This window comes from Aurantimonas sp. DM33-3 (assembly GCF_014334315.1).
GTDB classification, from domain to species: domain Bacteria; phylum Pseudomonadota; class Alphaproteobacteria; order Rhizobiales; family Rhizobiaceae; genus Aurantimonas; species Aurantimonas coralicida.
Map to the genome: position 1 here is coordinate 54,861 of NZ_JACSGS010000013.1, position 56,205 is coordinate 111,065.

The 56,205-nt window shown below is 68.8% G+C and carries 51 protein-coding genes (1 of these 51 cut by a window edge); 24 read left to right on the forward strand and 27 right to left on the reverse strand.

Going from position 1 to position 56,205, the window contains the following annotated elements; translation table 11 throughout:
- Positions 1-6: 6 nt before the first annotated feature.
- The gene (locus H9Q09_RS16535; RefSeq protein ID WP_187391933.1) at positions 7-399 is read right to left on the reverse strand and encodes a GFA family protein; all 393 of its coding nucleotides are present in this window, start codon (positions 397-399) and stop codon (positions 7-9) included.
- 122 nt (positions 400-521) lie between these two features.
- Between H9Q09_RS16535 and H9Q09_RS16540 the strand changes: the two genes are divergently transcribed.
- Positions 522-1,754, forward strand: a complete 1,233-nt coding sequence (locus H9Q09_RS16540) for a lytic murein transglycosylase (RefSeq protein WP_187391934.1) — start codon at positions 522-524, stop codon at positions 1,752-1,754.
- Between the two features lie 378 nt (positions 1,755-2,132).
- On the forward strand, positions 2,133-3,449 hold the full coding sequence (locus tag H9Q09_RS16545) for a ChaN family lipoprotein (RefSeq protein ID WP_187391935.1): 1,317 nt from the start codon (positions 2,133-2,135) through the stop codon (positions 3,447-3,449).
- 245 nt (positions 3,450-3,694) lie between these two features.
- On the opposite strand, the gene H9Q09_RS16550 is transcribed toward H9Q09_RS16545, so the two are convergent.
- A complete protein-coding gene (locus tag H9Q09_RS16550; RefSeq protein ID WP_187391936.1) occupies positions 3,695-4,543 on the reverse strand; it encodes an LOG family protein in 849 nt (282 codons plus the stop codon).
- Between the two features lie 124 nt (positions 4,544-4,667).
- Here H9Q09_RS16550 and dapD point away from each other — a divergent pair, with 124 nt between their 5' ends.
- Positions 4,668-5,522, forward strand: a complete 855-nt coding sequence (gene dapD, locus H9Q09_RS16555) for a 2,3,4,5-tetrahydropyridine-2,6-dicarboxylate N-succinyltransferase (RefSeq protein WP_187391937.1) — start codon at positions 4,668-4,670, stop codon at positions 5,520-5,522.
- 50 nt (positions 5,523-5,572) lie between these two features.
- A complete protein-coding gene (locus H9Q09_RS16560) occupies positions 5,573-6,343 on the forward strand; it encodes a phosphodiester glycosidase family protein (protein WP_246716189.1) in 771 nt (256 codons plus the stop codon).
- Between the two features lie 34 nt (positions 6,344-6,377).
- On the opposite strand, the gene H9Q09_RS16565 is transcribed toward H9Q09_RS16560, so the two are convergent.
- On the reverse strand, positions 6,378-7,472 hold the full coding sequence (locus H9Q09_RS16565) for a transglycosylase SLT domain-containing protein (protein ID WP_187391939.1): 1,095 nt from the start codon (positions 7,470-7,472) through the stop codon (positions 6,378-6,380).
- A 135-nt stretch (positions 7,473-7,607) separates the two neighbouring features.
- Between H9Q09_RS16565 and dapE the strand changes: the two genes are divergently transcribed.
- Entirely contained in the window at positions 7,608-8,840 is a 1,233-nt protein-coding gene (gene dapE / locus H9Q09_RS16570; RefSeq protein ID WP_187391940.1) for a succinyl-diaminopimelate desuccinylase, read from the forward strand.
- Between the two features lie 4 nt (positions 8,841-8,844).
- On the forward strand, positions 8,845-9,438 hold the full coding sequence (locus H9Q09_RS16575; protein WP_187391941.1) for a hypothetical protein: 594 nt from the start codon (positions 8,845-8,847) through the stop codon (positions 9,436-9,438).
- A gap of 7 nt (positions 9,439-9,445) precedes the next feature.
- On the opposite strand, the gene truA is transcribed toward H9Q09_RS16575, so the two are convergent.
- From truA to def, 3 genes are read right to left on the reverse strand one after another with little or no spacing between them, the layout of a single operon-like run.
- On the reverse strand, positions 9,446-10,225 hold the full coding sequence (truA, locus tag H9Q09_RS16580; RefSeq protein ID WP_187391942.1) for a tRNA pseudouridine(38-40) synthase TruA: 780 nt from the start codon (positions 10,223-10,225) through the stop codon (positions 9,446-9,448).
- Positions 10,225-11,184, reverse strand: coding sequence for a methionyl-tRNA formyltransferase (gene fmt, locus H9Q09_RS16585; protein ID WP_187391943.1), 960 nt, complete (start codon positions 11,182-11,184; stop codon positions 10,225-10,227). The genes truA and fmt overlap by 1 nt, the downstream gene beginning before the upstream one ends.
- A 17-nt stretch (positions 11,185-11,201) precedes the next feature.
- The gene (def, locus tag H9Q09_RS16590) at positions 11,202-11,714 is read right to left on the reverse strand and encodes a peptide deformylase (RefSeq protein WP_024351634.1); all 513 of its coding nucleotides are present in this window, start codon (positions 11,712-11,714) and stop codon (positions 11,202-11,204) included.
- A gap of 165 nt (positions 11,715-11,879) precedes the next feature.
- Between def and rmuC the strand changes: the two genes are divergently transcribed.
- From rmuC to H9Q09_RS16605, 3 genes are all read left to right on the forward strand, one after another.
- On the forward strand, positions 11,880-13,061 hold the full coding sequence (gene rmuC / locus H9Q09_RS16595; RefSeq protein WP_187391944.1) for a DNA recombination protein RmuC: 1,182 nt from the start codon (positions 11,880-11,882) through the stop codon (positions 13,059-13,061).
- Between the two features lie 222 nt (positions 13,062-13,283).
- A complete protein-coding gene (locus H9Q09_RS16600; protein WP_230788644.1) occupies positions 13,284-14,765 on the forward strand; it encodes a serine protease in 1,482 nt (493 codons plus the stop codon).
- A gap of 175 nt (positions 14,766-14,940) precedes the next feature.
- Positions 14,941-15,249: a hypothetical protein gene (locus H9Q09_RS16605; protein WP_187391946.1), complete on the forward strand. Its 309-nt coding sequence runs from the start codon at positions 14,941-14,943 to the stop codon at positions 15,247-15,249.
- Positions 15,250-15,315: 66 nt separating this feature from the next.
- Here the strand turns inward: H9Q09_RS16605 and H9Q09_RS16610 are convergent, their stop codons facing one another.
- The gene (locus H9Q09_RS16610; protein WP_187391947.1) at positions 15,316-16,035 is read right to left on the reverse strand and encodes a pyrimidine 5'-nucleotidase; all 720 of its coding nucleotides are present in this window, start codon (positions 16,033-16,035) and stop codon (positions 15,316-15,318) included.
- A gap of 88 nt (positions 16,036-16,123) precedes the next feature.
- Here H9Q09_RS16610 and H9Q09_RS16615 point away from each other — a divergent pair, with 88 nt between their 5' ends.
- Together H9Q09_RS16615 and H9Q09_RS16620 are read left to right on the forward strand one after the other, a co-directional pair.
- A complete protein-coding gene (locus H9Q09_RS16615; protein ID WP_187391948.1) occupies positions 16,124-17,029 on the forward strand; it encodes a DMT family transporter in 906 nt (301 codons plus the stop codon).
- 120 nt (positions 17,030-17,149) lie between these two features.
- Positions 17,150-18,364: an MFS transporter gene (locus tag H9Q09_RS16620; protein WP_187391949.1), complete on the forward strand. Its 1,215-nt coding sequence runs from the start codon at positions 17,150-17,152 to the stop codon at positions 18,362-18,364.
- On the opposite strand, the gene argB is transcribed toward H9Q09_RS16620, so the two are convergent.
- Positions 18,361-19,263, reverse strand: a complete 903-nt coding sequence (argB, locus tag H9Q09_RS16625) for an acetylglutamate kinase (RefSeq protein WP_187391950.1) — start codon at positions 19,261-19,263, stop codon at positions 18,361-18,363. The genes H9Q09_RS16620 and argB overlap by 4 nt on opposite strands.
- A gap of 222 nt (positions 19,264-19,485) precedes the next feature.
- On the opposite strand from argB, the gene H9Q09_RS16630 reads away from it, so the two are divergent.
- Positions 19,486-20,055 carry a histidine phosphatase family protein gene (locus H9Q09_RS16630; protein ID WP_187391951.1) on the forward strand — a complete coding sequence of 190 codons (570 nt, stop codon included), beginning with the start codon at positions 19,486-19,488 and terminating at the stop codon, positions 20,053-20,055.
- A gap of 8 nt (positions 20,056-20,063) precedes the next feature.
- On the opposite strand, the gene H9Q09_RS16635 is transcribed toward H9Q09_RS16630, so the two are convergent.
- From H9Q09_RS16635 to H9Q09_RS16650, 4 genes are all read right to left on the reverse strand, one after another.
- Complete coding sequence (locus H9Q09_RS16635) at positions 20,064-21,968, reverse strand: propionyl-CoA synthetase (RefSeq protein ID WP_187391952.1); 1,905 nt, start codon at positions 21,966-21,968, stop codon at positions 20,064-20,066.
- 202 nt (positions 21,969-22,170) lie between these two features.
- Entirely contained in the window at positions 22,171-22,980 is an 810-nt protein-coding gene (locus H9Q09_RS16640) for a DUF6064 family protein (RefSeq protein ID WP_187391953.1), read from the reverse strand.
- A 10-nt stretch (positions 22,981-22,990) separates the two neighbouring features.
- A complete protein-coding gene (locus tag H9Q09_RS16645) occupies positions 22,991-23,935 on the reverse strand; it encodes an aldo/keto reductase (protein ID WP_187391954.1) in 945 nt (314 codons plus the stop codon).
- Positions 23,936-24,034: 99 nt separating this feature from the next.
- A complete protein-coding gene (locus tag H9Q09_RS16650) occupies positions 24,035-24,346 on the reverse strand; it encodes a hypothetical protein (protein ID WP_187391955.1) in 312 nt (103 codons plus the stop codon).
- Between H9Q09_RS16650 and xylA the strand changes: the two genes are divergently transcribed.
- Positions 24,345-25,658 carry a xylose isomerase gene (gene xylA, locus H9Q09_RS16655; RefSeq protein ID WP_187391956.1) on the forward strand — a complete coding sequence of 438 codons (1,314 nt, stop codon included), beginning with the start codon at positions 24,345-24,347 and terminating at the stop codon, positions 25,656-25,658. The two genes, H9Q09_RS16650 and xylA, sit on opposite strands and share 2 nt — an antisense overlap.
- A gap of 118 nt (positions 25,659-25,776) precedes the next feature.
- Positions 25,777-27,234 carry a xylulokinase gene (gene xylB / locus H9Q09_RS16660; protein WP_187391957.1) on the forward strand — a complete coding sequence of 486 codons (1,458 nt, stop codon included), beginning with the start codon at positions 25,777-25,779 and terminating at the stop codon, positions 27,232-27,234.
- A 51-nt stretch (positions 27,235-27,285) separates the two neighbouring features.
- Here the strand turns inward: xylB and H9Q09_RS16665 are convergent, their stop codons facing one another.
- The 3 genes from H9Q09_RS16665 to xylF form a co-directional block, all read right to left on the reverse strand.
- Positions 27,286-28,038 carry an ATP-binding cassette domain-containing protein gene (locus H9Q09_RS16665; protein WP_029703515.1) on the reverse strand — a complete coding sequence of 251 codons (753 nt, stop codon included), beginning with the start codon at positions 28,036-28,038 and terminating at the stop codon, positions 27,286-27,288.
- An 80-nt stretch (positions 28,039-28,118) separates the two neighbouring features.
- A complete protein-coding gene (locus H9Q09_RS16670) occupies positions 28,119-29,429 on the reverse strand; it encodes a sugar ABC transporter permease (RefSeq protein WP_187391958.1) in 1,311 nt (436 codons plus the stop codon).
- A gap of 197 nt (positions 29,430-29,626) precedes the next feature.
- The gene (gene xylF, locus H9Q09_RS16675) at positions 29,627-30,670 is read right to left on the reverse strand and encodes a D-xylose ABC transporter substrate-binding protein (protein WP_024351651.1); all 1,044 of its coding nucleotides are present in this window, start codon (positions 30,668-30,670) and stop codon (positions 29,627-29,629) included.
- A gap of 185 nt (positions 30,671-30,855) precedes the next feature.
- On the opposite strand from xylF, the gene H9Q09_RS16680 reads away from it, so the two are divergent.
- From H9Q09_RS16680 to H9Q09_RS16700, 5 genes are all read left to right on the forward strand, one after another.
- Complete coding sequence (locus H9Q09_RS16680) at positions 30,856-32,076, forward strand: ROK family protein (RefSeq protein WP_246716190.1); 1,221 nt, start codon at positions 30,856-30,858, stop codon at positions 32,074-32,076.
- Positions 32,076-33,503: a di-heme oxidoredictase family protein gene (locus H9Q09_RS16685; RefSeq protein ID WP_246716191.1), complete on the forward strand. Its 1,428-nt coding sequence runs from the start codon at positions 32,076-32,078 to the stop codon at positions 33,501-33,503. The genes H9Q09_RS16680 and H9Q09_RS16685 overlap by 1 nt, the downstream gene beginning before the upstream one ends.
- Positions 33,500-35,233: an ASPIC/UnbV domain-containing protein gene (locus H9Q09_RS16690; RefSeq protein WP_187391960.1), complete on the forward strand. Its 1,734-nt coding sequence runs from the start codon at positions 33,500-33,502 to the stop codon at positions 35,231-35,233. The genes H9Q09_RS16685 and H9Q09_RS16690 overlap by 4 nt, the downstream gene beginning before the upstream one ends.
- A gap of 157 nt (positions 35,234-35,390) precedes the next feature.
- Positions 35,391-37,307: a glucans biosynthesis glucosyltransferase MdoH gene (gene mdoH, locus H9Q09_RS16695; RefSeq protein WP_187391961.1), complete on the forward strand. Its 1,917-nt coding sequence runs from the start codon at positions 35,391-35,393 to the stop codon at positions 37,305-37,307.
- A complete protein-coding gene (locus tag H9Q09_RS16700) occupies positions 37,307-38,071 on the forward strand; it encodes an FkbM family methyltransferase (protein WP_187391962.1) in 765 nt (254 codons plus the stop codon). The genes mdoH and H9Q09_RS16700 overlap by 1 nt, the downstream gene beginning before the upstream one ends.
- A gap of 21 nt (positions 38,072-38,092) precedes the next feature.
- On the opposite strand, the gene ribA is transcribed toward H9Q09_RS16700, so the two are convergent.
- On the reverse strand, positions 38,093-39,232 hold the full coding sequence (gene ribA / locus H9Q09_RS16705) for a GTP cyclohydrolase II RibA (RefSeq protein ID WP_187391963.1): 1,140 nt from the start codon (positions 39,230-39,232) through the stop codon (positions 38,093-38,095).
- 347 nt (positions 39,233-39,579) lie between these two features.
- Here ribA and H9Q09_RS16710 point away from each other — a divergent pair, with 347 nt between their 5' ends.
- From H9Q09_RS16710 to H9Q09_RS16725, 4 genes are read left to right on the forward strand one after another with little or no spacing between them, the layout of a single operon-like run.
- Entirely contained in the window at positions 39,580-40,551 is a 972-nt protein-coding gene (locus tag H9Q09_RS16710) for a zinc-binding alcohol dehydrogenase (protein ID WP_230788619.1), read from the forward strand.
- Positions 40,552-40,586: 35 nt separating this feature from the next.
- Positions 40,587-40,985: a 6-carboxytetrahydropterin synthase gene (locus H9Q09_RS16715; RefSeq protein ID WP_187391965.1), complete on the forward strand. Its 399-nt coding sequence runs from the start codon at positions 40,587-40,589 to the stop codon at positions 40,983-40,985.
- A complete protein-coding gene (locus H9Q09_RS16720; protein ID WP_187391966.1) occupies positions 40,982-42,031 on the forward strand; it encodes a glycosyltransferase family 4 protein in 1,050 nt (349 codons plus the stop codon). Before H9Q09_RS16715 ends, H9Q09_RS16720 begins: the two co-directional genes overlap by 4 nt.
- On the forward strand, positions 42,028-42,816 hold the full coding sequence (locus H9Q09_RS16725; RefSeq protein ID WP_187391967.1) for a methyltransferase domain-containing protein: 789 nt from the start codon (positions 42,028-42,030) through the stop codon (positions 42,814-42,816). The genes H9Q09_RS16720 and H9Q09_RS16725 overlap by 4 nt, the downstream gene beginning before the upstream one ends.
- 15 nt (positions 42,817-42,831) lie before the next feature.
- Here H9Q09_RS16725 and H9Q09_RS16730 read toward each other — a convergent pair whose 3' ends face one another.
- The 7 genes from H9Q09_RS16730 to H9Q09_RS16760 form a co-directional block, all read right to left on the reverse strand.
- Positions 42,832-43,374, reverse strand: a complete 543-nt coding sequence (locus H9Q09_RS16730) for a cytochrome b/b6 domain-containing protein (protein ID WP_187391968.1) — start codon at positions 43,372-43,374, stop codon at positions 42,832-42,834.
- A gap of 78 nt (positions 43,375-43,452) precedes the next feature.
- A complete protein-coding gene (gene modC / locus H9Q09_RS16735) occupies positions 43,453-44,574 on the reverse strand; it encodes a molybdenum ABC transporter ATP-binding protein (protein WP_187391969.1) in 1,122 nt (373 codons plus the stop codon).
- Positions 44,571-45,242 (reverse strand): molybdate ABC transporter permease subunit, encoded by a 672-nt coding sequence (modB, locus tag H9Q09_RS16740; RefSeq protein ID WP_187391970.1) that lies wholly within the window; start codon positions 45,240-45,242, stop codon positions 44,571-44,573. The genes modC and modB overlap by 4 nt, the downstream gene beginning before the upstream one ends.
- 6 nt (positions 45,243-45,248) lie before the next feature.
- On the reverse strand, positions 45,249-45,935 hold the full coding sequence (gene modA, locus H9Q09_RS16745; protein ID WP_246716198.1) for a molybdate ABC transporter substrate-binding protein: 687 nt from the start codon (positions 45,933-45,935) through the stop codon (positions 45,249-45,251).
- 152 nt (positions 45,936-46,087) lie between these two features.
- The gene (locus H9Q09_RS16750) at positions 46,088-47,053 is read right to left on the reverse strand and encodes a ribokinase (protein ID WP_187391972.1); all 966 of its coding nucleotides are present in this window, start codon (positions 47,051-47,053) and stop codon (positions 46,088-46,090) included.
- 92 nt (positions 47,054-47,145) lie between these two features.
- The gene (locus tag H9Q09_RS16755) at positions 47,146-47,646 is read right to left on the reverse strand and encodes a cupin domain-containing protein (RefSeq protein ID WP_187391973.1); all 501 of its coding nucleotides are present in this window, start codon (positions 47,644-47,646) and stop codon (positions 47,146-47,148) included.
- A gap of 89 nt (positions 47,647-47,735) precedes the next feature.
- Positions 47,736-49,265, reverse strand: a complete 1,530-nt coding sequence (locus H9Q09_RS16760) for a fumarate hydratase (RefSeq protein ID WP_187391974.1) — start codon at positions 49,263-49,265, stop codon at positions 47,736-47,738.
- A gap of 192 nt (positions 49,266-49,457) precedes the next feature.
- Between H9Q09_RS16760 and H9Q09_RS16765 the strand changes: the two genes are divergently transcribed.
- Entirely contained in the window at positions 49,458-50,606 is a 1,149-nt protein-coding gene (locus H9Q09_RS16765; protein ID WP_187391975.1) for a CaiB/BaiF CoA-transferase family protein, read from the forward strand.
- Between the two features lie 25 nt (positions 50,607-50,631).
- Here H9Q09_RS16765 and H9Q09_RS16770 read toward each other — a convergent pair whose 3' ends face one another.
- The 4 genes from H9Q09_RS16770 to H9Q09_RS16785 all read right to left on the reverse strand — a co-directional run.
- Positions 50,632-54,117, reverse strand: coding sequence for an efflux RND transporter permease subunit (locus H9Q09_RS16770; protein ID WP_187391976.1), 3,486 nt, complete (start codon positions 54,115-54,117; stop codon positions 50,632-50,634).
- Complete coding sequence (locus H9Q09_RS16775; protein WP_246716192.1) at positions 54,114-55,298, reverse strand: efflux RND transporter periplasmic adaptor subunit; 1,185 nt, start codon at positions 55,296-55,298, stop codon at positions 54,114-54,116. Before H9Q09_RS16775 ends, H9Q09_RS16770 begins: the two co-directional genes overlap by 4 nt.
- A 95-nt stretch (positions 55,299-55,393) precedes the next feature.
- A complete protein-coding gene (locus tag H9Q09_RS16780; RefSeq protein WP_246716193.1) occupies positions 55,394-56,065 on the reverse strand; it encodes a TetR/AcrR family transcriptional regulator in 672 nt (223 codons plus the stop codon).
- Positions 56,066-56,191: 126 nt separating this feature from the next.
- A protein-coding gene (locus tag H9Q09_RS16785; RefSeq protein WP_024351672.1) for a tripartite tricarboxylate transporter permease crosses the window boundary here: on the reverse strand, positions 56,192-56,205 show its 3' end. It continues 1,504 nt past the right edge of the window; 14 of the gene's 1,518 nt are visible here — the last part of the coding sequence; the start codon falls outside the window, past its right edge — the gene reads right to left on this strand; its stop codon occupies positions 56,192-56,194.

Sequence of the window (56,205 nt, forward strand, 5' to 3'; positions counted from 1 at the left end):
GCTGATCTACGGCTCGTCGCCATCCGCGGCGTCGCGATCGCGGTCGTATCGTGCCGCGACCGGGAAGGGCGGCAGCCAGGCTTCGCGGCGGATCGTCCAGCATTCGTAGGTGGGCGTCAGCTGGTCCGGCGCGCCCAGCGCGCCGAGATGCAGTTCGGTCTCGTCACCGGTGCAGGCGAAGACGGACGCGCCGCAGCGCGGGCAGAAATGCCGCCCCGCATAGGCACGCGTTTCGCCGGTGACCGTCACGGCGTCGTGGCGGAAGATCGCGGCGGCGTAGAACAGGGCGCCGTGATGCTTGCGGCAGTCGAGGCAATGGCAAAGGCCGACACGATCGGGCCGGCCCGTCGCCACAATGCGCACGTCACCGCACAGGCAGCCGCCGGTATATTGCTCCATGCCGCATCCTCCGCGTCTGTTTCATCGGTTTGGCGGCACGAAGGCTAGGCCGGGCTGCCGCCCGTCGTCCATCCATCGCAGCCGGTCTTGGCGCGCTTCGCAGAGCCGGCTACCCTCAGGCGATGCAGCTATCGCTTCGCCTCCTCACCGCCGTCGTTCTCCTGTGTGCGGCGACGTTCGCGCCGGCCAGCGCGCAGAACCTGACGGCCGGTTTCCGCAATTTCCTCGAGGCCGACATCTGGCCCGCCGCCAGAGCGCGCGGGGTGCCGCGTCCGGTATTCGACGCGGCGTTCAAGGGCGTGTCGCCCAATCTGAAGCTGCCCGACCTGCAGCTTCCCGGCGCGAAGGCGACCGTCGCTGAGACGAACTTCCAGGCCGAGTTCAAGAGCGGTGCAGCCTATCTGTCGGAAGGCGCGGTGGCCGGCAATGCCCGCCAGGGGCGCGCCCTGATCGCGAAATACCGCGCCGTTCTCGACCGGATCGAGGGGCGCTACGGCGTGCCGGCCCCGATCATCGTCGCCATCTGGGGGCGGGAATCGGCTTTCGGAGCGGCGAAGATTCCCCATGACGCCTTCGAGGTGCTGGGGACCAAGGCCTATCTCTCACGCCGCAAGGCGATGTTTCGCGAGGAACTGCTCGCCGCCCTGCAGATCGTTGCCGACGGCCATCTGAAGACCTCGGAGATGAAGTCGTCCTGGGCCGGTGCGCTCGGTCAGCCGCAATTCATGCCGTCGAAATTCCTGGCGCTGGCCGTCGATTTCGACGGCGACGGGCGAAAGGACATCTGGAATTCGGTGCCCGACACGCTGGCCTCGATCGCCCACTACCTGCAGCAGGCCGGCTGGCAGCCGGGCCGCGACTGGGGCTTCGAGGCGCGGGTACCGGCCACCGTCTCCTGCGCCAATGAGGGGCCGGATCTCGGTCGTCCGATCTCGGAATTCGTCGCCGCCGGCGTGACGCGCGTCTCGGGCCGGCCGTTTCCGGGCCACGAACTCGCGGCGCGGGGCCATCTGATGATGCCGGCCGGCCGCTTCGGCCCGGCTTTCATCGCCACCCCGAATTTCTACGTCATCAAGGCCTACAACAATTCCGACCTCTACGCCCTGTTCGTCGGCCATGTCGCCGACCGGATGCTCGGGGCGGGACCGCTGGCGGGAGATTGGAAGGCCACCGACCGGCTGACGCGGGGCGACGTCGCACGCATGCAGCAGAAGCTGGAGGCGCGCGGCTACGATGTCGGCGGGGCGGACGGGCTTGCGGGCTTCAAGACGCGGCGCTCGATCGGGGCGTTCCAGCTCAAGTCCGGAATGGGCGAGACGTGCTGGCCGACAAGGGCGCTGGCCGGCGCGCTGTGATGCTATCCACAGTTGATTTAACCTCTCGTACACGATCCCTGCCAAAACCTTTCCCCTGTTGCGGTCACGACCTTTCGCCGGCGGGGCGCGGCTTGTACCGAAGATGACGGAACCCGAGGAGAGCAGGCGGCACGATCGCCTGCCAAGCGGCGGGAGTTGCCTGGGGAGGCGACGCGGACGGTTCGAAGCAGGTCTTCGAACCGTCCGCCCTATCCATCCGGCCCGTGACTGGCCCTTGCCCGAACCTGCACCCCTGACAGGGCTTGCGTGACCTTCGTCCCTCGCTGCAATAGTTTCGCCACATCCTGAGCCAATAGATTGCGGATCGGCTCGCACGATTCGCGCTCCGGGCTTTGCAATCGTTTTTGGGGAAACCGATTGAAACGACGGATCTGGATACCTTCCAGCATCATGCTCCTTGCGGGGCTCGGTTACGCCGTCGGCAAGACGGCCGACCTCGTCATGCCGCAGATGGACGCCGGCGCCGATGTCGCCGAGTTCGTCGCGCCGAAATCCGATCTGTCCCTCGACGTTTCCCTCGTCCGCCCGGCCGACAACGCCTTTTCCGAAATCGCGGTCGCGACAGTCGAACCGTTCGACGCCGATGGTGACGGCACGCCGGACGTCCGGGAACTGGCCCAGCCGGCGGTCTCGAAGCCCGTCGCGACATCCGCTTCGGCCAAGCTCGCCGAACTCGCGCAGGCCGGCAGTTCGCGCACGCTGTCGCTGAAGGTGGCGGCGACGACCGGCAGTTCGACAAGTGCTTCGACCGCCGACCTGCCGACGATGGCGACCGCCTGGCAGTCGGAGCATTTCCGCGACAATCCGCTGGTCGGCGAAGTCTTCGATGCGCGCGGTGCGCGCTCCAGCCGCGATACGCTGATGGGGGCCGCCAGCGGCGCGCGCTATCTGCTTCTCGGCGAAATCCACGATAATCCCGATCATCACCAGCTGCAGGCCGACATCATCGGCGGCCTGGCCAAGCTGGGCAGCGAGCCGGCCGTGGTCTTCGAGATGATCCCGGAAAGCTTAGCCGACGTTCTGGAAGAGTTTGCCGAGACCGGGGATCGCGATGTCGCATCGCTCTCCGAGCAACTGCAATGGTCCGAACGCGGCTGGCCCGCCTTCTCGATCTACCAGCCGGTCTTCGATGCGGCCGTCGCCGAGGGGCTGACGCTTCGCGCCGGCGATCTCGACCGCCAGACGATCCGTGCGATCGGCGAAAACGGTCTCGATGCCCTGAGCGAAGCCGAGATCGAACGCCTGTCGCTGCGCCTCGAAGTGCCGGCGGAACAGGCCGACGCGCTGGCCGAAACCATCAGGACCGCCCATTGCGGGCTGATGCCCGAGGGCGCCATCGGCGCCATGGCGACGGTCCAGCGGGCCCGCGACGGTGCATTGGCCGACGCGCTGGTCGATGCGGCGAAAGAGAGCGGCAGCGCCGTGCTGATCGCCGGCTCCGGCCATGTCCGCAAGGATCGCGGCGTGCCGAACATCCTCGCGGAACGCGATCCGGATGCGGCCACGGTCGCGGTGCAGATGGTCGAGGTCAGTGACGGCGAGGCCGAGGCCGCCGATTACGGCCTCACGAGCGATGCGCCGGCGCCCTACGACTACACGATCTTCACGCCGCGCAACGACATTGCCGACCCCTGCGAGGCGCTCCGCGCCCGGATGGGGCAGGCGGACCAGTAAGTCCGCCACCGCAGGTTCCGCCTGCGCCGGGGCTTCGAGCCCAATCTCAGCGGAAGAGCCACTCCATCAAACAAGGTCGTCATCCTCGGGCTTGACCCGAGGGCCCATGCCGGACCCGTTGACGCGTCGCTGATCTCCGACGGAACGGTCGCTAAGCGCAGAGGCGTGGATCCTCGGGTCCAGCCCATAAGACGACGGGCGTCAGGGGGCGGTGCGGTGATCTCGGACGTCCCGCCGATGCATCCTCAGAAGTCGTAGAATTTCCGGATCGCCGCCCAGCCGTCCTCGGCCGTGTCCACATAGGTCACGAGATCGAGGTCTTCCGGCGCGATCGTGCCTTCCTCCGCGAGGGCCTCCAGGTTGATCACGCGGCGCCAGAAGCTCTCCCCGAACAGAAGCACCGGAATGCGCTGCATTCGTCGGGTCTGGATCAGCGTCAGCGCCTCGAACAATTCGTCCATGGTGCCGAAGCCGCCGGGGAAGATCGCCATCGCCTTCGCCCGCAGCAGGAAGTGCATCTTGCGGACGGCGAAATAGTGGAAGTTGAAGCACAGTTCCGGCGTGGCGAAGCGGTTCGGCGCCTGCTCGTGAGGCAGGGTGATGTTGAGCGAGATCGACAGGGCGTCGACATCGGCCGCACCGCGATTGCCGGCTTCCATGACGCCCGGGCCGCCGCCGGTGACGATGACATATTCCTTGCCGCCATGGCTGTTGGCCGAATGCTGCGAGGCGATGGCGGCGAAGCGGCGTGCCTCCTCGTAGAATTTCGAATTGGCCTCGAGATTGCGGCGCTGGGTCTCGTTGCGCGCCGCCCAGGCCTCGGTGCCCGGCTCGGGAATGCGGGCGCCGCCGAACAGCACGACGGTGGACAGGATGCCCGCCTCGTTCAGCGCCAGTTCGGGTTTCATCAGCTCGAGTTGAAGCCGGATGCCGCGGGTCTCTTCGCGGGTCAGGAAGTCGTCGTCGGCATAGGCCAGCGCATAGGTGGGGGAGCGGGTCTGCGGGGTATCGACCTGTACTGCCGTCTCTTCCTTGTCCCGCCGCGAGCTCGGAAAGGGGTCCCAGCCGTTCTGGTTGCGGGGTGTGTCGTTCATCGTGTCTGCCTCGTCGCCTGCATGGGCCGTCGATTGACCGCCTCAGGGCCTTCAACTAGGGTCCGCGCCGACTTGGTCAGGGTGCGCAGCGCCCGCATTTTCCCCATTCTGCAGGAGTTCGCCGATGACCGCGCCGGATCGCGCCGCCCTCGAAACCACCATTGAACGGGCCTTCGAGGACCGGGACTCGATCTCGGCATCGACGACCGGCGAAGTCCGCGATGCCGTCGAGGCGTCGCTCGACATGCTCGACCGCGGCGAGGCGCGCGTCGCCAGCCGCGAGGCCGACGGCAGCTGGACCGTGCACCAGTGGCTGAAGAAGGCGGTGCTCCTGTCCTTCCGCCTCAACGACATGACCGTCATCGAAGGCGGCCCGGGCGGTGCGACCTGGTGGGACAAGGTCCCGTCGAAGTTCGAGGGCTGGAACGCCGACCGCTTCCGCGAGATGGGCTTTCGCGCCGTCCCGAACGCGGTGGTGCGCCGCTCGGCCCATATCGGCAAGGGCGTCGTCCTGATGCCGTCTTTCGTCAATCTCGGTGCCTTCGTCGACGAGGGCACGATGGTCGACACCTGGGCGACGGTCGGCTCCTGCGCACAGATCGGCAAGAACGTGCATCTGTCAGGCGGCGTCGGCATCGGCGGCGTGCTGGAGCCGATGCAGGCCGGCCCGACGATCATCGAGGATGGCTGCTTCATCGGCGCCCGTTCCGAGGTCGTCGAGGGCTGCATCGTGCGCGAAGGCTCGGTGCTCGGCATGGGCGTCTTCCTCGGCCAGTCGACCAAGATCGTCGACCGCACCACCGGCACGATCTCCTATGGCGAAGTGCCGCCCTATTCGGTGGTCGTCGCAGGCTCGATGCCGGGCAAGCCGATGGGCAATGGCGAGCCGGGGCCGAGCCTCTATTGCGCCGTCATCGTCAAGCGCGTCGACGAGCGCACCCGCTCCAAGACCTCGATCAACGAGCTCCTGCGCAACTGAGCCGGCGTCGCGGCCCCAAGCCGCGACCCTTGCCCCAAGGCCGATCCGCGATGGCGCGACTGCGAACCTTCTGGCCTCTCTCGCTGATCGCGGCGAGCGGCCTGTTCGGCTGGCTGCAGGGCGTGCCGTCGCTGCCGGCCGGCCATGACGGCCTCTGCCGCAGCGAAATCGCGGCGGGGGTGGAGTATCTGGTCTGCGACGTGTCGCTGGATCGCACCGATCTGGCGCTGCGCGCCGTCGACGCGAGCAACGCGCCCTACCGGACCTTCGAGCGCGCCGCGGCGAGCGTCGATGGCCGCGTCCGCTTGATCATGAATGCCGGCATGTATCACGAGGACCGCCGTCCGGTCGGCCTTGCGGTGCAGGACGGCGTCGAGGTCAGCCCGCTGGTGCGCGGCACCGGCAGCGGCAATTACTCGATGCAGCCCAACGGCGTGTTCTTCGTCGAGAATGGCCGCGCCGCGGTTCTGACCACCGATGCCTATCTCGCCGCGCCCCGCCGGCCGACGCTCGCGACCCAGTCGGGGCCGATGCTGCTGATCGACGGCAAGCTGCATCCGCGCTTCATCGACGGGTCCGACAGCCGGCATGTGCGCAACGGCGTCTGCGCCAGCGCGGATGGGCGGACGGTGCGTCTCGTCCTGTCGCGCAGCCCGGTCAATTTCTGGGATTTCGCCGTCTTCTTCCGCGACCGGCTCGACTGCCGCGACGCGCTGTTCTTCGACGGCAAGGTGTCGAGCCTGGCCTATCCGGACGGCGGGATCGCCTATCGCCGCGACCGGCTGGGGCCGATGCTGGTGGTCTCCGACAAGCCGGACTAGCAGCCGGCCGACCGGCTCTAGGCGAAGCGGACGCTCAGTCCGCTGCGCTGCCGCGCAGTTCCGTCGACGGATCGTCCGTGCCGGCCATGCGGGCGGCGAGGGAATCGGGCTCGGCCGGTGCGCTGGCCGGGCGCGAGGCGAGGCGATCGGCCTTGCCGTTTTCAGGGGCCGGTGCCGCCGCAGGCTGGGGCGCTGACGCTGCTGTCGGGGTCTCGCCTGCTTCGGTGCGGGCAACGGGCCGCGGGATCGCTGCAGGCTTCGGTGCCGCGACATAGGCGGCTGCGACCACGGGGGTGTCGCCGCGTTGCGCTGCGGCCGGTTCACTGGCCGGCGCAGCGGTCGCGACCTCGGTGGCCTTTGTCGGCGCGGCTGCGGCAGGCCGTGCGGCCTTGGCCGGCGTCGCGGCGGGCTTTTCGGGGGCAGGCGTCACGGCGGCGACGAGCGTGCCCATCAGGCCCGGTTCGGATTCGGACTCGGCGACCGTTCCGGGTGTCCGGCGGCGCTTCGACACTTCGGCCATATGCGCCTTGACGGCGGAGCAATAGCGCTGGGCCGAGGCGCTCATGCGGGTGGCGCGGTGACCGCCCTTGTACTTCATCGAGGCCTGGCAGACGTCGTGGCCGCCCTTTTCCCAGGCGCCCTTCAGATATTTCATGCCGTAGGTGAGGTTGGTGTCGGCATCGAAGAGAGCGCTGGTCGGGCCGGAAAAGCCCAGCGACCGGGCCGTGGCCGGCTTGATCTGGCTGAGACCGTAGACTCCGTTGCCGCGCGCCTTGGGATTGTAGCGGCTTTCCACCCGCACCACGGCATAGGCGAGGGGGGCGGGAACGCCGGCCTCGGCGGCATGGCGTTCGATCAGCCTGTCGAGCGAGGCGCTGCCGGAGATGGTGCCGGTCTCGGCGGCTGCCTTCGCCTCCCTGGCGGCGACGGCGACATCGGCTTCGGCCGGCGCGTCGGCATCGTCGGCCGCATCCGCCGTTTCCTTGCCGGCGACGGCGATCCCCATGGGCGATCCGCCCGGGCCGTCGGCGATGCAGCCGGCAAGGGCCGCCAGCGACGCGATCATGCCGAACAACGCGGCCCGTGTGACGCACGCAGAGCCGGCAATGGCGGTCCTCGGCAGTGTCATGGAAGTTCCCTCGCGCAATGTCCCCTGTGCTGCCTGTCCGTCCCGAAGGCGGCGGAAACGTGGCACGGAGCCGGATCGGGGAAGACGGCCGCCGCTGGTGGCGTTGCGGCATCATCTGATCTATCCCGGTGGGCCATGACCGACACTGTTTCCCCGCCCGTTTCCGCCGCCCGCAACGATGATGCGACCGATCCGGTCGCGATCCTGACGCGGCTGATCCGCTGCCCCTCCGTGACGCCCGCCGAAGGCGGGGCGCTTGCCGCGCTGGAAGAGATGCTGGCGCCGCTGGGCTTTGCCATCGAGCGCCCGGTATTTTCCGACACCGACACGCCCGACGTCGAGAATCTCTTCGCCCGCGCCGGAGATTCTGGGCCGCATCTGGTCTTTGCCGGACATACGGACGTGGTGCCGCCGGGTGACGAGAGCGACTGGCGCGAGGGGCCGTTCTCGGCGGCGATCGTCGATGGCGAGCTCTATGGCCGGGGCGCCGTCGACATGAAGGGCGGCATCGCGGCCTTCGTGGCGGCCTATGCCCGCCATGTGCAGCGGTCCGGGCGCCCGGCCGGGCAGGTCTCGCTGCTGATCACCGGTGACGAGGAGGGCCCGGCGGTCAATGGCACGATGAAGCTCCTTGACTGGGCGAGCGCGCGCGGCGAACGCTTCGACGCCTGCGTCGTCGGCGAGCCGACCAATCCGGCGGCCATGGGCGACATGATCAAGATCGGCCGGCGCGGGTCGCTGTCGGCCGAAGTGCGGGTCACCGGCGTTCAGGGCCATGTTGCCTATCCGCACCTCGCCGACAATCCGCTGCGCTCCCTCACGGCCATTGCCGAGGCGCTGATGGACGAACCGCTCGACGCGGGGTCGGCGGAATTTCCGGCCTCCAATCTGGAGATCACCTCCATCGACACGGGCAACGGGTCGGTCAATGTCATTCCTGCGCGGGCCTGCCTGTTCTTCAACGTGCGGTTCAGCGACCGCTGGACGCCGGACAGCCTCAAGGACGAAGTGACCCGGCGCATCGAGGCGGCCGCCGCTTCGGGCCGGTTCCGGGAGGGCCGGGATGCCGCCAATGTCGAGATCGTCTGGCGGGCACGGCCCTCGGACTCCTTCCTGACGCGGGACGACGCGTTGACGCAGGCGCTGTCCGGCGCGGTGGAGGCGGTCACCGGCCGCCAGCCGCAATTGTCGACCTCCGGCGGCACGTCGGATGCCCGGTTCATCAAGGACTTTTGCCCGGTTGTGGAATTCGGGCTTGTCGGCAAGACCATGCACATGTCCAATGAACGGGTGCCCGTCGAAGATCTCGAGACGCTGACGAGGATCTATGAAACCTTCATCGCCCGCTGGTTTGCCACCCACGCCTGATCTGGTGCCGAGTCTCGACCACGTGCTGAACTTCTTTTCCGGTGTCGCCCTTCTGATGGCCGGGCGCGCCGAAGGTCTGAAACGCCTCGACCTGTCGGCGGACGGCTTCTGGCAGTCGTTTTCGGCCATGCTCGTGGCGCTGCCGCCCGTGGCCCTGTCATGGATCGAGTTCGAGACGTCGGCGCCGCGCACCGGCACGGCGGCGGGCTATGGCGCGGTGCCGGTCTATGGCGCCCATGCGCTGGCGGACTTCCTCGCCTGGACACTGCCGATCCTCATCCTGATGCTGGTCGCCAAGCGCGTCGGCTATTCGCGCAAGATCGTGCCGCTGGTGGTGGCGACGAACTGGGGCGGGGCGCTGCTTGCCTGGGTGTTCGCGCCCTACTGGCTGCTGATGCTCGCCTTCGGGCCCAGCAATGGCCTCTCGGCGCTGGGCCTCCTGGTGACCATCGCCTCCATCGCGCTGACCGTGCGGCTGATCTACATGGCCACCGGCAAGGACATGGCCGGGGCGGCGATCATCACCATCGGCATGATCGTCATCTCGCTGATCAGCTATGGCGCGGTGATGGATTTGACCGGCATCCGGCTGATCTGACGCGCGTTCAGCCCGGATAGGGCGGCAGGGTGCGCTTGGGCGCGGTGCCGTATTCCACCCGGGTCAGATACAGCCCGTCCGGCGGGGCCACCGGGCCGCAGCGCTTGCGGTTGCGGGCTTCCAGCGCGGCGACGAGGTCCGCCTCGCTCCAGCGGCCTTCGCCGACCAGCTTCAGCGATCCGGCGAAGGAGCGGATCTGGTTGTGCAGGAAGGACTGCGCCATGGCGTGGATGTGGATTTCCTCGCCCGGGCCGCGGACGACATCCAGCTGCTCCAGCGTGCGGATCGGGTTCTTCGCCTGGCAATGGGCGGAGCGGAACGTATCGAAATCGTGGGTGCCGACGAGGCGCTGGGCCGCCGCGTGCATGGCATCGACATCGAGCGGCTTCGACACCCACCAGACCCGGCCGATCAGCAGCGCGGTCGGCGCCCGGCGGTTGAAGATGCGGTAGAGATAGAAGCGCTTGCGGGCCGAGAAGCGGGCGTCGAAATCGTCGGCCACCCGCTCGGCCGACAGGATCGCGATGGGCGCGTCACGCAGATGCGCGTTGAGCGCGTCGCGCACCGTGTCCGGCTCCCAGTCGCGCTGCAGATCGACATGGGCGACCTGGCCGCTCGCATGGACGCCGGCATCGGTGCGGCCGGCGGCGAAGAGGGTCGCCGCTTCGCCGGTGAAGCCTGCCACCGCCGTCTCGATCACTTCCTGCGCCGACAAGTCGGTCTTCTGACGCTGCCAGCCGCAATAGGGCGTGCCATCATATTCGATGGTCAGCTTGAAACGGGGCATCAGGCCGCGCCGGCGCGGCCGCCCGCCGGAACCGGCGTTCCCTTGAGAAGCTCTTCGGCGCTCATGCGGCGTCCGCCGGCGCGCTGCAGTTCGAGTATGCGGATCGCGCCTTCCCCGCAGGCGATCAGCAGCCGGTCGTCGAGAAGCGTGCCGGGCGCGCCGTCGCCGGGCTCGGCCGCCGCGCGCAGGAACTTGACCCGTTCGGGCGCGCCGCCGAAGCTCATCATCGTCCAGGCGCCGGGGAAGGGCGAAAAGGCGTTGATCCTGCGGGCAATGCCGGACGCGTCACCGGTGAAGTCGAGCGCCGCCTCGGCCTTGTCGATCTTGGCGGCATAGACCGGTGCGCGGCCGGTGCGGGCGGCGATCGAATCCTGGTCCTCGAAGGCCAGCGTGCCCGCTTCGAGCTTGTCCAGCGCCTCGACCATCAGCGTCGCGCAGATCTCCGCCAGCCTGTCGTGCAGTTCGGCGGTCGTGTCGGTCGCGGCGATCGGGGTTTCGGCGGTCAGCGCAACCGGGCCGGTGTCGAGGCCGGCTTCCATCCGCATGACCATCATGCCGGTTTCGGCATCGCCCGCCTCAATGGCGCGCTGGATCGGCGCGGCACCGCGCCAGCGCGGCAGCAGCGAGCCGTGGCCGTTGAGACAGCCCTGGCGGGGCATGTCGAGGACCGCCTGGGGGAGCAGCAGCCCGTAGGCGACCACCACGGCGACGTCGCAGTCGAGGGCGGCGAAGGCCTCGCGGTCGGCCGGGTCCTTGAAGTTCAGCGGCGCGCGCACCGGCAGGCCGAGCCGTTCGGCCTCGCGCTGAACCGGCGACGGCGTCAGCGTCAGGCCGCGGCGGCCGGCCTTGCGCGGCGGTTGGGTGTAGACGGCGGCGATGTCGTGACCGGCCGCCGCCAGGGCGGCGAGCGTCGGCACCGAGAAGGCCGGCGTTCCCATGAAGACGACGCGCAGCGCCATGGTCCCCTCCGCGTCGCTCAGGCGGTCCTGCGGGCGGCCTTGGTGAACTTCTTCACCACCATGTCGCGCTTCAGCTTGGAGATGTGGTCGATGAACAGGACGCCGTTCAGATGGTCCAGCTCGTGCTGCACGCAGGTCGCCAGGATGCCGTCGGCGGTTTCCTCGTGCATCTTCCCGTCGAGGCCGAGATAGCGCACCGTGACCTCGGCCGGCCGTTCGACCTCGGCGTAATAGTCCGGGATCGACAGGCAGCCTTCCTCGTAGACGCTGACCGCATCGGAGGTCGTCAGGATCTCCGGATTGAGGAAGATGCGCGGCGCGTTCTCCTCCTCTTCCTTGGAGACGTCGATCACCATCATGCGCAGCGGCTCGCCGATCTGGATCGCGGCAAGGCCGATGCCGGGGGCATCGTACATCGTCTCCAGCATGTCGTCGGCGAGGCGACGCACCTGGTCGTCAACCGTTTCGACAGGCTTGGAGGTCTGGCGCAGAACCGGGTCTGGCAGGATGATGAGGGGCTTGATCGTCATGGCGTTCAGGTAATGGCTGGCACGAAGCCGGTCAATCTCGGATGAAGGCCGAGGCCGGCTTTCCGCAGGCCCGGATGATGGCCCCGCCGTCGTCAGGCGTGGCCGGATGGTCTATGTTCGCGTTTTGGTCCCGATTCGTTAAGGGTCGCCCGCTAGAGTTCGGTCATGGACAGCGCCGCCTTCGCCGCAGCCTTCTCGGCTCCCGTCATCTTTCTCGGCGATCATCCGCTGACGCTGGCCGAAGCGTTGCTGGCAGGGCTTGCGGCCCTGTTCTTCGTCCTGTGGCGGCGGGCGAGCCGTGCCGCGCGGGAGGCGGGCGATCAGGCCGACCGCAGCGACAGCGAGGCGTCGGAGCGGCTCGACGCTGTGCTGCGCTCCCAGGCCGAGATCACCGGCCGCATGCAGACCATGGCCGAGATCATCGGCTCGCGGCAGGCGGACCTGACCCGCACGCTCGCCGAACGGCTCGACGGGCTGTCCACCCGCGTCGGCCAGTCGATCCGCGAGACCGGCACGGCCACCAGCGCCTCGCTTACCGCCCTGACCGAACGGCTGGCGGTGATCGACCGGGCGCAGGGCGAGATCCGCGGGCTTGCCGGCGAGGTCGTGCGGCTGCAGGACATCCTGTCCAACAAGCAGAGCCGTGGCGCCTTCGGCGAGGGGCGGATGCAGGCGATCGTTGCCGACGCGCTGCCGTCGGCCGCCTATTCCTTCCAGGCGACCCTTTCGAACGGCAAGCGGCCGGACTGCCTGATCCGCATGCCGAACGGCGCGCCGTCGCTGGCGATCGACGCCAAGTTTCCGCTGGAGGCCTTCACGGCCCTGCGCGAGGCCGAGAGCGACGAGGCGCGGACCTTCGCCGCCAGCCGGATGCGCCGCGACATGGACGTGCATGTGCGCGCCATCGCCGACAAATACCTGATCCCCGGCGAGACCCAGGACACGGCCTTCCTGTTCGTGCCGTCCGAAGCGGTCTTCGCCGAACTGCACGAGCGTTTCGAGGACATCGTCCAGAAGGCCTACCGGGCGCGGGTGGTGATCGTCTCGCCATCGCTGCTGCTCCTGTCGATCCAGGTGGTGCAGGCGATCCTCAAGGATGCCCGGATGCGGGCCGAGGCGGGGCGCATCCAGAAGGAGGTCCGGCTTCTGGGCGAGGATCTCGTCCGGCTCGACGCGCGGGTGTCGGCGCTGCGCACGCATTTCGGACAGGCGGGACGCGACATCGACCAGATTCTGGTGTCGACCGACAAGCTGATGCGGCGCGGCGAGCGGATCGAGGCGGCCGAGCTCGACGATGACGGAACGGCCGCCGGGCCGGTGACACGCGCGGCACCGGGCGCCGTCTGACTGCTATCAGACGCGGACAGCAACAGGCCGGATGTCTACTGGCGGAACTTTCGTCAGTGGCAGGAAGAATTGCATTCGCAACCATATTAAGAAAAAGTAAAGGACTCGTGGATCGATTTCGCGCATCCTACGTTGCTTGTCTGTCACCGGTTGATGATGGGGGATGACATGCGGCGCTCGGCCCGGGTTTTGATGACGGTACTGGCTCTGGGCGCAATGCCCATGGCGACGCCGTCTTTCGGCGCGCAGGGCTCGCAACTCGCCGTCGCCTACAACGACCAGACCGATCTCGATTTCCGCAAGGGCCTGCAGATCCGCCTGTCCTGGACCGGCGACTACGCTGGTGCCTTCGACGGCCACATCGCGGCATCCTCGCTGCGCGCCATTCGCGATTTTCAGGCCCGGCACGGCATGGTCGCGGACGGCGTCATCGACGAGGCGATGCTGCGTCTCCTGATCCAGAAGTCCGATGGTGCCGAAGCGGCGACCGGCATGGCGCTGATCGACGATGCGGTGACCGGCCAGCGCGTGCCGTTGCCGATGCGTCTCGTCGAGGACCTGGGGCCGACGGATGTCGGCCACCTGTGGCGCGCCGCCGACAAGACAGTCGAGATCGAGACCGTCCGCATCGCCGGCACCGGCCAGACCCTGCGCGGCCTGTTCGACGTTCTCAGCACGCCGACCCCCGACCGCAGCGTCGCCAATGCCGAGTTCGGTGGCGAGTGGTTCACCCTCGACGGCAATGCCGGCGACCATCACTATGTCATGCGCTTCTCCGCAAAGGGCGGCGATCTGCGCGGGTTCTCGGTGTCCTACGCCAAGGACCGGGCGAAGGTGATGCGGCCCTATGTGGCCGTGGCCGGCAATCTGTTCGAGCCCTTCGCCGGCGAGCCGCAGGCGCCGCTGGTCGCTTCGCGCGAGCCGAACGCCTTCTCGGCGCTGCTGGCCCGCAGCCACACCAACGGTGCCTTCGAATCCCGCTATGCGATGGCCTCGGTCGATCCGAAGCAGCCGAACCTCTTCGAGATGCCGTCGCCGGCACCCGCCAAGACCGCGCCGGCCCCGGTTTCCCAGAAGCCGGAATTCGACATGGCCGGCAGCGGCTTCGTCGTCTCGGAGGATGGCTGGCTCCTGACCAACGCCCATGTGGTGCGGGCCTGCACCAGCGTGCTCGTCGGCGAACAGCAGGTCGCCACGAAGACGATCCTCGATACCGACAACGATCTGGCGCTGGTCAAGGTCGATGGTGTGGTCGGCGAGCCGCTGGCAATGTCCGTGACGAAGCCACGTCTGGGCGAGGACGTCCTGGCGCTCGGCTATCCGCTGCGTTCGATCCTGGCCGATTCCCTCAACGTGACCCGCGGCAACGTCTCGTCGCTTCTGGGGCTGGCCAATGACGAGCGCTATCTGCAGATCTCGGCGCCGGTGCAGCCGGGCAATTCCGGCGGTCCCCTCGTCGATCTGGCGGGACGTGTCGTCGGCGTGGTCACCGCCAAGCTGAATGCGGTGGCGGTCGCCGATGCGACGGGCGACATCCCGCAGTCGATCAATTTCGCCGTCCGCCCCGATGCGGCCGTGGCATTCCTCGACCGCAACGCCGTCGCCTACGAGACCGCCGACGCCTCGCTGCCGCTGGAAAGCGTCCCCGACGCCACCGCGGCGGTCAAGGATTCGGTCCTGCCGATCATCTGCGTCGGTCGCTGAATTCGCGGCCTTTCCCGGGCAATCCATGAAGAATGCCGTCGCCGGTTCTCTGCCGTCGGCGGCATTTTGCGTTGGTGCGTGCTGACCGGCCGTTCCGGAACCCGCGTCCTCGACGCGGCGTTGCTTCAGCAAGATCACCGGCGCGTTGCGCCGTGACCCGGGACAGGAGATTGCAATGACGAAGACCGACACGGACTCTCAGATGATGCGCGACCAGCAGGATCGCGACACGCCGCAGCACATGGCCAAGGACGGCGAGAAGCACCCGGCGGAGCGCAGCGATCTCGATGCGCAGAGCAAGGCCGAGCGCGAGCAGGCGAAGGGCGGCACGGCGCCCAACGGCACCGAGCAGATGGAAGCGATCTTCGAGGCCAACCAGAAGGGCCCCAAGAGCGGGAAAGCCGAATCCGACCTCATGGCGGATGCGGCGACCGACGGGCAGGCCGGGCTGGCGCGCCCGAACCGGTCGCTTCTCGGCGACTGACACCCGTCACACGTGACGAGCAGGCAGGGCGATCGGATTTCATCCGGTCGCCCTTTTGCATCGCACCTAGCGGATGGAGCGCAGGAAGGTCGTCAGGTCGTCGGTGACGAAGTCGATATGCTCGCCGTCGCGGCCTTCGTGTTCCCAGACATCGCCGAAGCTCTCTTCCAGATTGCGCGGCACGATCAGCACCGTGCGCATGCCCAGCGCCTTGGGCACTTCCAGATTGCGCGCCAGGTCCTCGAACATCACGGCGCGCTCCGCATCGACCCGGTGCAGGCCGAGGAACTTGTCGTAGGTCTGCGAGGCCGGCTTGGGCACCAGCCCGGCCGCGACGAGATCGAAGATGTCCTCGAAATGGTCGAGAATGCCGAGCTGACGTGCAGCGCGTTCGGCATGGCCGCGATCGCCATTGGTGAAGATGAACTTGCGACCCGGCAATGCGCGGATCTCATCGCCCAGCGCGATGTCGGGGGCGAGCCAGGAATAGTCGATGTCGTGGACATATTGCAGGAAGGCGTCGGGATCGACGTCATGCTCCTGCATCAGGCCGCGCAGGGTCGTGCCGTAGCGCCGGTAGAAATCCTTCTGCACCACCCGCGCCTCGTCCTTCGGCAGCGTCAGGAAATCCGAGACGAAGGCCGTCATCCGCTGGTCGATCTGCGAGAACAGGTTCGTGTGGCGCGGATACAGGGTGTTGTCGAGATCGAAGACCCACTCCGTCACATGGGCGAAATCCTGCGGGCGGGCATCGGCGGTCTGGCGGATCGGCGAGTGAGCGGTCATGGGGTCCGGAAGGTTCGAGCGTCGGGCGCCTTGCCAAGCGTCGCCGAATAGGGGAGCGAGGGCGGTAAGACAAACTGACGGATCGCCCGTGCCGCTCTGGATTCCGATTACCATCACCGCCGCCTTCCTGCAAAACCTCCGCTCGTCGCTGCAGCGACAGCTGAAGGGCCGGATGGGCTCGACCGGCGCGACCTTTGCGCGCTTCGGCTTCGGCTTTCCCTTTGCCGTGCTCTACATCGTGGCGCTCGACCTCGTCGGAGGCGCCACCCTGCCGGGGGTGAACGCGACCTTTCTCGTCGCCGTGGCGGCGGGCGGCATCGCCCAGATCCTCGCGACCTTCCTGCTGGTCTATCTGTTCGGCTTCCGCAATTTCATGGTCGGCACGGCCTATTCCAAGACCGAGCCGGTGCAGGCGGCGATCTTCGGCCTGATCATCCTCGGCGAGACGATCTCCTGGCTCGCCTTCGGCGCGATCCTGGCGGGCGCCTTCGGCGTCGGGCTGATCTCGATCGCCGGGCGCAAGGGCGGCACCAGCCTGCGCCGGGCGCTCTTGTCGCGCGAGGCGGGGATCGGCATCGCCTCGGGCGCCTTCTTCGGCATCTCGGCCGTCTGCTTCCGCGGCGCGTCGCTGTCGCTGGAGGAGGGCGGCGTACTGGCCCGGGCGGCGACGACGCTCGTCTGGGCGACCGGCATCCAGACCGCCGTGATGCTCGTCTGGATGGCGCTGAAGGACCGGGCCGAACTCGTCGCCGTCGCCAGGGCCTGGCGGCCGGCGCTGCTGGTCGGGCTCGTGGGCGTCTCGGCCTCGGCCTGCTGGTTCACCGCCATGACGCTGGAAAAGGTCGCCTATGTCCGCGCGCTCGGCCAGATCGAACTGATCTTCACCTTCGCCTCGTCGGTGTTCTGGTTCCGCGAGAAGATCGCCCGGCTGGAGCTGGCGGGTTGCCTGCTGATCGTCGCCGGCATCCTGACATTGCTGGGCACGACCACCTGACAGCGCGTTCGCGCCGGGCCAGCGCCGCGGCAGTTCAAGTCGCAGCGAAGCAAACCGAAGCGGCCGCAAGGGAACCGTGACGGGGCCACGATCTTTTCCTCGCCGGATCGGAGCGAGGTCATGACGCCATTCATCAAGCTTTCCGCGGCAGGCTTCGCGGCGACCGCCATCACCTTCGGGCCTGCCCGCATGGGGTTCGGCCTGTTCCTGGCGGAGTTCAAGTCGACCTTCTCCCTGTCGACCGGCATGGCCGGCGTGATCTCGGGGATCGGCTTCTTCGGCTTCTTCCTGGGGCTGCTGATCAGCTACGCGATGACCGCGCGATCCGGTCCGCGCATGCCGGTGGTGTCCGGCTTGTTCGCGGCATTGGTCGGCATGGGGATCGTGGCGGCGGCGCCGAATGCCTGGGTGCTGGCCGTTGGCGTGTTCCTTGCTACCTCCAGCGCCGGCTTCTCCTGGGCGCCGTTCAACAACGCCGTCCATCGGCTGGTCGACGAGGCCCGGCGCCCGGCGACGCTCTCCATGGTCAGCACCGGAACCAGCCTCGGCGTTGCGGCTGCCGGCGCGACGGCCCTGATGGTCAGCTATGGCGAATTGTCGTGGCGCTACGGCTGGGCCGGTTTCGCGGTGGTCGCCGCCATGGCGCTGGCCGGCAATATCGGGGCGCTGCGCGAGCTGGCCGGCGATCCCGGCCCTCCTGGGAAAGGAAGCTGGAAATCGCTGATCGCCGAGCCGGCGCGGCCGCTCCTGTGGATCGCCCTGTCCTTCGGCATCACCACGACGATCTACATCTCCTTCGCCGCCGACCGGATCCAGCAGGCCGGCGGACTGCCCGGCATTCCGGAAGGCGCCGCCCCGGCCATCGTCTTCCTGTCCTATGGCATCTTCGGGCTCGTCGGCCTGACGACGGGGCGGCTCAAGACGCTGATCGGGCTGCCCTGGCTCCTGCGGCTTCTGCATGTCGCCGCGGCCGCCGCGCTGGCATTGATCGCGCTGGCTCCGAATTCCTGGACCGGCGTCGTTGTCTCGGCCGGGCTGCAGGGCGCCTATGTGATGATGATGAGCGCGGTGATGGCGTTCTGGTCGGAGGAACTGTTTCCCTCCATGCCGTCGCTGAGCTTCACGGAAGCCCTGCTGGCGGTCGCCGTCGGCAGCGTCGTCGGTCCGCTCGTCGCCGGTTTCGCCTCGAGCGCCTTCGGGCCGGAAGCGATGTTCCTCGGGGCTGCCGGCATCGCCGCGGTCACGGCGGCGAGCATCCTGCCGCGGATGATCCGCGAACGCTGGCCGCGCGAGGCGGGCGCTGGCGGCGGGGCCATGCGCCGCCGCAGCGCCTAGGGGACGATCAGCGTGCCGGCGCCGTGCTCGGTCAGGAGTTCCAGAAGCACCGCGTGACGCTTCTTGCCGTTCAGGATGACGACGCCTTCGACACCGCTCTCGATCGCCTCGATGCAGGTCTCGACCTTGGGGATCATGCCGCCTGAGATCGTGCCGTCGCGGATCAGGGTGCGGGCCTCGGCGACCGAAAGCTCCTTGATCAGCTCGCCGGACTTGTCGAGAACGCCGGGCACGTCGGTCAGGAACAGGAGGCGCGAGGCTTCCAGCGCGCCGGCAATGGCCCCGGCGAAGGTATCGGCATTGATGTTGTAGGTGGCGCCGTCGCGGCCAGGCGCGACCGGGGCGATCACCGGGATCATCTCGGAGCGGGCGAGAAGGTCGAGGAGGGTGCGGTCCACCTCGACCGGTTCGCCGACAAATCCGAGATCGAGCACCCGCTCGATGTTGGAATCAGGATCGACGACCGTCTTGCGGGCCTTTTCGGCGAAGACCATGTTGCCGTCCTTGCCGCACAGGCCGATGGCCCATTCGCCCTCGGCATTGATCAGCGCGACGATTTCCTTGTTGATCGAACCGGCGAGGACCATCTCGACGATCTTCACCGTCTCCTCGTCGGTGACCCGGAGCCCGCCCTCGAAGCGCGATTCGATGCCCATCTGGGAGAGCATGCGGCCGATCTGCGGGCCGCCGCCATGCACGACGATCGGATTGACGCCGGACTGCTTGAGCAGGGCTATGTCGCGGGCGAAGGCCTGGCCGAGGTCGGCATTGCCCATGGCGTGGCCACCATATTTCACCACGACGGTCTTGTTCTCGTAGGCCTGCATGAACGGCAGCGCCTCGGCGAGGAGGCGGGCCTGGGTCTCGCCGGTGTCCGGCTGCGGATCGGAATGGTTCATGGGCGGTCTCCGGACCCCGTGCTGATGCGTCGCGGGCGGCTTCTAGCCGGAATTGGCGACAAGAGAAACTGCCGGGCGCCACAGAAATGGCGGCCGGTCGTCCATGTCGGGCGCTGCGGCATGTCGTCCGCCTCACGCGATCGTGGGGCGCTGCGCCCTTTCGGATTAGGCCCGATGCCCGAAATTCCGAGCGTCCCCCAACCGACTGGAGTGCCGCCCGCCATGCGAAATGCCGTGACCGCCTGCCTTGTCTCCCTGCCGGTGCTCCTCGGCGCTGCGGGGAGTGCGTCGGCACAGGAGGGCTTCGATGCGGCGCGGGTCGCGGACACCCACATCCTCATGCGCCATGCCATCGCGCCGGGCACGGGCGATCCGGCCGCCTTCACGCTCGGCGACTGTTCGACCCAGCGCAATCTGTCCGACGAGGGGCGGGCGCAGGCACGGCGCATCGGCGACCGGCTGCGCCAGGCCGGCGTCGCGATCGACGTGGTTCTGGCGAGCCAATGGTGCCGGTCCACCGAGACCGCCGAGCTCCTGGGTTTCGGTCCGGTGATGGCCGCGCCGGAGCTCAATTCCTTCTTCGCCGACCGAAGCAATGGCGCGGCGCAGACCGATGCCTTGAAAGCGCGGCTCGCGGAGCTCGACGCCGCCGGCCGGAAGGCGGCGCTGGTCAGCCATCAGGTCAACATCACTGCGCTGACCGGAATCTATCCGGCCTCCGGGGAGATCGTGGTGATCGCCCTTGACGAAGACGGCAACGTCACCGTCGAGGGGCGCATCCGCACCGACTGACCGGCGGCTCAGTCGCCCGAGACGGCGCGGCGGATGTCGTCGAGGGCGGTCGCGTCCTCGATGGTCGCGGGGGTCTCGTAATCGTCCCGGTCGACGATGGCCTTCATGGTGCGCCGCAGCACCTTGCCGGAGCGGGTCTTGGGCAGCTTGTCGACGACGAGCACGCGCTTGAAGGCGGCGACCGGCCCGATGCGTTCGCGCACCAGCGTGATCAGCTCCGCTTCGATCTGCCCGCGATCCAGCTGGCTGGTGTTCTTCAGGACGACGAAGCCGCAGGGCAACTCGCCCTTCAGCGCGTCGCGCATGCCGATGACGGCGCATTCGGCGACCGCTGGATGACCGGCCACGGCCTCCTCCATCTCGCCCGTCGACAGGCGGTGCCCGGCGACGTTGATGACGTCGTCGGTGCGGCCCATGACGTAGACATAGCCCTCCTCGTCGATGAAGCCGGCGTCGGAGGTGGAATAGTAGCCGGGGAAGGCCGTCAGATAGGCGTCCCGGAAACGGTCGTCGGCGTTCCAGAGGGTCGGCAGGGCGCCCGGCGGCAGCGGCAGCTTGATGGCGATGGCGCCCATCTCGTTGGGCGGCGCCTGTTCGCCCATGGCATTCAGCACCTGCACGTCGAAGCCGGGCATGGCGACGCCGGGGCTGCCGCGCTTGATCGGCAGGAGGCCGAGCCCGAGGGGATTGGCGGCGATCGGCCAGCCGGATTCGGTCTGCCACCAATGGTCGATGACGGGCCGCTGCAGGGCCTTTTCCGCCCAGATCAGGGTTTCCGGATCGGCGCGCTCGCCGGCCAGAAACAGTGCCTCGAATTGCGACAGATCGTAATTGCCCGGCAGCTTGCCGTCGGGGTCCTCCTTGCGGATGCCGCGGATCGCCGTCGGGGCGGTGAACAGCACCTTGACCCCGTGTTCGGCGGCCACGCGCCAGAAGGTGCCGGCGTCGGGCGTGCCGATGGGCTTGCCCTCGAACAGGACGGTGGTGCAGCCGCGCAGGAGCGGCGCGTAGACGATGTAGGAATGGCCGACGACCCAGCCGACGTCGGAGGCGCAGAAGAACACCTCGCCCTGGTCGGTGCCGAAGATCGCCTGCATCGACCAGTGCAGCACCACCATGTGGCCGCCGGTGTCGCGCACGACGCCCTTCGGCTTGCCGGTCGTGCCGGAGGTGTAGAGGATGTAGAGCGGGTCGGTGGCCTTCATGGACGCGCAGGGCACCTCGCGCCCGGCGGCGATGGCGGCCATCGCATGGTGGCGCAGTTCGTCCCAGTCGTGGTCGCGGCCCTCGATCAGGTCGCAGTCGAGTTCGGGACGGCGCAGCACGATGGTGGCGGCCGGCTTGTGGGTGGCCAGTTCGATCGCCTTGTCGAGCAGCGGCTTGTATTCGACCTTGCGGGTCGGCTCGATGCCGCAGGAGGCCGACAGGATCAGGGTCGGCGCCGCGTCGTCGATGCGCGCGGCCAGCTCACGCGCGGCAAAGCCCCCGAACACCACCGAATGGATCGCGCCGATGCGGGCGCAGGCCAGCATGCCGATCATGGTTTCCGGCACCATCGGCATGTAGATGATGACCCGGTCGCCTCGGCCGACGCCGAGATCGGTGAGATTGGCGGCCAGCGCCTTCACCTCGACCAGTAATTCGCCGTAGGTCAGCTTGCGCTTGCCGCCGGTGACGGGGGAATCGTGAATGATCGCGACCTGGTCGCCGCGCCCGGCCTCGACATGGCGGTCGATGGCGTTGAAGCAGGTGTTGCATTCGCCGTCGGGAAACCAGCGGCCATAGACGCCGGCATCGGGGTCGAGGGCGCGGGTCGGCTTCTTCGTCCAGACCAGCTTGCCGGCCGCGTCGAGCCAGAATTTCTCCGGGTCGCTTCGGCTGGCGTCGTAGACCTCGTGATAGCGGCTGGCCATGGTCGTTCCTCCCCGTTGCGCCTCGTGCCGATCCGGTGCGCTGCCGCCGCGCCGGATTCCGCGATCTCCCCGCCGCGCCTGACGACAGGCTCGGCATTCCAGGAGGGTAACCTAACGACCGGTGAGGGGAAGGGACATTCGCCTTTCGGCGCGGACGCCAGCGGCCATGGGGCCTGGCGCAGGGCCCGCCGTTCAGGCTCGTTCAGGCTCGTTCGGTGCGGGTGCTGCGCGGGCTGGTGGGCAGGAAGGTCGCCGCAAGGCCACGCGGGACGGCTGCGGTCTTGGCAGGCTTGATCGCCGGCAGGGGATCGGTGACGGCGTTTTCGCGCAGACGGCGCGCCGGCAGCAGCAGGACGACCAGTCCGACGATCGGCGCAGCGGCCAAGAGCAGCGCCTCGCCCGGCGTTTCGAGGAGCCACAGCGTCATGGCGCTTGCCGCCAGCCATAGCAGCGGCAGCGCGGCCAGCGACAGGGCCAGCCGCCGTTGCGGGACGGTGACGGCGAGAAGGCCGATGGCGACGAGGGCGGTGGGGTCCGGAGCCAGGGCGAACCATTCGAGGCCGTCTGCTGCACGGCCGAACAGCCAGCCGGCCAGCGGATGGACGATGAGGCCGTAGAGGACAAAGGCCGCTCCCGCCAGGAGACGGAGCGCCGAAAGGGAGATGCGCGGCTGCGCTGACCGGCCGAAGACGACGGAGGCCACGAGAAGCAGGCCGGCCTCGGCGGCGAAGGCCCAGCCCGGATAGATCGCCGCCCAGTTGATCGTCGCATAGACGCCGAGGAAGAACAGCCAGGCGGACGTCGCAAAGGCCGCCGCCAGCAGGGCCGCGCTGGCCGGTAGAGCCCGGCGATGCCGCCCTGCCGCGAGCCCGAGGCAGGCCAGCGCCACGGCGATGCCGACAACAGGAACCGGCCAGGCGCGCGCGTTGATCTGCGCGAAGAGATCCCGGTAGATCGCCGCATCGAACAACAGGAAGTCCTGTAGGCTGTAGGTGGACAGATCGGCCAGCATGGGAGCGGTCTTAGAGATTGTCGAAGGCGAACGCCATCTGCCGGCGCTGCGCGGCATCAGGCATCGGCCCCGTCGCCGCGGCCATGTTCTCGCGCAGATGGTCGACGCGACGGGTTGCCGGGATCGCGACGGTCAGCGCCGGATGCGAGACGATGTATTTCAACAGGAATTGCGGCCAGGTCTCCGCACCGATCTCGGCGGCGACAGCCGGCAGCGGCTGGTTCGCGACCGCGTCGATCAGCGCCCCGCGCCGGAACGGACGGTTGGCGATCACCGCGATGCCGCGTTCGGCGGCCAGCGGCAGCAGACGCTCTTCGGGCTCCCGGTCGGCCAGATTGTAGGTGAGCTGGACGAAGTCGATCGGCCGGCTTTCCATGATCGCCGCGACCTCCTCGTGGCGGCGGCCATGGGAGGTGGTGATGCCGATATGGCCAATGCGGCCCTCGGCCTTCATGGCGGCCAGCGTGTCGAGATGCCCCTCCCAGCCGACGAGATTGTGCACCTGCATCAGGGCGAGGCGCGGGACGCCCCACAGGCGCTCGGTCTCGGCGATCTGCGCGGGGCCGTCGGAGGGCGAACCCGTCCAGACCTTGTCGGCGGCAAACAGGGTATCGGGGATGCCAAGCTGGCTGAGACCGTGGCCGATGGTTGCCTGGGACGAGCCGTACATGGGCGAGGAATCGATCATGCCGCCGCCCGCCTCGAAGAAGGCCTGCATGACGGCCGTCCGCTCGGCCAGCGCTTCGGCATTGTCACCAACATTGAAGGTGATCCAGGTGCCGAGCCCGATGACCGGAATGGCGATGCCGCTGGACGGGACGGTCTTCGTCGTGAGCGGGCCGGACCCGGCACCTGCGGCCGGCTGCGCACCGGCGCGGGACAGACCGAGCGTCGCGGCGAGGCCCGTGGCGGCGGCGCCGGTCAGGATGGTCCGGCGGTCGAACGAGTGCGGCATGGGATCCTCCGGGCTGGGCATGTCGAGGTGCAACCCGAGGAGAGCACGGAGGTTGCGACGACGCGACCGCTTGCCGCTCACGATTGTCTCAGAGGATCGTCAACGGCCCGGTCCGACCTTCGAAAACCCGCCCGCCGCGAATTTTTGAGGTGCGTACTTCAAAACGCGGCGAGCCTGCGCGATACTGTGCGCGAAGACGCGGCGTGGGGGCTCGCTCGACTGCCCCGCGCCGATCCGGGAGGATGCCATGATGACGGGAGAAGCCGCGCGCGCGGCGCGCGATACGCTCGGCGAAAGCCGGGCGTTCGGGCGTTTGTCGCCGCGTTCTTCCGGGCCGTCGCCATCCCTTCGCACCTGACACCACCGCCATTCCCGTGGGCGCAAAGCCCGACCTTCAGGAAGCTGTTCCATGTCCAACACCTCCTTCTTCGATCTCTCGACGCCGGTCGCCTTTGCCGGCGAACAATCCACCGACCCGCTCGCCTTCCGCTTCTACGACAAGGACCGGCAGGTCATGGGCAAGCGGATGGAGGACCATCTGCGCTTTGCCGCCTGCTACTGGCATTCCTTCACCTGGCCGGGTGGCGACCCGTTCGGTGGCGAGACCTTCCTGCGGCCCTGGATGCATGGCGAGGATCCGCTGGCGCTGGCCCGCCAGAAGGCCGACGTCGCCTTCGAGATGTTCCGGCTCCTCGACGTGCCGTTCTTCACCTTCCACGACGTGGACGTGGCGCCGGAAGGCGCGTCGTTGCAGGAATCCAACGACAATCTGAAGGCGATCACCGACATCTTCGCCCAGAAGATGGAGAGCCAGAAGGTGCGGCTGCTTTGGGGCACCGCCAATCTCTTCTCCAACCGGCGCTACATGGCCGGCGCGGCGACCAATCCTGATCCGGACGTCTTTGCCTATGCGGCGGGGCAGGTGAAGGCGGCGCTCGATGCCACCCATCGCCTTGGCGGCGCGAACTATGTCTGCTGGGGTGGGCGCGAAGGCTACGAGACCCTGCTCAACACCGACATGAAGCGCGAACTCGACCAGCTCGGCCGGTTCTTCGCCATGCTCGTCGACTACAAGCACAAGATCGGTTTCGAGGGGCCGATCCTGATCGAGCCGAAGCCGAAGGAGCCGACCAAGCATCAGTATGATTTCGACGCGGCGGCGGTCTTCGCCTTCCTGCAGAAATACGATCTTCTCGGCGAGGTGAAGCTCAACATCGAGCAGAACCACGCCATCCTCGCCGGTCATTCCTTCGACCACGAGGTGCGCTACGCCTATGCCAACGATCTGTTCGGCTCCCTCGACGTCAATCGCGGCGACGATCTCCTGGGCTGGGACACCGACCAGTTCGCCATGGACGTGAAGGAACTGGCGCTGGTCTTCCACGAGATGCTGCAGCATGGTGGCTTCACCACGGGCGGGCTGAATTTCGACGCCAAGATCCGGCGCCAGTCGATCGATCCGGACGATCTGCTGATCGCCCATGTCGCGTCGATGGACGCCTGCGCTCGCGGCCTTCTGGCCGCAGAGAAGATGCTGGCCGATGGTGCGCTGACCAGGCATGTCGGCGACCGCTATGCCGGCTGGGACGGCAGCGAGGGCAAGGCGGTGCTTGCCGGCGAGCGCAGCCTGGAACAGGTCGCCGCGCGGGCGCTCGACCTCGACCCGCAGCCCCGCTCGGGCCGGCAGGAATATCTCGAGGGCGTGGTCAACCGCTACGTCTGACGGCTTGAGAAAGCCTATGCCGCGCGGCACGGTCTGACCCGGTCGGGCTTCCTCGCCGCGGCGGCCCGGCGCAAGCTCGACGAATCCGCATGAACCTGCGGCCAGTGAAGGACGTGACATGAGCAATTATCTCGGCCTCGATCTCGGCACCTCCTCGCTGAAGGCCCTGCTGATCGGCGACGACCAGCGCGTCATCGCGTCCGCTTCGGTACCGCTCAGCGTCGAGCGGCCGCAATTCGGCTGGTCGGAGCAGGCCCCCCAGAGCTGGATCGCGGCCTGCGAGACCGCGCTGGGCGAGTTGTCCGATACCCATGGCGCCGATCTCGCGGCGGTGGCCGGCATCGGCCTGTCGGGACACATGCACGGGGCGACGCTGCTGGGCGCGGACGACGCGGTCCTGCGGCCCTGCATCCTGTGGAACGACACCCGCAGCCACGAAGAGGCGGCCGAACTCGACGATGAGGAATCGCGGGCGATCACCGGCAACATCGTGTTTCCGGGCTTCACCGCGCCGAAGATCGTCTGGGTCGCGCGCAACGAGCCGGAGGTCTTCGCCCGGCTGCGCCGGGTGCTGCTGCCGAAGGACTATCTGCGGCTGTGGCTGACCGGCGAGGCGGTGTCGGAAATGTCGGATGCCGCCGGAACCGCATGGCTCGACACCGGTGCGCGCGACTGGTCGGCGCGGATGCTGGAAAAGACCGGGCTGGCGATCGACCACATGCCGCGGCTGGTGGAGGGCACCGCGGTTTCCGGCGGCCTGCGCCCCGAACTCGCCGCGCGCTTCGGCATGAAGGAGGGCACGGTGGTGGCTGGTGGCGGCGGCGACAATGCCGCCTCGGCCTGCGGCGTCGGCGTTGCCGAACCCGGCGCCGGCTTCCTGTCGCTGGGCACCTCGGGCGTGCTGTTCACCGCCTCGGCCGGCTACGAGCCCGCGCCGGAGACGGCGCTGCACACCTTCTGCCATGCCATTCCCGGCCTCTGGCACCAGATGGGCGTGACCTTGTCGGCGGCCGGTTCGGTGGAGTGGCTGTCGAAGCTCCTGAAGGAGGAGCCGGCGGCGCTGACCGGCGCCCTGGGCGAGACGGTGCAGGCCCCCGGCCGTCTGACCTTCCTGCCGTATCTGTCCGGCGAGCGCACGCCGCACAATGATTCCGAAATCCGCGGTGTCTTCGCCGGGCTGGAGGCCGATACCGGCCGCGAGGCGATGACGCGGGCCGTGCTGGAGGGTGTCGCCTTTTCCATGCGCGATTGCCTGGAGGCCGGCGGCGAAGCGGCGCGTCCGCAGCGGCTGATCGCCGTGGGCGCCGGTTCGCGCTCGGCCTACTGGCTGCAATTGATGGCGAATGTGCTGGATACGGAGATTGCATTACCCGAGGCGGGCGATTTCGGCGCCGCCTTCGGGGCAGCTCGCCTCGGCCTCTGCGCAGCGACCGGCGACGATCCGAAGGCGGTAATGACCGAGCCGCCGATCGCCCGCCGTTTCCGGCCAGACAACGCCCACGGCCGGGCCTTCGACGATGCCTATCTGTTCTATCGCAGGCTCTATCCAGCGCTGCGCGCCGCCATGGCGGACTGACCCGGAACGCATTCGGGCGCGAGAACCTCCCGCGCCCGATCAAACGATCTGCTATTCGCGCATCGCGCCCGGGCCGGGCGTTGCGCCGGGCGGGCACTTGCCGAGGATGATCATGCCGAGGACCTCGTCCTTGGTGACGTCCTCGGTCCGTGCGCCGCCGACGATCTGGCCATTCTTCATCACCACCACCCGGTCGGCGAGGTCGAAGACGTCGTGGATGTCGTGGCTGATCAGGAAGATGCCGATCCCGTCCTTCTTCAGCTCCTTGATCAGCTCGCCAACCTGCGCGGTCTCCTGCGGCCCGAGCGCCGCGGTGGGCTCGTCCATGATCAGGATCTTGGCGTTGAACAGGATCGCCCGGGCGATGGCGACGGACTGGCGCTGGCCGCCGGAGAGCGCCTTCACCGGCTCCTTGAAACGCTGGAAGTTCGGGTTCAGCCGGCCCATCACCTTGCGGGCCTCGGCCTCCATGGCGCCGTCGTCGAGCGTGCCCCAGGGGGTGAGCATCTCGCGGCCGAGGAAGAGGTTGGCGGCGGCGTCGACATTGTCGGCCAGCGCCAGCGTCTGGTAGATCGTCTCGATGCCATAGGCCTTGGCATCGCGCGGATTGGCGATCGCCGCCGGCTCGCCGCGCACATGGATCTCGCCGGAATCGCGCTTGTAGGCGCCCGACAGGATCTTGATCAGCGTCGACTTGCCGGCGCCGTTATGGCCGAGCACCGCGACCACTTCGCCGGGATAGAGATCGATGGTCGCGCCGTCGACGGCGTGGATGCCGCCGAAGGCGATCGAGATGTCACGCATGTCGACCAGCGGCGGACCGCTGCGGTCGACGGGGTCGCTGTGACCGGCGCCGTGGTCGTGGATGGACTGCTCGGTGGCGCTCATGCGGCCCTCCTGCGATAGACGGTGTCGATCCACACGGCGATGATCAGGACCACGCCGACGACGATCGACTGCAGCGGCGAATCCACGCCCAGAAGCACCATGCCCGACTGCAGCGACTGCATGACCAGCGCGCCGAGCATGGCGCCGATGATGGTGCCGGCACCGCCGGCGAGCGACGTGCCGCCGATGACCGCCGCGGCGATGACGTAGAGCTCGTCCAGCGTGCCGAGCGCGTTGGTGGCGGCGTTGAGGCGGGCGGTGGAGATCGCCGCGCCGAGGGCGGCGAGGCCGCCCATCAGCATGAACACCTTCATCACCACCCAGCGGGTGTTGATGCCGGCGAGCTCGGCGGCCTCCGGATTGCCGCCGATGGCGAAGACGTAGCGGCCGAAGCGGGTGCGCTGGGTCACGAAGGTCATGACGATGCCGACGACGATGGCGATCAGCACCGGCACGGCGACGCCGTAGCCGATATGCAGGCCGCCTTCCGGCACCTCGATGCCGGCGGCCTCGGCGTAGCGCCGGGCGATGGCGGACGGCCATTCATAGGCGTTGAGGACCAAAGCGGCGCCCAGGATGATGATGGTGGTGACGGCGGCGATGGTCACCTCCGCCCAGACCGGTCGCTGCGGGAAGCCGAAGCGCACCCGGCGCTTGCGGGCGAAGACCAGCGAGGCGACGACGGCGATACAGGCGAGGATGGCGAGGATCCACGTCCAGGTCTCGCCGAGCGAGCCGGTGGCGCCGCCCCCCATCAGCCGAAACGTATCGTCGAGCGGGGCGACGGTGCGACCCGAGGTCAGCCACCAGGCGACGCCGCGCCAGATCAGCAGGCCGCCCAGCGTGACGATGAAGGCCGGCACGCCCATGAAGGCGATGATGTAGCCCTGCAGACCGCCGATCGCGACGCCGACGAGGATGCCGGCGGCGAGGGTGAGAAGCCAGGTGAAGGGGCTGTCGAAGCCGAGCATGCCGGGCAGTATGTTGGCCTGCAGCGCGGCCATGGCCATGCCGGTGAAGCCGAGGATCGAGCCGACCGACAGGTCGATGTTGCGGGTGACGATGACCAGCACCATGCCGGTAGCCATGACCGCGATGGACGAGGTCTGGACCGTCAGGTTCCACAGATTGCGCGGGGTCAGGAAGATGCCGCCGGACAGGACGTGGAAGACCAGCCAGATCACCAGGAGCGCGCCGACCATGCCCAGCATGCGGGTGTCGACTTCGGTGGCCCGGACAAATCGGGACAGGCCGCCTCCCGTCGACGCGCGGGCGCCGACGCTGGGTTCGGATGCCGACTGGCTCATGCTCGCCTCCCTGGCGCAATCACGCTGGTGCGGTGCCGGGCGAAAGGGCCCGGGGCAAGGCGTTCAGCGCTGTCCTGTTGGAATGTTGCACCCGATCCGGCCGTGGGGGAAGCGCCGGGCCGAGGACCGGGCGTTCGAGCAGGCCGTGAGGGTGAAAGGCCGCCCCCTGTTCGGGAGCGGCCGTCGTGTCGTCTGGATTAGTCGCAGGCCGGAACCGAGCCGGCGTCGACACCCTGGCAGACCACGTCCTTCGACACCCAGCCGGCGTCGATGATGGTGTCCAGATTGTCCTTGGTGATCGCCACCGGCTTCAGGAAGATCGCCTGCATCTCGGTGCCGTTCGGGCCACCGGACCAGGATTCGACGCCCTCGACCTCGTTCATGGCCGTGCCGTCGGCGAGATCGATGGCGATCTCGGCGGCGCGCTTGCCCAGTTCGCGGGAATCCTTCCAGACCGAGACGGTCTGCGTGCCGCGGGCGATGCGGTTGAGCGCCGCGAAGTCTGCATCCTGGCCGGAGACCGGCACGGAGCCGGCCAGACCCTGGGACTCCAGAGCCGCCACGGCGCCGCCGGCGGTGCCGTCATTCGAGGCGACGACCGCGTCGACCTCGTTGTTGTTGGCGGTCAGGATCTGTTCCATGTTCTGCTGGGCGTTGGCGGGCAGCCAGCCGTCCGTATAGGCCTCGCCGACATTCTTGATCTTGCCGGAATCGATGGCTTCCTGGAGCACTTCCATCTGGCCCGAGAACAGGAAGTCGGCGTTCGGATCGGCCGAGGAGCCCTTGATGAAGGCGTAATTGCCTTCCGGCTGGGCCTTCTGGACTTCGCGCGCCTGGATGCGGCCGACTTCCTTGTTGTCGAAGGTCAGGTAGAAGGCATCCGGGTTCTCGATCAGGCGGTCGTAGCCGACCACCGGGATGCCGTTGTTGACGGCGGCCTGCACGGCAGGGCCGATGGCGGCGGAATCCTGCGCCAGGATGATCAGCGCATCGGCGCCCTGCGAGATCAGCGACTCCACGTCGGTGAGCTGCTTGGAGGCCGACGACTGGGCGTCCGCCGAAATATAGGTGGCGCCGGCGGCCTCGAGGGCCTTCTTGATGGCCGCCTCGTCGGTCTTCCAGCGCTCTTCCTGGAAGTTGGACCAGGACACGCCGACGGTCTTGCCGTCCTGCGCGGCGGCCGATCCGGCGGCAGCCATCGAGAACACCGCGCCAGCCAGCGCGAGCTTCAGAAACTTCATGATTTTCCTCCCGGCGCCATGGCGCCCGCTTTCCGGTCCCCGGCCCACATCCCGGCCGTCGAGACTTTTTCCAAGCCTCGGAAAAAATCGTGACAGCAATTTTCAGGCGTGTCAACATGACAATGGGGCTATGGCTATCCGCCGAGGAGGGCGGCCGTCCTAGGCCGGGGGAGGAACCAGGGATCATGCTCGCCAAGACCGATGCGGATGCCGTGCGCGTACACAATCGCCGCGCGGTCATCGACCATCTCAGACGCACCGGGATCGCCACCCGCAAGGCGATCAGTGCGGCCACCGGCCTGTCGGTGTCAGCGGCGTCCGCGATCACCACCGGCATGCTGCGCGCCGACCTCATCGTCGAGGTCGACGAGGACGAACGCGCCTCGCGCCGCGGCCGGCCCGGCAAGAGCCTCGGCCTGCAAGGGGCGGCCGCCACCGTCGCCACCGCCAAGATCGCCGTCGGCGAATTGTCGGTGCGCCTGTGCGACTATCGCGGTGTGACCCTCGGTGCGGCCTCCTGCGAACGCGACATCGCCGATCTCGACCAGGATGGGCTGGTGGCGCTGCTGGTGGAACTCCTGCGCGAGGCAGAGACGGCGAGCCCCGGTGCGCCGCTGCCCCGGCAGATCGTTCTGGCAGTGCAGGGCAAGACCGACAGCAATGCCCGGAGCATCCTGTGGTCGCCGACGCTGAAGGCGCGCAATCTGGAAATTGCCGGCCCGCTGTCGGCGCTGACCGGCGCCGAGGTCGGCGTCTTCAACGACTGCTCGCTGATGCCCGAGGCGTTCCGCTGGAAGCCCGATTTCGTCGGACGCGACTTTGCCACCCTGTTCATCGGCTTCGGTGTCGGCATGGGCCTGCGGCTCGGCGGCAGCACCTTTCAGGGCCAACGCTCATCGGCGGTGGAGTTCGGCCATATCAACCACATTCCCGGCGGCGCGCTCTGCCGGTGCGGCAATCGCGGCTGCGTGGAAGCCTATGCCGGCGACTATGCGATCTGGCGCCGGGCCTACGGGCGAACCGACGAAATCCCGACACGGCGGATTTCCGACGAGGACATGCACCGGCTGGCGGCGCTCGCCCGCTCCGGCGATGCCGCCGCGCTGGCGGCCTTCGAGGAGGCGGGCACGGCGATCGGCTACAGTCTCGGGCGCATGTTCACGCTGATCGACCCGCTGCCGATCGTGGTCACCGGCGCCGGGGCCCATGCCATGGACCTTCTGGAGCCGACGATCCGCGCCGGCATCGGCGACAGCGCCATTGACGGCGTCGGCGTCGACACGCCCTTCTCGCGGGTCGAGGATGTGGATGAGCTGGTGTTCGAGGCGGCCGCGGCCAAGGCGCTGGCTGCGGTGGATGGCGAGTTCGCCGGAGCCGGCGGCGCCGAGACGAGGGAGGCCGCCTGATGCAACCTCGTCCTGCGATCCTCGCGATGATCCTCCTCGGATCGCTGGGCGGACCGCTCGCACCGGCAATGGCGGAGGAGCCGGCCTGGAGCGAGCGCACCATCCGCCAGCGGATCGACCCCGCGACGCTGGCCGGGCCCCTGTCCGCCGAGGCCCTCGCGGAGTTGACCGAACAGGGCCGCGCGCTGTTCGAAGCGCGCTTCACCATTCTCGACGGGGCAGGGCGGCCGAATGCGACCCAGGCGATCGTGCCGACCCGCAGCCGGCGCCCGGCCGAGCACGCCTTCCAGCGCCTCGCCGGCCCCGACGCCAATGCCTGCTCGTCCTGCCACAACGAACCGGTCGCCGGCGGCGCCGGTGGCTTCGTCGCCAATGCCTTCGTGTCGGAGGGCTTCGAGAGCGCCGAGTTCGACACGCTCGATCCGCAATTTTCCAACGAGCGCGGCACCAACCATCTGTTCGGCGCCGGGCTGATCGAACTCCTGGCGCGCGAGATGACCGTCGATCTGACGGCGGCGCGGGCCGAGGCGCTGAAAGAGGCCCGCGCGAGCGGCAGGGAAGTCCGCCGGACGCTGACCTCCAAGGGCGTCGATTTCGGACGGATCACCGCGCTGCCCGACGGATCGGTGGATCTCGGCGAACTCGACGGCGTCGACGACGACCTGGTGGTGCGCCCCTTCACCCAGAAGGGCGTGATGACCTCGCTGCGCCAGTTCACCGTCAATGCGCTCAACCAGCATCACGGCATGCAGCCGGACGAGCGCTGGGGCACCCGCTGGACCGGCACGGCGGATTTCGACGGCGACGGGCACGATGACGAGCTCGGCGCCGGCGAAGTCTCGGCCCTGGTCGCCTGGCAGGCGACATTGCCGGCACCGCGCGAGATCGCGCCGCAGGATGCTGCGTGGCGCAAGGCCGCCGCACGGGGGCGCGACGTCTTCTCGGAACTCGGCTGCACGAGCTGCCATCGCCCCTCGCTGCCGCTGGACAGCCTCGCCTTCGCCGATCCCGGTCCGGTCGACACCGCCGGGACGCTGCGCACCGGCGATGTCGAGACGCCGGCCGTCTACGACCTTGCCCTGACCGAGTGGGCCCAGCATCTGCCGCGCGACGCCGAAGGGCGGGTACTGGTGCCGCTGTTCGGCGATCTGAAGCGCCACCGCATTGCCGACACCCGCACCGCCGATCTTGGCAACGAGACGCTGGCCCAGCGCTTTGTCGAACGCGATGTCTTCATGACCGCCGAGCTCTGGGGGCTGGCCGACACGGCGCCCTATGGCCATCGCGGCGACATGACCACGCTGGACGAGGTGATCCGCGTCCATGGCGGCGCGGCGAGCGAAAGTGCAGCGGGCTACAAGGACCTGGCCGAGGCCGACCGTTCGGCGCTGATCGCCTGGCTGAAGACCTTGAGGATCACGCCATGACCGGCCATCAGACCCCGGCCCGCGGCGGCGGCTTCTCTGCGATCGGCGCCGCCCTCGTGCTGCTGGCCTCGGCGGGCCTGGCCCATGCCGCGGGGCCCGCGGACGCGCCTTTGCCGTTTGCCGGCGACACGCCGCTTTTCCAGGAGGAGGCCAAGGCGGCGGGCATCGCGCACAGCTATGGCGGGCCGTGGGAGTTCTTCGTCGGCGGCGGCGGTGCGGCCTTCGACTGCAATGGCGACCGCTTTCCCGACCTGTTTCTGGCGGGCGGCAAGGGTGAGGCGGGTTTCTACGCCAACCGCTCGCAGGCGGGCGGGCCGCTTGCCTTCGAGAAACTGGCGCAGGACATCGACCCGAAGGACCTCGCCAATGTGACCGGCGCCTATCCGCTGGATATCGATCAGGACGGCCACGAGGATCTGGTGCTGTTGCGGGTCGGCGCGAACCTGCTCCTGAAAGGCGGGCCGGAATGCCGCTTCGAAAAGGCGAATTTCGACTGGAAGTTCGATGGCGGACGGGCCTGGACCACGGCTTTCTCGGCCATCGTCGAGCCCGGCGCGATCTATCCGACGCTGGCCTTCGGCAATTACGTCGACCGCGCCGCGCCGGGCTCGCCCTGGGGCACCTGCGCCGACAATGTGCTGCTGCGTCCCCGCGAAGGGGCCGACGGGCATCCGGACTATTCCGAGCCGACGGCGCTCAGTCCCGGTTTCTGCGCCCTGTCGATGCTGTTCACCGACTGGAACCGCTCCGGCCAGCCATCGCTGCGGATCACCAATGACCGGCAATATTACCGCGGCGGCGAGGAGCAGCTGTGGCGCGTCGAGCCGGGCCGCGCGCCGCGTCCCTATCGCAAGGCCGATGGCTGGCAGCATCTGACCATCTGGGGCATGGGCATCGCCGAAGGCGACGTCGACGGCGACGGCTATCCCGAATATGCCCTGACCTCGATGGGCGACACCAAGCTTCAGTTCCTCGACCGGGAGTTCGAGGATGCGCCGACCTATCGCGACGAGGCCTTCGAGCGGCGGGCGACGGCACACCGGCCCTATACCGGCGATCAGGGCCGGCCCTCGACCGGCTGGCATGCGGGCTTTGCCGATTTCAACAACGATACGGCGCTCGATCTCTTCATCGCCAAGGGCAATGTCGAGGCGATGCCGGATTTCGCCGCCTACGATCCGGACAATCTCCTGATGGGCGGCTTCGACGGCCGCTTCACCGAGCGCGGCGAGGCGGCGGGGCTGGCCCTGCCGACCAAGGGGCGCGGCGCCTTGCTCACCGACTTCAATCTCGACGGCGCCGAGGACATTCTGGTGGTCAATCGCGGCGGGCCGGCCAGCCTGTTCCGCAATCTCGGCGGAAAGAGCGATTTCGGCACGCGGCCGCTGGGCAATTTCCTGGAGGTCGCGCTCAGCCAGAAGGGCGGCAACCGCGCGGCGCTCGGCGCCAAGCTGTCGGTCAAGATCGGCACGGTCTCGCTCAACCGGACGATCCAGGTCGGCGGGGGCCACGCATCGGGCACTTCCGGCTTCGTGCATCTGGGGCTCGGCACGGCCGAACGGGCGGAGATCCGCGTCCAGTGGCCGGATGGCGAATGGAGCCATCCCTACCGGGTCTTCGCCAACAATTTCGTGCTGATCGAGCGCGACAAGCCGGCGGCGCGATACTGGTATCCGGATGCCGACCGGCCCGCCTTCTCGCCGGCGACCACCGCGGCAGCGCAGCGTTAGCCGCCTGGATCGCCGCGCCTGAGGCGATCGGACGCGGTTTCGTGATGCAACGGTCATCGAACGGTCGCGTTTTCCGCCCTTCATGCGGACGCTTTTGGCGGCGCGTGGCCCGCAAGGCCGTTGGCCGAGACATTCATCGTCATTCGAGGTGCGAGACGTGCTGCGCGAACCCCAAGGCGGCGGCGACATCCGCGAGATGGTCGAGACGGACCGCGTGCCGGCGCCGGAGGCCGCGCTGCCGGTCATCGAGGCAGCCGGCTGGCCAATCGCCATGCGTCGCTGGTTCGTTGCCGCGCTGAATCTGGCGACGATCGTCGGGCTCGCCGCGGGCGTGACGCTGATCCTGTCGGGCGACGGGATCGATGCTCTCGAAGCCGTCATCCTCGCCGGTTTCGCGCTGGCGACGCCGTGGACGGTGCTGGGCTTCTGGAACGCGGTGATCGGTCTCGTCCTGCTGCACGGGCCCGCCGACCCGGCGGCCAGCGTCTATCCGTTCTTCGAGGCCGGACCCGCGGGGCGCCCGGCGCGGCTGACCAGCCGCACCGCCATCGTCATGACCCTGCGCAACGAGGCGCCGGAGCCGAGCTTCGAGCGCCTGGAGGCCATGCGCCGCAGCCTCGCCAAGACGGGGCTTGCCGACCATTTCCGCTTCTTCGTCCTCAGCGATACCGACGACGTCGAGATCGGGCAGCGCGAAGAGGCGGCTTTCGAGCGATTTACGACCATCTTCGCGCTCGGCCGGGAGCCCGTCTATCGCCGCCGCCTCGACAATGCCGGCTACAAGGCGGGCAACATCGCCGCGTTCCTCGCCGACGAGGGGGTGGAGTACGATTATTTCCTGCCGCTCGATTCTGACAGCGTCATGGCCGGCGACGTCATGGTGCGCATGGTGGCGGCGATGGAGCGGCATCCGCGGCTCGGCATCCTTCAGAGCCTCGTTGTCGGCATGCCGGCGAACAGCGGTTTTGCGCGGATCTTCCAGTTCGGCATGCGTCACGGCATGCGCTCCTTCACCATGGGCGCCGCCTGGTGGAACGCCGATTGCGGGCCCTATTGGGGGCACAATGCCGTCATCCGCACGGCGGCGTTCCGGGCCCATTGCAGGCTGCCGGACCTGCCGGGTCGCCCGCCGCTCGGCGGGCCGGTGCTCAGCCACGACCAGCTCGAGGCGGCCTACATGCGCCGCGCCGGCTACGAGGTCCGGGTGATCCCGGTCGAGACCCGCAGCTACGAGACCAATCCGCCGACCCTGCCGGACTTCGCCAAGCGGGATTTGCGCTGGTGTCAGGGCAACATGCAGTACTGGCGGTTCCTGTTCACGCCCGGCCTTGCGCCGCTCAGCCGCTTCCAGATCCTGCAGGCGATCCTGATGTACATGGCGCCGCCGGCCTGGCTGGCGATGACCATCGCGGCCTGTGCCAAGGCCGTGACCGGGACCTTCGACGCCCGCTATGTCGAGCTCGGCCTGGGACTGTTCGCGGTGATCTTCTTCCTCAGCATCTCGCCCAAGCTGGCCGGCGCGCTCGACGTGGTGCTGACCCGCGGCGCCGTGCGCTCCTATGGTGGCCCGCTGCGCTTCGCCGTCTCGACCCTTGTCGAGATCCTGATGTCCATGCTGATGGCGCCGGTCGTCGCGGTCTATGTGACGATCTTCCTGGCCGGGCTGCCCTTCGGGCGCTCGGTGACCTGGAGCGGCCAGAACCGCGACGTGCTGGGTGTGGGCTGGGGTTTGGCGATCCGGGCGATGTGGCCGCAGACCCTGTTCGGCGGTGTGATGGCGGTCACGCTGTTCGCCGCCGCGCCGCTGGCGCTGGTCTGGTCGCTGCCCTTCGTTGCCGGCCTTCTCGTGGCGATCCCCTTCACCGTCGTCACCGCCATGCCGGTCCTCGGCCGCGTCCTGTCGCGGGCCGGCTTGTTTGCCGTGCCGGAGGAATCCGCCCTGCCGATGGTGCTGAAGGATCTGGTGCCGGCGACCGCGCGGCGCTGGCGGCGTCCCGTCGCCGGCGAGGCTGTCCGAAACGCCTATGCCGCGCCGGTGCCGATCCGGATCGACGCGGACATCGGCCGCCGCTGATGGGTGGACGCGGCGTCGGCAGCTTCCGGGGCTGGTCGGGCATCCTGCGCAGCCTTGCCATCTATCACGGCGATCGCCGGCATCGGCGCACCCTCGCAGCCTTCTATGGCGGTCTGGTCCGGCCGGGGGACCTCGTCTTCGACATCGGCGCCCATGTCGGCGACCGGACCCGTGTCCTGCACGGTCTCGGCGCGCGGGTGGTGGCTGTCGAGCCCCAGCCGAGGCTTGCCTTCCTGCTGCGGCTGGCCTTCGGCTGGCGCCGCCGCATCGACATCGTGCAGGCGGCCGTTTCCGATGCGCCGGGCGAGATCCGACTGCATGTGAACAGCGCCAATCCGACCGTCACCACGGGGTCGGACGCGCTGGTCGCGGCGGCGGCAAGCGGGACCGGTTGGCGCGATCAGGTCTGGGACGGGGCGGTCACCGTGCCGGCGGTGACGCTCGACGATCTGATCGCCGCCCATGGCCGGCCCGCCTTCATCAAGATCGACGTGGAGGGACTGGAGGACCGGGTGCTCGCCGGGCTGAGCGCCCCGGTGCCGATCCTCTCCTTCGAGTTCACGACCTTGCAGCGGGACGTCGCGCTGGCCGCGCTGTCCCGGGCAAGCGCGCTGGGCTATCGCCGGTTTCGCCTGTCGATCGGCGAAAGCCATGCCTGGGAAACGTCGGCGGGCGACACCGTGGAAGCGATGGCCGCGCATCTGTCCCGCCTGCCGGAGGCGGCGAATTCCGGCGACGTCTACTGCTTCCTCGATCCCGCCTGACGCGGCGCAATCGAACCGCGGTCAGCCGCCGAACAGGCGATCGACGGCCAGGAGATGGCCGCCGCGTTCCGCCTTGGTGCGCAGATAGCGGCGGTTCTCGACCGTTACCGTGCCGGTCACCGGGGTGCGATCCACCACGTCGATGCCGCAGGCCTTCAGATAGGCCACCTTGAGCGGGTTGTTGGTCAGAAGGTCGATGCGCTTGATGTCGAGGCCGTCGAGCATGGCGGCGGCGGTCTCGTAGCGGCGTTCGTCGGCCCCGAAGCCCAGCTCCGCATCGGCGTCGATCGTGTCGAGGCCTTCGGCCTGCAGGCCGTAGGCGCGCATCTTGGATGCGATACCGGTGCCGCGCCCTTCCTGGTCGAGATACAGCAGCACGCCGCCGCCGCGCGCTTCCAGCGTCTTCAGGCCGTTGCGCAGCTGGTCGCCGCAATCGCATTTCAGCGACCCGAAGAGATCGCCGGTGATGCAGGAGGAGTGGACCCGCACCGGCACCGGAAAGGCGCGGTCCGGCTGGCCGACCACGATGGCGATCTGGTCGCGCTGGGCAAAGCCGCCGCGGAACACGACGAAGCGCGCCTCCTTGATCCCCGCCAGCGGCACGGCCGTCTCGGCCACCACCTCGAACCGGCGCGACGTCGCGGCGAGCGCCACGGCGATGTCGCCGACCCCGATGGTCGCGCAGTCGGCGAAGATCGGATCGTCGGCGGCGATCGACGCACAGACGATGGCCGGCAGCAGCAGCGCCAGGCGGGCGACGCCGGCAGCCTCTCCGGCTAGGCGGCTGGCCGGTTGCCAGCCTTCGGGCGGAACGGCACCGCGCAGATAGCCGAGGTGACAGGCGGTGTCGAAGTCCATGCCGTCGATGCCGATCATGGCGCCATCCGGGGCGTCGATGGCAAGAACGCTGGCGCGCTGCTGCGTCAGATAGAGCTGCAGACGGTCGCCTAGTATGTCGGAGAGGTCGCGGAAGCCGGCGGGCGTCGCCGTGTCCAGCGTCAGCGCGACCAGTGCCGCGCCGTCTTCGCCGAGGATCCGGATCGGCCGCCCGAAGCGCAGTTCCGCAGCGGCGCGCTCGCAGCGGATCGCCGCATCGGGACCGAAGGACGCCAGCGACACCTGTGCCGGGTCGGCTGCTGACGCGTTGGTGTGGATGGTCATCCTACCCGCCCGTTCTGGCCCCTTCGCGGACCGTTCGCGTTGCTTCGACCGGAACCCGATCGCTGGCACCCTATGTCGGGTCGATGGGGAAAATCCCCAGCGCCCGATATGGGATAGATCGTCACCCCTTGCGAAACGGCCGAGCCGTCGCAGTCCTGTTGACCGGATCACATGGGGATTTAGTTCCTCTCTCCAGATTCACCAGTCCTGCCGACGCCGCGCGGCCCCGGCTGCGAATTCAGCCACTTGCGCGACGACCTCGCCCATCGAGGCCGGTGTGTGCAGCGCGGGGACGCCGACATCGCTGCTGCCGGCGAGCCACGATCGATCGAAAGGCGACTGTGCCCATGACGACCATATGTCGCGCTCTCTGGCTCGAGGGGCCGGATCGACCGGATTTGCGCGTCGAAGACCTCGGCCCGCTCGCCGTGGGATCGGTGGAGATCGCCAGCCGGTTCGGGGCGATCAGCCGCGGCACCGAGGCGCTGGTGGCGGCGGGACACGTGCCGGAGAGCGAGCACGAGCGGATGCGCGCGCCTCTCCAGGCGGGTGATTTTCCGTTTCCGGTGAAATACGGCTATTCGACCGTCGGCGAGATCGTTGCCGGCCCGCCCGAACGGCTCGGCCAGACGGTCTTCTGCCTGCATCCGCATCAGGACCGGTTTCAGGCGCCCGCCGCGATGGCCGTTCCGGTCCCGGACGATGTGCCGGCGGAACGGGCGGTGCTCGCCGCCAACATGGAAACCGCGCTCAACGTGGTCTGGGACGCAGGGATTGCGCCCGGCGACCGGTTCGCCATCGTCGGGGGCGGCCTCGTCGGTCTGCTGGTCGCTTGGCTGGCCGCCCGCATTCCCGGCACCGACACCTGCCTCCTCGATCTAAACCCCGAGCGGGCCGCCATCGCGCAGACGCTCGGCTGTCGTTTCGCCTCCCCGGCCGGGGCACCGGCCGATTGCGACGTGGTCGTCCACGCCTCCGCCAGCGCGGCAGGGCTTGCGACCGCCATCGAAGCGGCGGGCTTCGAGGCGCGCATCGTCGAGTTGAGCTGGTATGGCGACCGCCCGGTCAGCGTGCCTCTGGGCGGGGCGTTCCACAGTCGCCGCCTGCAGATCGTCGCTTCGCAGGTCGGCCATGTGCCGCCCGATCGCCGGGCGCGCTGGAGCCTCGGTCGCCGGATGGCCACGGCCCTGGCGCTGCTCGCGGACCCGCGCCTTGACGGGCTCGTCTCCGGCGAAACCCGCTTCACTGAGCTGCCCGAGCGCTATGGCGGCATTCTCGCCGACCCGGCGACACTGTGCCACCGCATCCGCTACGACTGAATTTTCATCCGACCGCTTCCCGAAAGGACCTGCCCATGTTCGCCGTCGAAGTCCGCGACCACATGATGATCGCCCACAGCCTGCCGCGTCCGGTCTTCGGGCCGGCGCAGGGCATGCACGGCGCGACTTTCGTCGTCGACGCGGCATTCTTCACCGACAGCCTCGACGCGGATGGCCTTGCCATCGATATCGGTCTGGCGACCGAGATTCTCGCCAGCGTCGTCAAGCCGCTGAACTACCAGAACCTCGACGAACTCGAGATCTTCGCCGGCAAGGTGACGACCACGGAATTCCTGGCCAAGCATCTCTTCGATGCGATCGCCGCGAAGATCGCCGCCGGGGAGCTCGGCGACGGCGGGGCCCGGGTGAAGCGCCTGAAGATCCAGCTGCACGAATCCCACGTGGCGCGCGCCTGGTACGAGGCCGATCTTTGATCGGAACGCTGTATTTCGCGATCCCCGGCAATCTGGCGACCCGCAGCGGGGGCTATGGCTATGACCGCCGGATGATCGCCGAACTCGGCGCCCTTGGCTGGCAGGTCAACCATCTGCCGCTGCCGGGCGGCTTTCCGCAGCCGGATGCCGCGTGCCTCGCCGAGACGGCGCGCCTCTTGGCCGGACTGCCGGACGGAGCGCTGGTACTGGTCGACGGGCTGGCCTTCGGTGCAATGCCGGAGATCGCTGCGGCCGAGGCCGAACGCCTGCGTCTCGTGGCGCTGGTCCATCATCCGCTGGCGCTGGAAACCGGGCTCGATGCCGCAACGGCCGCGGCACTGGCGGCGAGCGAGCGGCGCGCCCTCGGTTTCGCACGGGAGGTGGTGACCACCAGCCCGACCACTTCGCGGGAGCTCGTCGCCAACTTTGCCGTCGCCAACGACCGGCTCGCCGTCGTGGTGCCCGGCACCGGGGCGGCCGCGAAGGCACAAGGCAGCAGCAACGACGTTCCGACGATCCTGTCGGTTGGCAGCCTGATCGCCCGCAAGGACCATGCGACCCTCGCGGACGCGCTGGCCCGCATCCGCGACCTTTCCTGGCACTGCCGGATCGTCGGCGACGAGATTGCCGACCCGGCGACGGCCGAGGCCTTGAGGTCCCGGGTCGTCGAGCTGGGGCTTGGCGACCGTCTCACCCTGTGCGGCGCAAGCGAGGCGATCGACCGGGAGTATGCGGCGGCCGACATCTTCGCCCTGGCCAGCCGCTACGAGGGCTATGGCATGGTGTTCGCCGAGGCGCTGGCGCACGGCCTGCCGATCGTCGGCTGTGCGGGCGGGGCGGTGCCCGAGGTCGTGCCGGAGACGGCCGGCATACTGGTTCCGCCGGGCGATGCCGCCGGCATTGCCGACGCGCTGCGCCTGCTCTTGATTCAGCCGGAGCGGCGCCGCGCGATGGGCGACGCAGCCTACGCGGCGGGACAGGTGCTGCCGTCGTGGCGCCAGAGCGCCGGGACACTTTCACACATTCTGACAAGGGCCATGGCATGAGCGGCTTCGACACCAACTGGCTCGATCTTCGCGAACCCGCCGACGGGGCGGCGCGGGGCGCAGGCCTGCTGCAGGGCGCCGTCGCCTGGCTGGAGGGTGCGGGTGACGCCCCGCTCGCCGTCGATCTCGGCTGTGGCACCGGATCGACGTTGCGCGCCGTGTCGCCGCACGCGCCGCGCCTGCGCTGGCGGCTGGTGGACAATGATGCGGCGCTCCTGGCCGAGGCCGGGCGACGGCTCGTGGCCGCAGAGGATGTCGAGACAGTGCAGGCCGATCTGAGCGATCTCGATGCCCTCGACCTGTCCGGCGTCCGGCTGGTCACGGCATCCGCCCTGTTCGATCTCGCCTCGCGCGATTTCGTCGAGCGGCTGGCTGATCGGCTCGTTGCCGAAGGGGCCGGGCTCTATGCCGCGCTCAGCTATGACGGCAGCGTTGCCTGGAGCGAGGCGCATCGGCTCGACGCGGCGGTGGTGGCGGCCTTCAACGGCCATCAGCGCGGCGACAAGGGGCTGGGCACGGCGCTCGGACCCGATGCGGGATCGGCCCTTGCCGATGCCTTCGCGGCGCGCGGATACGCCGTGCGCACGGCGTCCTCGCCATGGCGTCTCGGCGCGGACGAGGCGCCGCTGCGGCGGCTCTTCGATGCCGGCATGGCGGATGCGGTGGCGGAAACCGGCGCGATCGCGACGCCCGATCTTGCCGGCTGGCGGCAGATGCGGATGGAGAATGCCGGGCGCGGTACCTGCCGCGTCGGTCATCTCGACGTGCTGGCCCTGCCGCGCTAGCGCAGGCCTCGCCTGTCAGATCATCCGATGCAAGGTCGCGTCGCGGCGCAGGATGTGGTGGTGCAGGACGCCGCCCATGTGCAGCACGAACAAAGCGAGGATCGACCAGGCTAGGATTTCGTGCACCTGCATCAGGATCGGCGCGAGATCGTCGGACTTGCCGACCGGGCTCCAGACCGTGCCGAGGCCGAACCAGTCGAGCGGAAAGCCGAAGGCGTTGGTGGCGAGGAAGCCGACGATCGGCTGGACGATCAGGACGACATAGAGAAGGCCGTGGACGATATTGGCGATGCGCGCCTGCCAGACCGGCATCGGCGGATGCGGCGGCGGCGGGTAGAGCAGCCGCAGGGCCATGCGCGCCAGCATCAGCCAGAGGATCAGGAAGCCGAGGGACTCGTGGAAGAAGTAGAAGCCGGTCTTGGCGTCGTCCTTGACCACGCTGATCACCGCGCCGAGCGGCCAGACCGCCAGGACGAGAACCGCGACGGCCCAGTGCATCAGCCGCGAGGCGACCGGATAGGCGAGGGGGTGGGATGCGATCCTGTCCTGCATAGTCATTCTGGCTCGGCCTCCGGCTCGGGACCCTACCCTAGGTCAGGTCGGTGACTTTCAGAAGTCCGACAAGCCGGCGCCGCGTCAGCCGCCGATCGCCCGGGCGGTGGCGAGAGAGACGGACTTGATCTGGGCAAAGACGCGGTCGCCCGGCGTCAGCGACAGGCGGCGCGCCGAGCGGCGGGTCACCTTGGCGACAAAGCTCAACTGTTCGGCCCCCTCCAGCGCCAGGAAGACCGCATAATCAGCGGCATTGGCCGGTTCGATCGCAAGGATGCGCACCTTCAGCGTGTTGGAGATGGTCGACAGGGTCGGGATCTCGCGCGACAGGCTGACGTCGCGGGCCTCGATGCGCAGGCGCCGCGCCGCGCCGACATCGTGCGGGCCGCTGCCGTCGACGAAGACCGGCTGGCCGCCGAGGTCGAGTTCGGTGAGGGCGTCTTCGGCATGGTGGGCGACGACTCGAGCCGGCAGCACCGCCGCGGCATGGGGATCGCGCACGAAGCCGAGGCCGGAATCGGTGAGCGCTGCATTGAGCGCGCCGGCGGCGCGGACCCGGCCCTTCTCGATCACCACGATCCGGTCGGCCAGCCGTTCCACCTCGGCGATGTCGTGGCTGACATAGAGAACGGGAATGGCGAGCTCGGCCTGCAGCGCCTCGAAATAGGGGAGGATCTCGTCCTTGGCGAAGCGGTCGAGGGCCGAGAGCGGCTCGTCCATCAACAGCAGCTTCGGCCGGGACAGGATGGCGCGGCCGAGCGCGACCCGCTGGCGTTCGCCGCCCGACAGGCCGGCCGGCGCGCGGGCAAGCAGCGGTGCGAGCCCGAGGAGCTCGACGATCTCGGCGTGATGGGCGGCATCGACACCGCCGGGGCTGCGGCTGGCGCCATAGACAAGGTTCTTCGCCACGGTGAGATGCGGAAACAGGCTGGCTTCCTGGAAGACATAGCCGACGGCCCGCCGGTGGGGCGGGCGAAAGCTCGCGGCGTCCTGCCAGATCTCGTCGCCGACGGTGACGCGGCCGTCGAAGGCGGCCAGCCCGGCAACGCCGCGCAGCACCGAGGTCTTGCCGGAGCCGGAGGGGCCGAACAGCGCGGTCACCCCGGTCGCCGGCGCCGCGAAGGCGATGTCGAGCGCAAAGGCGCCGAGACGGCCCGCCAGGGCGACGGAGAGGCCGGCCGGCCCGGTTTCGGCCTCGGCGCTCACGGCTGGGGCTGGCCGATGCGGCGGCCGAACAGGGTCATCGCCAGGATGACGAGGAAGGAGAAGACCAGCATGCCGCCGGCGAGGATATGAGCCTCGGCCCAGCGCAGGGTCTCGACATAGTCGTAGATCGCCACCGAAAGCACCTTGGTCTCGCCCGGGATGCTGCCGCCGATCATCAGGACGACGCCGAACTCTCCGACCGTATGGGCGAAGCCCAGCACCGCGCCGGTGAGAAAGCCGGGCAGCGCCAGGGGCAGAGCGATGGTCCGGAAACGATCAAGCGGCGAGGCCCTGAGGGTCGCCGCGACCTCCAGCGGGCGGTCGCCGATCGCCTCGAAGGCGTTGCGGATCGGCTGGACGACGAAGGGCATGGAATAGATCACCGATCCGATCACCAGCCCCTCGAAGCTGAAGGCGAGGGTGCGCAGGCCGAGAAGGCCGCCGAGGCCCTCCGGCCCCAGCGCGATCAGCAGATAGAAGCCGAGGACGGTCGGCGGCAGCACCAGCGGCAGGGCGACCAGCGTGCCGACGATCTCCTTCCACCGCGCCGTCGATCGCGCCAGCCACCAGGCCAGCGGCGTGCCGAGGACGAGCAGGATCAGCGTCGTCGCCGCGGCGAGCTGGATGGTCAGGAGGATCGGGGTCCAGATGTCGCCGCCATCGAACATCGGCCGTCAGGCTCCGGTCTCGTAGCCATAGCGGCGGATGATGGCGCCCGCTTCCGGGCTCTTCAGGAAGTTCAGAAAGGCCCCGGCCGCGGCGCTGTCCCGGCCGGCTTCGAGGAGCACGGCATCCTGGTCGATCGGGTCGTGCAGTTCTGCCGGAACCTGCCAGTGCGAACCGCCCGGCTTGCCGGCGACCTGCGCCAGCGCGACGAGCCCCAGCTCGGCATTGCCGGTCGCGACGAACTGGTAGGCCTGGGCAATGCTGGTGCCCTGCACGAGCTTCGGCCGAACCGCCTCGTAGATCCCGAGCGCCTGCAGCGTGGCGACGGCCGCCGCGCCATAGGGGGCGGTGGCCGGATTGGCGATGGCCAGCCGGTCGAAGGCGCCCTTGGTCAGCGTTGTCTCGCCGGTCACGCGGGACGGCTCGCTGCTGTAGAGGACGAGGCGGCCGATGGCGTAGGTGAAGCGGCTGCCGGCAACGGCGAGCCCCTCGGCGACGGCTTTCGCCGGTCGCGCGGCGTCGGCCGCCAGGAACACCTCATAGGGCGCACCCTGCGAGATCTGGGTGTAAAGCGTGCCGGTCGAGCCGAAGCTGAGTTCGGCAGTGTCGCCGGTCGCAGCCGTGAAGGCGGCGGCGATCTCCTGCGCGGCCTCGGTGAAGTTGGCAGCGACGGCCACCCGCGTCGAGGCCGCCATGGAGGGAGAAACCGCGAGAGTCAGCGCGGTCAGCAATGTCGCGCTCTGCGCAAGCCAACGCGACACGAAGCGACGGATCGCGCAGCCGGCACGTGGGGCGTTGCTCAACCCGAAGCTACCGTAACAGGGCATCTGGCGTGGCCGGTGCGGTCTTATGGCTTGAGCTCCGCCAGTGCGCGCTCGACTTCCGCCGCGGTCGGCATGGCCGACTGGGCGCCGAGCTTGCGGCAGGCGAGGGAGGCGGCGACCGCGGCGCGTTCGGCCGCGTCGTCCGGCGCGCGCCCTTCGGACAGGCCTACGGCGAAGACGCCGACAAAGGTGTCGCCGGCGCCGGTGGTGTCGACGATCTCGACGCTCATCGCGGGGATGGAGCGCACCGGCCGGTTCCGGTCGGCGATGATCAGGCCGCGCGACCCCCGTGTGGCGATGACGGCGAGGTCCAGGCGTTCGGACAGAGTGCGCGCCCGCTCGGAGGCGTTGCCGCTCTCGACCGCGCAGATCGTGGCGGCCGAACGCAACTCGCTCTCGTTGACGACCAGCACGTCGGCCAGTTCCATCAGTTGCAGCATGCCCGCCTCGTCGAGATCCGGCGGCACGGGGGCGAGATTGACCACCGTGCGGGCGCCGGCATCCCGCGCGGCCCTTGCCGCCGCGACGCATTCGGCCAGTGGAATCTCCATCTGCAGGACGAGGATGCTCTGCGGGCCGAGCCGGCCGGGCGCCAGCGCTCCGGCGGTCACGCAGCCATTGGCGCCGCTGGCGACGGTGATGGCGTTCTCGCCCGCGGCGTCGATCGAGATGAAGGCGCAGCCGGTGCGCTCGGGCGCGGTCTGCAGCCCGCCGACATCGATGCCCTCGCCGCGCAGATTGTCGGCCACCGCCTGGCCAAGAACATCGTCGCCCACCGCGCCGACCATGGCGACCCTGTTGCCGCCGCCGATCATGCGGGCCGCGGCGACCGCTTGGTTGGCGCCCTTGCCGCCGAATAGCTGCTCGTAGCGTGGTGCCAGCACGGTCTCGCCGGGCCGGGCGATGCTCGCCACCCGGCAGACGAGATCGACATTCAGCGAACCGAAGACCAGAACGTCGGCCGGCGTCGTCTCGTCAGTGTCGGCCATCAATGGGGTCTCCTCTGCGGGGCGTGGGCTGCCGGTCTGCGGCAATGCCAGCCGTCATCTGATCGCGCTTGTCGCCGATCCGCGGCACCGGCTCAAGACGCGTTACTGTCGGTGTCGGGATGGCTGTGGATCGGATCGACCCAATAGACTTCCTCGGGGCGCTCGACCGGTTCGACATCGGTGATGTTGACCACCACCGCCTCGTTGTCGGAGCGCACCAGGACGCATTCGAGGGGCGCGTCGGGATCGGCGTTGATCTCCTGATGCGGCACATAGGGCGGCACGAAGATGAAGTCGCCCGCCTCGGCCTCGGCGACATATTCCAGCCGCTCGCCCCAGCGCATCCGCGCCTTGCCGCGCAGGACGAAGATAACGCTTTCCAGCGCGCCGTGGTGATGGACGCCGGTCTTGGCGTCCGGCTCGATGGTCACCGTTCCGGCCCAGATCTTCTGCGCCCCGACGCGGGCATGGTTGATCGCCGCCTGGCGGAACATGCCCGGCGTCTGCGCAGTGTTGGAATCCAGCCGGTCGCCCTTGATGACGCGCACGCCGTCGTGCTTCCAGCGCGGCTCGTCGGTCGGTGCGTCACTCATGCGGCGGTCTCCCTCATCCCTGTCCGCGCGACGTTATCGCCAGTTCGGCCAGGGCTGCAATCGCCATTGCGTGAACGCGAGCGCGCGGATCAGGCTGAGACCGGCGCACCGCCGACGCGGATCTGCGGGCGGCGCCATTCGGCCGGGCCCGTCGTGTGGACCGAGGTGCCCGTCGCGTCGACCGCGACGGTCACCGGCATGTCCTCGACGGTGAATTCGCGGATCGCCTCCATGCCGAGATCCTCGAAGGCCAGGACGCGGGACGAGCGGATGGCCTTCGACACCAGATAGGCGGCGCCGCCGACGGCGATGAGATAGGCGGCGCCATGCCGGCGGATGGCGTCGATGGCGGCGGGTCCGCGCTCGGCCTTGCCGATCATCACCAGTAGCCCCGTCGCGGCGAGGATCTGGTCCGTGAACGGGTCCATACGTGTGGAAGTGGTGGGGCCGGCCGGGCCGACAACCTCGTCGCCGATCGGATCGACCGGGCCGACATAGTAGATGGCCCGACCCTTCAGATCGACGGGCAGCGGCTCGCCGCGGTCCAGCATCGCCGCCATGCGCTTGTGGGCGGCGTCGCGGCCGGTCAGGAGCCGGCCCGACAGGAGCAGCGTCTCTCCCGCCTTCCAGCTTGCCACCTCCTGCGGGGTGATCCGGTCGAGATCGACGCGGCGGGTCTCGGCAGCGCCGGCGAGCGCGATCTGCGGCCACAGATCGATCGACGGCGGGACGAAGGTCGCGGGGCCGGAGCCGTCGAGGACGAAGCTCATATGCCGGTCGGCGACGCATTGCGGGATCAGCCCGACCGGCTTGGAGGCGGCATGGGTTGGATGGGTGGCGATCTTGACGTCGAGCACCGTGGTCAGGCCGCCGAGGCCCTGGGCGCCGATGCCGAGGGCGTTCACCGCCTCGTAGATCTCGATCCGCAACTCCTCGAGCATCGAGGCGGGCCCGCGGGCCAGAAGATCGGTCATGTCGATCGGGGCGAGCAGCGATTCCTTGGCGAGGATCATCGCTTTTTCGGCCGTGCCGCCGACGCCGATGCCGAGTAGGCCCGGCGGGCACCAGCCGGCCCCGAGCCCTTCGACCGTTTCCAGCACCCAGTCGACGATCGAGGCGCCGGGATTGAGCGCGGCGAAGCGCGCCTTGTTCTCCGAACCGCCGCCCTTGGCCGCGACGGTCACCTTCACGCTGTCCCCGGCGACCATCTCGACATGGGTGACGGCCGGCGCGTTGTTGCCGGTGTTGCGGCGCTCGAAGATCGGATCGGCGACGATCGAGGCGCGCAGCGGATTGGCCGGGTCGGTGTAGGCGCGGGCGACGGCCTCGTCGACGAGCTCGGCCAGCGGACGGCGACTGTCGATCCGCGCCTGCATGCCGATCTTGACGAAGACGTTGACGGTGCCGGTGTCCTGGCACATCGGCCGCTTGCCGAGCGCCGACATGCGGGAATTGACCAGAATCTGCGCCATGGCGTTGCGCGCGGTCGGGCTTTCCTCGCGCTCATAGGCCCGGGCGAGATGGGCGACGAAGTCCGGCGGATGATAGACCGAGATGTATTGCAGCGCGTCGGCGACGGAGCGGATGAAGTCGGCTTCGGCAATCGGCGCTGCGTGCATGTCGGTTCTCTCCCGGCCGGTCCCCGCCCATACCCGGCGCTTATGGCCGCGTCGCGTCGCGTCGATGGCGGGGCGGCCGGTTATTGCATTTCCTCCCTTACGATGTCACCGCCGTGGGAACGGTCGCTCAGGGCGGTCACGGTCCTTGTGCGAGCGCATCCCGTCTGCTGCTCGAAACCTGCGGAGAGCCCCATGAACGATGATCTTGCCGGCATTCTGGTCGTCTCCGTCGAACAGGCGGTTGCCGCCCCCTACGTCTCGGGGCGGCTGGCCGATGCCGGGGCGCGGGTCCTGAAGATCGAGCGGCCGGAGGGCGATTTCGCCCGCGGGTACGACAGTCTCGTCCATGGCGAGAGCGCCTATTTCGTCTGGCTGAACCGCGGCAAGGAATCGGTCCGGCTGGACCTGAAGGACCCGGCCGACCGGGAGCGCCTGGCGGTGCTGATCGGCGAGGCCGACGTGTTCATCCAGAACCTCGCCCCCGGCGTCATTTCGCGCCTGGGCTTCGACATGGCGGAACTGCGAGAGCGCTTTCCCCGGCTGATCACCTGCGCGATCTCCGGCTATGGCGACGACGGCCCCTTCGCGCATCTGAAGGCCTACGACCTGCTGGTGCAGGCCGAAACCGGCCTGTCCTCGGTGACCGGCAATGCGGAAGGCCCGGCCCGCGTCGGCGTCTCGGTCTGCGACATCGCCGCCGGCATGACGGCGCTGTCGTCGATCATGCAGGCGCTGTTCGTGCGCGAGCGCACCGGCAAGGGCCGGCACATCTCGCTGTCGCTGTTCCACGCTTTGTCTGACTGGATGAACGTGCCGTATCTGCAATATGTCTATGGCGGCAAGACACCGCCGCGCAACGGCCTCTCGCATCCGACCATCGCGCCCTACGGCGTCTTCGAATGCGCCGACAAGCGAGCGATCCTGTTCTCGATCCAGAACGAGCGGGAATGGGCCAATCTCTGTGCCAAGGCGCTGGAGTTGCCGGATCTTGCCACCGACGAGCGCTTCGCCTCGAACAATGCGCGGGTCGCCAACCGGCCGGCGCTGGAGGCGATCATCCAGGAGGTGTTCTCGCGCTTCGACCGCGACGCCATGGCTGAGAAGCTGGAAGCGGCGAAGATCGCCTATGGACGCCTGTCGACCATGGAGGACGTCAAGCACCACGCCCAGAACCGGACGGTGACGGTGGAGACGCCGACCGGGCCGGTGACGATGCTGGCGCCAGGCTTCCTCGTCGACGGAAAGCTGCCGGAGTTCGGCCGCGTGCCGGCGCTCGGCGAGGACACTGACAAAATCTTCGCCGAATTCGGCCTGACCGGATCGGACGGCAAGGCCGGCTGACACCGATCGCCGGCCGCCGCCAGGACTATTCGGCGGCGGGCTGCATCTTCGGTGCCGGCAGTTCGTCCTTGGCGCGCTGGGGGAATTCGGTCACCCGGCGCCAGGACGGCGCGTCCGGCTCATCCTGCGTCGCGTCCGCCGCGACGGCATGGGCGGGGGCGGCCGGGACTTCGCCGGTCACGTCACCGTCGTCGCTGGCATTCGGCCGCACTAGCCAGCGGAACAGCCGGCCGACCGTGTGGCTGAGATCGTCCATCAGCGTATAGAGCGACGGGATGAAGATCAGCGACAGGACGGTGGAGACCAGCAGGCCGCCGATCACCGCGATCGCCATGGGCGCGCGGAACTCGCCGCCTTCGCCGGTCGCCATGGCCGCCGGCACCATGCCCGCCGCCATGGCCAGCGTGGTCATGATGATCGGCCGGGCCCGCTTGCGGCCGGCGTCGATGATCGCCTCGGTCTGGGGCATTCCGTGCTTTTCCTGCTCGACGGCGAAATCCACCAGCATGATCGAGTTCTTGGTGACGATGCCCATCAGCATCAGGATGCCGATGACCACCGGCATGGAGATCGCCGTGTGGGTGAGGAGCAGGGCGCCGACGACGCCGCCGACCGACAGCGGCAGCGAGGCGAGGATGGTCAGCGGCAGGAAGACGCTGCCGAACAGGAGGATCAGCACGACCAGCACCATCATGATGCCGGCGCTCATGGCCGAGGCGAAGCCGGCGAAGACCTCGCCCTGGATCTCGGCGTCGCCGACCTCCTGGATGCGGACGCCGGGCGGCAGGTTCTTGACCGCCGGCAGCGACATGATCCGCTCGCTGCCCTGGCCGATCTCGTAGCCGGGCGCCATCGAGGTGCCGACCTTCACCAGCCGCTCGCGGTCGTAGCGGTCGATGGTCGAGGGGCCCTGGCCGAAGCCGATATCGGCGACGCTGTCGAGCGGCACCGAGGCGCCGGTGCCGGTCGTCACCCGTAGGTTGCGGATGGTCGACAGGTCCTGGCGGGCGCTTTCGCGCAGTTCCACCCGGATCGGCACCTGCCGCGTGCCGACATTGAACTTGGCGAGATTGGCGCCGACGTCGCCGATGGTGGCGACGCGCACCGTTTCGGAGATGGCGTCGGGCGCGATGGCGAGATCGGCGGCCTTGTCGAGCCGCGGCACGATGCGGATCTCGGGTCGAGCGAAGGACGCCATGGCCGACGGGTTGGCGAAGATCGGATCGCGCCGCATCTGGGCTTCGAGGTCGGCCGCGGCGGCGGACACCTTGGCGCCGTCGTCGCCGAGAATGCCGACGGAGAGTTCACGCTCGCCGCGGTCGTTGACGTAATAGGAGCGGATGTCCGGGATCGCCGCCAGCTTGGCGTCGATGATCGGCTCCAGCTGGGCCTGGCTGCGGGTGCGCTCGAACTTGCGCGTCAGATTGATGGTCAGCGCGGCGCGGCGCACCTCCAGCGTGCCGGTCGGGCTGGCGCCGCCGATCACCAGGACGCTGCGCACCTCCGGCAGTTCGCGGATCGAGGCGACGGCTTCGTCGGTGACGGCGCGGGTGGTTTCCAGCGTCGAGCCGGGCGGCAGTTCCAGCGACACGACGATGCGCGAGGCGTCTTCCTTGGGTATGAAGCCGGTCGGCAGATATTTCACCGCATCGATCGACAGGGCGAAGAGGCCGATGCCGACCGCCAGCGTGATCCAGCGCCAGCGCACGGTCAGGCGCAGGAAGCTGGTATAGGCCCGCATCAACAGGCCATCGCTCTGCTCGGTCGGGTGCGGCATGCCGAGATAGGCAAGGAGGATCGCCAGCCCCACCGCGCCGGCCATGACGAAGAGCGACAGCTCCGTCGCCTGATCGAAGCTCAGCGCGGGCACCATGGCGGCATAGGGGCCGAGGGCTCCGGCCACCGGATTGTCCGGTCCGGCCGAGGGCAGGAAGGCGATGGCGAAGAGCGCGCCGATGGCAAGACCCGCCAGCGGTGCCAGCAGCATCAGCCGGCGGCGCAGCAGCCGCCCGAAGCTCGGGCCGCCCACCGCATGGGCATGGAAGAAATAGGCCGCCAGCATCGGGGTAATGAGCCGGGCGACGAGCAGCGAGAAGAACACCGCCACCGCGACCGTCAGGCCGAACTGCTTGAAGTACTGGCCGGCAATGCCGCCCATGAAGCTCACCGGCGAGAACACGGCGATGATCGTCATGGTGATGGCGATGACGGCGAGGCCGATCTCGTCGGCCGCTTCCATGGCGGCGCGGTAGGGCTTCTTGCCCATGCCGATATGGCGCTCGATGTTCTCGATCTCGACGATGGCATCGTCGACGAGAATGCCGGTGACCAGCGTGATGGCGAGCAGGCTGACCAGATTGAGCGAGAAGCCCATCAGGTCCATGGCCCAGAAGGTGGGGATGGCGGCGAGCGGCAGGGTGATCGCCGCGACGGCCGTGGCGCGCCAGTCGCGCAGGAAGAGCAGCACCACGATGACCGCCAGAAGGGCGCCCTCGGCGAGGGTTTCCATGGCGGATTCGAAATTGCCGTAGGTGTAGGTAACGCTGTCGTCGATCTTGGAGAAGGTGACGTCCGGGTTGGCCGCGGCGAGCTTGGCCACGGCCTCGGCGGCGCGGTCTGCGACGGTCGTGTCGCTGGCGCCCTTGGAGCGGTAGATCGAGAAGGCGACGACCGGCCGGCCGTCGAGCCGGGCGAAGGAGCGCGGCTTTTCCCAATTGTCGACGACCTCGCCGAGTTCGGCGAGACGCACCTGCCGGCCGCCGCGCAGATAGATGCGCGTCTCGGCGAGCCCCTGCACCGTGTCGGCAGAGGAGAGGGTGCGGATCGCCTGTTCCTGGCCGCCGAATTCGCCGCGACCGCCCGACAGGTCGACATTGGTCGAGCGCAGCTGCCGGTTGACCTCGCCGGCGGTCACGCCGAGGGCGGCCAGCCGGTCGGGATCGAGCCGCACCTGGATCTCGCGCTCCACGCCGCCCATGCGCTCGACCCGGCCGACGCCGTTGAGGCCCTGCAAGGCGCGGATGACGACGTCGTCGACGAACCACGACAATTGCTCCGGCGTCTTGCCGGGCGAGGCCGCCGCATAGGTGACGATCGACTGGTTCTCGACCTCGATGCGCTGGATCACCGGTTCGTCGATCGTCAGCGGCAGATCGGAGCGGATCTTGGCGACCGCATCCTTGACGTCGTTGGTGGCGCGGTCGGTATCGATCTCCAGCCGGAATTCAGCCGCCGTCACCGAGGAGCCGTCGGTGATGGTGGAGGTGACATGCTTGACGCCGGAAATGCCGGCGATGGCATCCTCGACCTTCTTGGTGACCTGCGTCTCCAGTTCCGACGGCGCGGCTCCGGATTCGGTGATCGTAACCGCGACGACCGGCACGTCGATATTGGGAAAGCGCGTGATCGGCAGGTTGATGAAGCTGGAGATGCCCAGCGCCACCAGCACGAAGAACAGGAGGATCGGCGGGACCGGGTTGCGGATCGCCCAGGCGGAGAAGTTCCAGTTCATCCTTCGCCCTCCGCGCTCTTCAGGGCGACGGCCGTCACCGCGTCGCCGTCGCGCACGAAGGTACCGGCCAGCGCCACGACCTGGTCGCCCGCCTCGAGCCCTTCGACGATCTCGGCGTCGCTGCCGGTGGTGATGCCGAGGGTGACCTCGCGGGTCTCGATGGTGCCGTCGCGCACCACCTGCACCACGGCCGTGTCGGCATCGGCAATGATCGCGGTGCGCGGAACGACGACGCCGGTGGAGCGGTCCGTCTCGACCACGCCGCGGGCAAAGCTGCCGGTGCGAAGCTCGGACGAGGCGGGCAAAGCGACGCGGATGCGGCCGAGCCGCGTCGTCGCATCCACCATGGGCGAAACGAGGCGGATCTTGCCGGTGACCGGTTCGCCGCCGCCGGCCAGGGTGACCGTCACCGCCTGCCCTTCGGCCAGGCGGCGCAGCACGGTCTCGCCGACCTCGGCATCCAGCTCGATCTGGCCGTCGCGGGCGATCTCGAACAGGCCGCCGCTGGCCCCCGAGACGACGCTGCCGAGGCGGGCGGCCCGCGACAGGACCAGACCATCTGAGGGTGCCTTGATCTCGGCCTTCGCCTTGCGCAGTTCCAGTTCGCGCCGCTCGGCAAGGGTCAGCGCCCGGTCGGCCTCGGCGACGGCGACGCCCTGGCGGGCGCTGGCGAGCGCGGCGTCGGCGGAGGCGGCGGCCGAAATGCGCTGGTCGAGGACGTCCTGGCCGACAATGCCCTTCTCGGCCAGCGGCCTTGTGCGGGCGAGGGCGGACTGGGCCTCGGTCGCGATGGACTCGGCTTCGGCGATGCGGCTCTTCGCCTGGGCGATCGCGGCATCGGCGCGGGCGGTCTGGGACTGGCTGCGGGCAAGGCCGATCTCGATCATGTCGGTGTCGAGCCGGGCGAGGACATCGCCGGCTGAAACGATGTCGCCCTCGTCCGCCAGCAGGGCCTCGATCCGCAAGCCTTCGACGTCGCTGCCGACGACGACGGTCTCGCGCGGCCGCAACGTGCCGGTGACGGTGACGGTGGAGACGATCTCGCGCCGCTTCGCCTTGACGACGGAGACGCTGGGGGCCTGCAGCGCGGCGGTCGCGGCCGGCGCATCCTGGGCCATGGCGCTGGCCGGCAAGGCCGCGACGGCGGCTGCCAGAAGAAGGGCGAGGGGACGCAGGGACATGGCAGGCCTCGATCTCTTGCGGGCCGAGGCCCGCCTCATGGAACGTCCGTCGCCGATCATGTCGGGTCAGGTGACCGCCGCAGGGCGGCGTGGATTCAAGCGGTGGCGGATGGCCGAGGGGCCAGAAGGCCCTCGACGATGCGCCGCAGATACGGCTCGATGGTTTCGATGTCGAAGTCCTGTTCGATCTGCAGGCGCATCACCAGACCGTCGCCGACCGACAGGAGCACGGTGAGGACGACGCCCAGATCGATGTCGGCGGCGATCTCGCCGCGGTCATGGGCCTGCTGCAGGGCTTCGCGAAAGGCCCGGCGCACTTCCATCTCGATCTCGTGGAAGCGCTTGCCAATGGTGGTGTTGCGGATGCTTTCCGAGCAGATCTCGACCATCAGCCCGCCGGTGTCGGGATCCAGCGTCTGGCGCAGATACTCCATCGCCACGGCGACGATGCGGTCGAAGATGCTGCCGGGGCCGCCGAGCAGGGCCATGCAATTGGCGGCGTTGCCGCGCTCTTCCTCGGCGATCGCCTCGATGATCGCGTCCTTGGACGGAAAATACCGGTAGAGCGCCCCGGGGCTCATCTTCGCTTCGGCGCAGATCTGCTGCATCGACGCGCCATGAAAGCCGGCCCGGGCGAAGCAGGCCCGCGCCGCAGCCAGCACCTGAACGCGGCGCTGGTCCTGGGCCGTCATCGCGGGGCCGTCGGGCAAGGGCGTGGTCGCGGGCAAGAGCAGCATCCGGGTCTGAGAGCGAACGATCGTTCTCATAGCTTCTGCTGCACTGCACGTAAAGTCGTTTGCCGGCGATGAATCGTCTGAATTCATCGCCGGCGTTGTTACGCAAGTCTTATGATAGAGGGGGGCTTCGCGCCGCCGGCCTGCGCCGGAGGCGGGTCAGTCGCCGGCCG

What these genes read in the sequence shown, in the direction of transcription:
- H9Q09_RS16560 (WP_246716189.1), top strand. Translation starts at nt 5,573, where the DNA reads ATGGCGCGACTGCGAACCTTCTGGCCTCTCTCGCTGATCGCGGCGAGC.
- H9Q09_RS16635 (WP_187391952.1), bottom strand. Translation starts at nt 21,968, where the DNA reads ATGGCCAGCCGCTATCACGAGGTCTACGACGCCAGCCGAAGCGACCCG.
- H9Q09_RS16765 (WP_187391975.1), top strand. Translation starts at nt 49,458, where the DNA reads ATGAACGATGATCTTGCCGGCATTCTGGTCGTCTCCGTCGAACAGGCG.
- truA (WP_187391942.1), bottom strand. Translation starts at nt 10,225, where the DNA reads ATGCCCCGTTTCAAGCTGACCATCGAATATGATGGCACGCCCTATTGC.
- H9Q09_RS16725 (WP_187391967.1), top strand. Translation starts at nt 42,028, where the DNA reads ATGAGCGGCTTCGACACCAACTGGCTCGATCTTCGCGAACCCGCCGAC.
- H9Q09_RS16680 (WP_246716190.1), top strand. Translation starts at nt 30,856, where the DNA reads ATGCTCGCCAAGACCGATGCGGATGCCGTGCGCGTACACAATCGCCGC.
- H9Q09_RS16700 (WP_187391962.1), top strand. Translation starts at nt 37,307, where the DNA reads ATGGGTGGACGCGGCGTCGGCAGCTTCCGGGGCTGGTCGGGCATCCTG.
- xylB (WP_187391957.1), top strand. Translation starts at nt 25,777, where the DNA reads ATGAGCAATTATCTCGGCCTCGATCTCGGCACCTCCTCGCTGAAGGCC.
- H9Q09_RS16630 (WP_187391951.1), top strand. Translation starts at nt 19,486, where the DNA reads ATGCGAAATGCCGTGACCGCCTGCCTTGTCTCCCTGCCGGTGCTCCTC.
- fmt (WP_187391943.1), bottom strand. Translation starts at nt 11,184, where the DNA reads ATGGCGCTGCGCGTCGTCTTCATGGGAACGCCGGCCTTCTCGGTGCCG.
- H9Q09_RS16715 (WP_187391965.1), top strand. Translation starts at nt 40,587, where the DNA reads ATGTTCGCCGTCGAAGTCCGCGACCACATGATGATCGCCCACAGCCTG.
- H9Q09_RS16710 (WP_230788619.1), top strand. Translation starts at nt 39,580, where the DNA reads ATGACGACCATATGTCGCGCTCTCTGGCTCGAGGGGCCGGATCGACCG.
- rmuC (WP_187391944.1), top strand. Translation starts at nt 11,880, where the DNA reads ATGGACAGCGCCGCCTTCGCCGCAGCCTTCTCGGCTCCCGTCATCTTT.
- dapD (WP_187391937.1), top strand. Translation starts at nt 4,668, where the DNA reads ATGACCGCGCCGGATCGCGCCGCCCTCGAAACCACCATTGAACGGGCC.
- H9Q09_RS16610 (WP_187391947.1), bottom strand. Translation starts at nt 16,035, where the DNA reads ATGACCGCTCACTCGCCGATCCGCCAGACCGCCGATGCCCGCCCGCAG.
- H9Q09_RS16650 (WP_187391955.1), bottom strand. Translation starts at nt 24,346, where the DNA reads ATGGAACAGCTTCCTGAAGGTCGGGCTTTGCGCCCACGGGAATGGCGG.
- H9Q09_RS16620 (WP_187391949.1), top strand. Translation starts at nt 17,150, where the DNA reads ATGACGCCATTCATCAAGCTTTCCGCGGCAGGCTTCGCGGCGACCGCC.
- H9Q09_RS16600 (WP_230788644.1), top strand. Translation starts at nt 13,284, where the DNA reads ATGGCGACGCCGTCTTTCGGCGCGCAGGGCTCGCAACTCGCCGTCGCC.
- H9Q09_RS16645 (WP_187391954.1), bottom strand. Translation starts at nt 23,935, where the DNA reads ATGCCGCACTCGTTCGACCGCCGGACCATCCTGACCGGCGCCGCCGCC.
- H9Q09_RS16605 (WP_187391946.1), top strand. Translation starts at nt 14,941, where the DNA reads ATGACGAAGACCGACACGGACTCTCAGATGATGCGCGACCAGCAGGAT.
- H9Q09_RS16535 (WP_187391933.1), bottom strand. Translation starts at nt 399, where the DNA reads ATGGAGCAATATACCGGCGGCTGCCTGTGCGGTGACGTGCGCATTGTG.
- H9Q09_RS16540 (WP_187391934.1), top strand. Translation starts at nt 522, where the DNA reads ATGCAGCTATCGCTTCGCCTCCTCACCGCCGTCGTTCTCCTGTGTGCG.
- dapE (WP_187391940.1), top strand. Translation starts at nt 7,608, where the DNA reads ATGACCGACACTGTTTCCCCGCCCGTTTCCGCCGCCCGCAACGATGAT.
- H9Q09_RS16665 (WP_029703515.1), bottom strand. Translation starts at nt 28,038, where the DNA reads ATGCGTGACATCTCGATCGCCTTCGGCGGCATCCACGCCGTCGACGGC.
- H9Q09_RS16690 (WP_187391960.1), top strand. Translation starts at nt 33,500, where the DNA reads ATGACCGGCCATCAGACCCCGGCCCGCGGCGGCGGCTTCTCTGCGATC.
- xylA (WP_187391956.1), top strand. Translation starts at nt 24,345, where the DNA reads ATGTCCAACACCTCCTTCTTCGATCTCTCGACGCCGGTCGCCTTTGCC.
- ribA (WP_187391963.1), bottom strand. Translation starts at nt 39,232, where the DNA reads ATGACCATCCACACCAACGCGTCAGCAGCCGACCCGGCACAGGTGTCG.
- H9Q09_RS16750 (WP_187391972.1), bottom strand. Translation starts at nt 47,053, where the DNA reads ATGGCCGACACTGACGAGACGACGCCGGCCGACGTTCTGGTCTTCGGT.
- modB (WP_187391970.1), bottom strand. Translation starts at nt 45,242, where the DNA reads ATGTTCGATGGCGGCGACATCTGGACCCCGATCCTCCTGACCATCCAG.
- argB (WP_187391950.1), bottom strand. Translation starts at nt 19,263, where the DNA reads ATGAACCATTCCGATCCGCAGCCGGACACCGGCGAGACCCAGGCCCGC.
- H9Q09_RS16755 (WP_187391973.1), bottom strand. Translation starts at nt 47,646, where the DNA reads ATGAGTGACGCACCGACCGACGAGCCGCGCTGGAAGCACGACGGCGTG.
- H9Q09_RS16565 (WP_187391939.1), bottom strand. Translation starts at nt 7,472, where the DNA reads ATGACACTGCCGAGGACCGCCATTGCCGGCTCTGCGTGCGTCACACGG.
- H9Q09_RS16685 (WP_246716191.1), top strand. Translation starts at nt 32,076, where the DNA reads ATGCAACCTCGTCCTGCGATCCTCGCGATGATCCTCCTCGGATCGCTG.
- H9Q09_RS16770 (WP_187391976.1), bottom strand. Translation starts at nt 54,117, where the DNA reads ATGAACTGGAACTTCTCCGCCTGGGCGATCCGCAACCCGGTCCCGCCG.
- H9Q09_RS16760 (WP_187391974.1), bottom strand. Translation starts at nt 49,265, where the DNA reads ATGCACGCAGCGCCGATTGCCGAAGCCGACTTCATCCGCTCCGTCGCC.
- def (WP_024351634.1), bottom strand. Translation starts at nt 11,714, where the DNA reads ATGACGATCAAGCCCCTCATCATCCTGCCAGACCCGGTTCTGCGCCAG.
- H9Q09_RS16670 (WP_187391958.1), bottom strand. Translation starts at nt 29,429, where the DNA reads ATGAGCCAGTCGGCATCCGAACCCAGCGTCGGCGCCCGCGCGTCGACG.
- xylF (WP_024351651.1), bottom strand. Translation starts at nt 30,670, where the DNA reads ATGAAGTTTCTGAAGCTCGCGCTGGCTGGCGCGGTGTTCTCGATGGCT.
- H9Q09_RS16775 (WP_246716192.1), bottom strand. Translation starts at nt 55,298, where the DNA reads ATGTCCCTGCGTCCCCTCGCCCTTCTTCTGGCAGCCGCCGTCGCGGCC.
- modA (WP_246716198.1), bottom strand. Translation starts at nt 45,935, where the DNA reads ATGGCGGCCTCGACGCGGGTGGCCGTCGCTGCCAACTTCACCGAGGCC.
- H9Q09_RS16640 (WP_187391953.1), bottom strand. Translation starts at nt 22,980, where the DNA reads ATGCTGGCCGATCTGTCCACCTACAGCCTACAGGACTTCCTGTTGTTC.
- H9Q09_RS16550 (WP_187391936.1), bottom strand. Translation starts at nt 4,543, where the DNA reads ATGAACGACACACCCCGCAACCAGAACGGCTGGGACCCCTTTCCGAGC.
- H9Q09_RS16780 (WP_246716193.1), bottom strand. Translation starts at nt 56,065, where the DNA reads ATGAGAACGATCGTTCGCTCTCAGACCCGGATGCTGCTCTTGCCCGCG.
- H9Q09_RS16730 (WP_187391968.1), bottom strand. Translation starts at nt 43,374, where the DNA reads ATGACTATGCAGGACAGGATCGCATCCCACCCCCTCGCCTATCCGGTC.